A 42,715-nucleotide genomic window follows, 5' to 3' on the forward strand; every position below is an offset into this window, starting at 1 on the left:
GCGCATCGCGCTCGCCGCGCCGACCGGCAAGGCGGCGCAGCGCATGCAGGAAGCGCTGCTCGCGCGGGCCGGCGATCTGCCGCCCGAACTCGCCGCGCGTTTGCCGCAGACGTCGTACACGCTGCATCGCCTGCTCGGGTCGGGGCCGGGCGGGCGCTTCCGCCATCATCGCGACAATCCGCTGCCGTACGACGTGGTGGTGATCGACGAGGCGTCGATGATCGACGTCGCGATGGCGACGCATCTGCTCGATGCGATTGCGCCGCGCACGCGTCTCGTCATGCTCGGCGACAAGGATCAGTTGGCTGCCGTCGAAGCCGGTGCGGTGTTCGCCGAACTGAGCGCGCGGCCGGCGCTGACGCCGCGTGGCGTGCGGCGCGTGGCGCAGGCGCTCGGTATCGGCGAGGCACGGTTCGAGAGCGCATTGCCGCGTGAATCGCGCGATCTCGGTGAGATACCCGCCGACGATTTTTTTGCCCCGCCTGACAGGTTCGAGGGTTTCGACTCAGCGCTGCCGGCGAATCTGGATCTGTTCGACGCGCCCGCGCCAGCCAACGCTGAGCCAATCGCGGAGTCGCTACCGGCGCACGACGCCAGCCCGCTTGCCGATTGTGTCATCTGGCTCGAACGCAATTACCGGTTCGGCCTCGAATCGCCGATCGGCCGGCTGTCGCTCGCAATCCGCAACGGCTCGGCCAGCGCCGCGCTCGACGTGCTGCGGATCGATCCCGCCGAACCCTGCGCGGCGGCGCTGCGCGAAGACGCGCACGCGACGCTTGCCGAGCGCACCGTCGCACGGCTCGCCGCCGGCTTCGCTCCGTACGCGGAGGCCCTCGCTGTGGCACTCCCCGGCGATACCCCCGATCCGTTGCCGCTTTTCGATGCGTTGAACCGCTTCCGCATTCTGTGCGCGACCCGTCTCGGGCCGCGCGGTGTCGATCAGGTCAATGCGGCGATGGCGGCTCAGGTGCGCCGTGCCGCGGGCGTCACGCTCGCGGTCGGTGCGCAGTGGTTTGCCGGGCGGCCGGTGATGGTGACGCGCAACGACTATGCGCTAGGCCTCTTCAACGGCGACATCGGCATTGCGCTGCCGGGCGCGGGCGGCGCGTTGCGCGTGTATTTCCGTACCGGCGACGGTTCCGTGCGGGCGGTTTCGCCGGCCGCGCTGCCGCCGCACGACACCGCGTTTGCGCTGACGGTCCACAAGTCGCAAGGCTCCGAGTTCGAGCACGCGGTACTGGTGTTGCCGTCGGTGTTTAGCCGCATGTTGTCGCGCGAACTCGTGTATACGGCGATTACGCGCGCGCGCGCGCGGGTCGAGGTGATCGGCGCGCGGGCCGTGCTCGCGCAGGCGATCGCGACGCCGACACAGCGCGATTCGGGGCTGGCCGCGCGGATTGCCGGTGCGAATGTGGCGATGAAGGGAGACGCGCAGAGCTAACGTAGTGAAGGGCGGTGAAGGGCAGCAAGGGGCGGCGACACGCCGGACGACGCGGCTGGCGCGAGGCACGGTGGCCTTCTCTTTCGCGCGCCACCCTTCAGCCTGCGATCCCGCTCGTGCGCGCACTCGCCTCGACACGGCTGCGCATCGTCTTCCGATACCAGAGCGTCCACAGCGCGAGCGCGCCGTAGATGCCGTAGCCGATGAACGGCGACACGATCAGGAAGCGCCCGATCGGCCACGTCAGCGCCATCCAGGCGCGCAGCGCGGTTTCGCCGGTCAGGCCGAGGCCCCAGACCAGCGTCATCGTTCGTATGGCCGGTGCGAGACCCGGACGCTCGCGCCACAGTGCCTCGAAGCGCGCGGCGCCGCCTTCCATTTCGCGCGCGACCGTCGCGCGGGCGAGATAGAAGATCAGCGGGCGGCGCATCGGCAGCGATAGGAGAAGCGCCACGCCAACGGCACCGGACACGAGCGATTCGCGCAGCAGCAGCATGCGCGGGCTGCCGCCGAGCGCCATGGCCGCGACGGACAGCACGATGCCCGCGATGACCATGGCGCTGAGCGCATCGACGCGGCGAAAGCGCGCCAGCTCGATCGCGCTCCAGACGAGCGGCGGCACCGCGGACGCGATCAGCGCGCCGGTTTCGCCGAGGCGCGGCAAGGCGAGGCGGTAGGCGAGCCACGGCAGCAGGAAGTTGGCGACCAGTTCGAGCACAAAACCGGGACGAATCTTCATGGTAATTTACGCTGTAAGCGAAAAAGGCAGTACCGATGAACAGGTCACGTCGACGCAAATAGTTTTTCGTCATGTTCGCGGCCGGTGGTCCGTCGCTTCACGCTGGTGTGGGTGTTTCACATGACCGGCTACTAGCGGGGGGCCGCGCTGTCCAACCCACGCCACACGCATTGCCGCTGCCGCTTGTACACTGACCGACCTTTGCCCGATCCCGCCCATGACATCCCGCTATCCGATCCCATCGAACGAAATCGAATTGACCGCCGTGCGTGCACAGGGCGCGGGCGGCCAGAACGTCAACAAGGTGTCGAGCGCCATTCATCTGCGCTTCGACGTGCGGGCTTCGTCATTGCCCGAGGTGCTGAAAATGCGCCTGCTCGCGCTGTCCGATCACCGGCTCACGCGCGACGGCGTGGTGATTATCAAGGCACAGGAGCATCGGACTCAGGAGATGAATCGCGCGGCGGCGCTTGCGCGGCTCGACGAGCTGATCGAAAGCGTCAGCGTCACGCGCAAACCGCGCGTCGCGACCCGGCCGACGCGTGCATCGAATCTGCGGCGCCTCGACAGCAAGGCGAAACGCGGCGAAGTCAAATCGGGCCGCGGCCGGGTCCACGAATAACGGCGCATCAACAACGAATCGCAACGCATAGCAGCGAATAACGGCGAATAACGGCGCGAACCGCCGGCGCTCGCTCAGGAGCGCCGGGCTCCGCGCTGTCCTGGGCGCGCGTCCGCGTTTGCCGTCGCCGGCACGAAATCGACGCACAGCACATGCATGCCGTCATGCTCGAACGCGATTGCCGCGGTGTAGCAGTCCTGACCGTCCGCGAGCGAATAGTGCGGGCCCATCATCGCGACGCGTCCGGGCGCGGCGAGCGCGTGCCGGAAATACGCGCGCCGCGACCAGTTGCTGCGCGTTTCGGCATAGAGCGGCGCGAGCCGCTGCGGAGGCGGCGGCACCGAGGCGGCCGTCACGGACGGCCGGGTCTGCTCGCCCTGGCCGTCGGTGAGAAATACGCGGCGCGCTTCGGGCAGATGCAGGATTTTTTGCGCCGCCTGTTCGAGGTCGCCGGTTGCCTTGTAGAGGTCGGCGGCGGCGAGCAGCGCTTCGGCGAATCCTTCGAAGCCGAGCCGCGGGTGAGCGTCGTGCGCGCGTTCGTAGTCGGCGAACTTGCTCCAGATCGATTCGACGAGCTTTGGCACTTTCGTGCAGGCCGCCTGCACCGAGCCCTTCGGCTGGCCGAACCAGAAACCCTGCACGAAATCGACGTCGGCCTGCATCAGGAGCATCAGCTCCTCGTCGGTTTCGACGCCTTCGGCCAGCACGAGCGTGCCGGATTGATGGAGCATCGCGATCAGGTGGCTGATCATCGAATCGTCGCCTTCGTGCTTGCCGGCCCGCGCGACGAGCGAGCGGTCGAGCTTGACGATGTCGGGACGGAAGCGCCAGACGCGGTCGAAGTTCGAAAAGCCGGTGCCGAAGTCGTCGATGGCGATCAGGAAGTCGCGCGGTTGCGACGCCGCGAGCATGCTCGCGACCGCGGATTCATCGTCGGCGGGCTGCTCGAGCACTTCGATCACGATGCGCTCCTGCGGTAGCCCGAAATGCGCAGACAACTCGTCGATGAACGCGCGCTGCGGCCAGCCGGTTTCGAATACCTGCGGGCGCGTGTTCAGAAACAGCCACCCCGTGCTGATGCCTTGCTCCATGAAATTGGCGACGTGCAGACAGCGCGCGATGCGGTCCAGTTCGCGCGCCTCGGTGGCCGAACGCGTGCCGGAGAACAGCACGTCGGGCGAAACGGGCAGGCCGACCGGGTCGAACGCGCGCAAGAGCCCTTCGTAGCCGACCACGCATTGATGCGTCACCGACAGCACCGGCTGGAACACGCTGTGCAGCGTCAGCGCGCGCCATGTCGCGGTCCAGCCTGATTCGCCGCGGACCAGATGCGGGAGCAGGCCGCTGACGGTCAATTCGCTGACGGATGGCATGGAAGCGGGCATGAGAGCTGACATGGGAATCTTGCGGCAAGCGGGTGAGGGGGCGCGCAAACCCATTCGGCGCGCAACGGTTGCACGCCCGAAGCGTCGACGGGGCACGACGGATACTGCCCGCAAACGCGAAGCGCGATGCCAGCCATGCTGGACTCCGGCGAATTGGTCAAAACGAGTCTAGCAGTTTGCAGGGGGCAAGAATGTGCGGGTTATCACAGACGCCCGAGCACCCTGGCGGTCAGCAAACCGGCTGCTCACGGCCATCCGATCATGCGTTTCAAACAATGTGACGGCTTGTCTCGCGTGCTTGCCTTGCGCGCTTGCCTCGCGTGCTTGTCTCGCGCGAAACCGATGCTCAATCGCCTGCTGTATCAGCCGAGGGTAGCAGGGTGGTCAGTGGCCGCCCGCCAAATTCCAGGCGCGGACGGTGCTCGGGGGCGATGGCCGGGATTGTGTCTTTTCCTGACGTGTTCGACGCGTTCGGTTCAGGGCGCAGGGGTTGGTCGAGGCGGCACGGCGGTGTCGTTCGCGGAGCGCGGAGCGTGGACCGCATTCGTGGGCAGAGTCGGCGAGCGGCAGGTATGCTGCTGCTTTTTGTCGAAAGGAGAGACGCATGTCGGAAATCGCGGTGGTCGCAATTTCGGTGGCAAAGCCGGGGTACGAGGAGCAACTGCGCACGGTACTGGAAGGCATCGTCGGGCCGACGCGCAATGAGCAGGGGGTGCTTCAGTACGACCTGCATCGCGATGTGCAGGAGCCGCGCCGGTTCGTGTTCGTCGAGCGTTGGGAGAGCCAGGAAGCGCTTGCTGCGCATGCGAAGTCGGCGCATATCCTGGCGTACCGGAAAGCGGTCGCCGACTGGGTCGAGCACTCGGAAATTCGCGTCGTGTCGAAGATCGTCTGAGTGTTGAAGCGCCGCAAGCGGGCAGGTGCCGGGTGAAGAGCCCGGCGCGCACCGGGCACGAGGCGGCGCGTTGGTCCGGCTGGATCGGCCAGGCGGTAAGGCGGCCGATCCGTCGCGCCGCGGTTTGCCGCCGGGCGTAGGGTCGGCGGCGCGAGCAGCAATCCTGCGCCGCGCCGCCGGGCATCAATGCGTTGCTTGCGGTACGTCGAGGATCAGGATGATGGTCCAGTCCGCGTCGCCGTCATGGTGATACTGGCGTTCCGCGACGATGAACGGCTGCTGCTTGCCAGCCGGGCCGAGAAACAGCACGTCGCCTTCCATCGGCAGGCATTCGACGGGCGGCAGCGCGAGGTACGCTTCCTGACCGCCACGCGGCATCAGTTTTTCGATTTTGCGAGATGCTGCTTCCGTCCATTCGATATCTAGCTGGATGTTGCTCATGCTGTCCTCCGCACCAGGGTGCGCACGGGTTAGGGATGCCGGCAGGGTGCCGGCCGGTGCGCGACTTTAGCATACCGAAAGCGGCGGCCCGACGGCATGCCGCGGCGGATGGGCGATGGCGGGCGGATGCCAGCAAGCGCGCGAACCGGACCCGCCCGGGCAGGGCTCGAAGGGATGTCGCAAGCCTGTTTCCGCAGAGCGTTTGGGTGCGTGCATCGAACAGGTATCGAGCATGCCGGATCACCACCGCCATGCCGCCACGCACTGGCGACACAGGCCCCGCCTCACGCGCTTTACGCGCCGTATCCGAAATCTATGGTCGACACCGGGCGGACAACAAAAAAGCCGAAACCGGCGGCGCCAGCTTCGGCTTTTCACTTCACGGCATGGCCGCGAAGCGGGACTTCAGGCTCGCTCAGGAGCTCGAAGCGTCGGGAGCCTTCTTGTGGTGGTGATGCGGTGCCATCTTGTGATGCCTGGCCGGCATGGCGGGAGCGCCTCCCATTGTTTGCTGGCGGTTTTGCAGATCTTGCGCATGCTGCTCGAACTCGGCCACCTTGGCCGGATCGGTGCTGGTCACGATGCCGTTGTCTTGCGCATAAGCCGCGCCCGTTACGGCACAGAGGGAAACCAGGATCGCCAGGGACACTTTCTTCATCGTTACCTCCGTAGAGTGGTGGTGGACCCGAGTATTGCATGTCTATTGAGAAAGACAATGCATTCTATCGAGCAATCTTCGCTCCAGCGGATACCTTTGTAACCGCTATGAACATTTGTTACACCTTGTAATTAGTCGTTTTTCCCATCGATTGCAAGCCGCTTCAAATCGGCATCGGGCATGCCGCGCCGGTTTGGCGCGCAGCCGGGAGAGTATTTCGCATTGTTAAATGACATGCGGCATCACGGCGTCGGGCCGTAGGCCGTCAGAACCAGCCCAGTGCCCGATACACGTGAAATTGCGCAATCCCGATCAGCTCATGCAGCGCGATTTCGGCGGCCACGAGATTGTCGTAATGCGGCAGCATCCCAAGCCGCACATGCCGGGCGCTCGAAATCTGCGGCTGCGGCGTGATCCCGAAGTGATGAAAGTCGAGCAGCGCGCGCGGCATCTGATACGCCGACGTGACCAGTATCAACGTGTCGTAATGTGAATGGCCCACAATGGCCGAGACGTTGCGCGCGTTTTCGTATGTCGTGCGGCTGTCTTTCTCGAGCACGATGTCCGCGCGCGGCACCTGCCGGCGCAGCAGATAGGGCAGGTAGGTGTCGGCTTCGGTCGCGCTGTGCCGCTGCGGGTTGCCGCCGCTCACGATCACCGCGCAGGTCGCCGCCGTCTGCTTGCAGGCCGCGTAGTTCTGCGCACTCACCTCGATGCGCCTGAGCGCGTCGCGCGGTGGCACGAGCACGTCGTTGTCGTCGTAGATCGTGCCGCCGCCGAGCAGGATGATCGCGGTGCGCGGCGCAAACGCCGCGGGCGCCGCGCTATGCCGGTCGGGCTGCGCGAGATCGAGCAGCGGCACGGTCAGCCAGCCGGCCGCGAGCAGCCAGAACAGGACGATCGCGCAAACGGCCAGAGGGCGGCGCACGCGTTTCCATAACACGATTGCTGCAAAAAAAAGCGTCAATAAAGTGAATAGAATCAATTTAAATGCGGTAACGTATATCTTTCGGGACAAATCTACGGGCTTGCCATCGCGCCGCGGCGGTTGCATCGTCGGTTCGTAGACAGAACGCTAACATGCCGTTCGGACGGGGGTTCCGAAAACGAGACCAGGCAGCACCTGGCGGAAATCCGCGAGCCGGCCTAGGCCGAGCCGCGGGCCAGAGAGGCGGGTGCCACACGCGTGACCAGTGGCGCGGTGACGTGTTGGCATGGATGTGTCATGGCTGCACTTTAAGAAAGAAGTGAGATGACAACGTATTCCAACGAAGCTGTACTTGAAGCGCTGCGGCGAGCGCAATATCGTCAGGTTCCCTGGGCCAGAAGGCCTGGTGTTTTCCAGTATCTTCGCGCGCTGGGTCTGATGGATACCGTTCGACAGCGCACCGTCGCGCCGGCGCCGGGGTTTCATGCCCCCGTCGACATCGCCGTGCTCACCGAGCGGGGCAGAGCCGAATTCGCAAGGCTCGAGCACGACGAGCGGATGCTCACGTGGACCGCGCAGCGCATGAACGACTATGTGCTCGCCGCGGCCGAACCGCAGTCCGCCGCGACGCTCGAAGCCCGGAATTAGGTTCATCGTTCCCTCAGGCGCAATGTGCGCCGGTTATTTGCCATTGCTCGTGTAACGTCCGCATAGGTCCATCGTTTCCTCGGCGGGCGGTTTCTTCCGCTGACCGGCCGCATCGCACGGCAGGTGGTGATCCGCTGCTTCCATTCCTCGACGAACCTCCGGCGCGCTTGCGCGATGCCGTTGCGCGTGCGCGAAAAAAAGCCCGTATCGCGAAGATACGGGCGTACCGGAATTACTACTGCCACGCTGTGCTAATGGCGTTGAATCAGACTGCGCCCGGCGCCCGGTGGTTCCCCGATGATTCGATCGGGATACGACTTCATGCGATCGGCCCCGCCGCCCACGGGCCGGACGCCGATCCATGCACGACTAACGACGTCGCGATTGATCGTCGCGTTGAGCATCGGGCCGCGCCCGCACATTGCTGGCGATATCGCCGCGCAAGTCGCCGCGCGGCACGGGTGGTGTGAAGTCGCGGTTGCGCGCATCGCCGTGCTGCCATGCTTCGAGCGTGGCCGGCCGGTCCGGCCGCCAGTTCCATCCCTGCGGATGCTGTTGAGCGACTGCTGGTGCGGCCATCGCTGAAATCACAATGCCACACACAAGCACGGACATTGGTTTCATGCTGAGGTCCCCCTCAAGCCCCTGGAATCAAGGCCTGTTTGCATAGCTACAAAGGTAGGCCGGGTCGCGAAAGCACGCTGTAATTAATAGTAAATGGATGTTTCACCCGGAGCCGTTCGTGGCCCGGCGTATCTGCCGGAGACGGCGCGGGACGAGGCGCGCCTGGCGGTGGACGGAAAGGAAAAGCAGGCTCCCTATGCGTAAGCGCGAGCGGATACAGGAAGACAGGAAGACAGGAAGGGGAGCGCGGGAAGCGGGGCGCCCGCGGCAAGTCTCGGGCTTGCCGCGGGCTCGCGTACGAACCACGATGCGGATCGCGGCCGGATAAAAACCGGGCGCCCGCAGGCGCCCGGTGGCAAGGCAATTAAGGCAGTTTCGGCAGTGTTGCGTCAGGCCATCTTGACCGGCGCGCGCCACGATTCCGGATTGGTCCAGAACGCGCCGCGCAGACGATCGCGGCTCGGCGGCACCGGCGGTTTCGCGGCGGTTGCCCCGATCCGGCCGCGCAGCGAAATTTCACGGCCGCTCGTGCCAAGCAGCTTGACTATTTCCGCGAGCGTGCCATCGGCCTGCCACTCGTCGAAGCGCCGGCGGCAAGTCGGCGGGGACGGATAACGGCCCGGCAACTTGGACCAGCCTTCGCCCGTCGACAGCACCCAAAGCACGGCATTGACCACCGCGCGCGCTTCCACGCGCGGCCGGCCACGCCGTTCGCTACGCGCCGGTTCGGCGCAGAACAAAGCTTCGACCAGCGCCCACTCGTTGTCTCTCAAATCGTCGAACAGCATCATGTTTCACCTCAGCGAAGCTAACTCCGGTGCGCTGCCCCGCGCCGCGCACTCTTTCCGCACTCGACAGGGCGAGTGCCAAAGGGGACGGCTCGCCACGATCCGCTAATCGGCCAGAAGTCATGGCGCCGACCCTGTGCGTCTCCTCATGCACGAAGTGTGCCAATCTGGTTCAGATCGCCTGAAAACCCCGTGGCAGCGGGCCAGTGCGGGCGCCAGCCAGGGCCGTATGAGAATCCAAAAAAACCATTTCGCAAATCGGGACAATCACCAATCTTGTGCAGTCAAGCCCGGCCAGCGTGCGTTTGCGCCTTTTTTGCCGCATTGCAGCGAATCCCGCCGAAGGCGCGATACGCCTGCATTTGGCCTTAGAATGCGCATCAAATCGCGCTATTGATGAGGTAGATAAATGAATGTGACGCTGCGGCAACTCAGGGTTTTCATCGAGGTGGCCCGCTTGCAAAGCTTCAGCCGGGCGGGCGATGAAATCGGCCTGACGCAGTCGGCGGTCAGTCGCTGCGTGCGCGAACTCGAGAGCGAGATCGGCCTGAAACTGATCGACCGTACGACGCGCGAGGTGCAGCTGACCGACGTCGGCGGCAACCTCGTGTCGAGCGTGTCGCGGCTGCTCGCGGATCTCGACGACGCCTTGCGCGAAATCCGCGAAATCGGCGAGCAGCGGCGCGGCCGCGTGGTGGTGGCGGCGAGCCCGACCGTCGCGTGCCGGCTGATGCCGCGCGTGGTGGCGTCGTGCGTGCAGCAGTTTCCGTACGTCACGCTGGGCTTGCGCGACGACGTGCAGAGCGACGTGATGCGCAAGGTGAAGTCGGGCGAGGTCGATTTCGGCGTGATCATCGGCCCTTTCACCGACGACGATCTGCTCAGCGAAACGCTGATGACCGATTCGTTCTGCGTCGTCTCGCGCAACGATCATCGGCTCGCCGCGCGCAACCAGGTCGCGTGGCGGGATCTCGACGGCGAGCGGCTCGTGATGCTCGACTATGCCTCGGGCAGCCGGCCGATCATCGACGCCGTGATGCAGGAGCAGGGCGTGAACGCCAGCGTCGTGCAGGAGCTCGGGCATTCCGCGACCGTCTTCGGGCTTGTCGAGGCGGGCGTCGGCATCAGCGTATTGCCGTGGCTCGCGTTGCCGTTGCCGGCTGGCGCGTCGCTGGTCGCGCGAGCGCTCGTGCCGCGCGCGGAGCGCCGGGTGGAGCTCGTGCGGCGGCGCGATCGATCGCTGTCGCCGGCGGCCGAGGCCGTGTGGAACCTGATCCGGCAGTTGCCGGGACGGGCCGAGGAGTTGCCCTAGCGGGCAATCCGTAGCCACCACGCCGCTGCCCGGCCACACGGCGCGCTAAACTACCGCCTTGGCCGGGCACGCCTGTCGCGCGTGCGCCCCGAGCCGCTATCTTTCATCCATCCGGAAGCCTCGATGAGCGAATTGGACCTGCCCGTGCCCTCCACCCCGAATGCGCGCGACGCCGTGCGCGCGCTGCGTCCGTCGCAAATCCGCGAAGTCGCCAATGCCGGTTTCGGTGTCGAGAACGTGCTGCCGTTCTGGTTCGGCGAGTCCGACCGGGTCACGCCCGCGTTTATCCGCGACGCCGCCAGTGCCGCGCTGGCCGCCGGTGCCACGTTCTACACGCATAACCTCGGCATCGCGCCGTTGCGCGCGGCGCTGGCCCGCTATGTGAGCGAGCTGCACGGTGCGACGTCGGCCGATCACGTCGCGGTGACGAGCGCCGGCGTCAACGCGCTGATGCTGGCCGCGCAACTGGTGGTCGGCGCCGGCGATCGCGTGGTCGCGGTGACGCCGCTGTGGCCCAACCTGGTCGAGATTCCGAAGATTCTCGGCGCGCATGTCGAAACCGTTTCGCTCGGCTATGGCGAGCGCGGCTGGCAACTCGACGTCGGCCAATTGCTGGCCGCGCTGACGCCCGGCACGAAGATGCTGATGATCAACTCGCCGAACAATCCGACCGGCTGGGTGATGAGCCGCGACGATCAGCGCAGCGTGCTCGAGCATTGCCGTCGTCATGGCATCTGGATCGTCGCGGACGAGGTCTACGAGCGGCTCTATTACGCGGACGGCGCGCGCACCGCGCCGTCGTTTCTCGATCTGGCCACGCGCGACGAACGTGTGATCTGCGTGAATTCGTTCTCGAAGGCATGGCTGATGACGGGCTGGCGGCTCGGCTGGATCGTCGCGCCGGCCGCGTTGATGGACGATCTGGCCAAGCTCGTCGAGTACAACACGTCGTGCGCGCCCTCGTTCGTCCAGCAGGCGGGCATTGCCGCGCTCGAGCAGGGCGAGCGGTTCACGCAGGAGCTGGTGCGCGACCTGAAGGCGTCGCGCGATCATCTGGTGCAGGCGTTATCGACGGTGCCGGGTGTCGACGTGAAGGCGCCGTTGGGCGCGATGTATCTGTTCTTCTCGATGCCGGGCGCGGCACACAGCCTCGAACTGTGCAAGGCGATGGTGCGCGAGGCGGGGCTCGGTATTGCGCCGGGTAGCGCGTTCGGGCCGCAGGGCGAGGGCTTCGTGCGCTGGTGCTATGCGTGCGATACGGCGCGGCTGGATGCGGGCGTCGAGCGGCTGAGAAAGTTTCTGGCGCGCCCCGCGGGCGCCTGAGCGCGGAGGCTTGGCGGCGCGGATTCCGGCGTCGAGCGGGATTTCGCGACTGAGCCCGAAGCCCGGGCCGAATGGGGGGCTGAGGCTCGGATAGCGCGCGGCTGAAGCTGGGCGGAAATCGATGAGGCTTCCGGCGAACTTTGCCTCGGTCGCTGCCGGAAATGCGTAGGCAGCAGACCCGCCCCCCGGCCGGCGGCCTACGCCTCGCGAACGGCAAAAAAAATGGCCTCGGCGGATTTTCTGTTTCCGTTCATCCGTTTGGCGCCCGGGCGTGTCCGTCGGCGCGCGACGAGACGGTACGTGGGGGATTCCGGCTTTACGCCCCGGTCGTTTTTGCGTAATATGGCGCTCAGTCACGCGATTCCCTTCAGGAATATCGCTGCTCCGTCCGGCTGGGTCAGGTTCGATAAGTCTGTTCGCCGCCCCCCGGTGCGTGCTCCCATCAATATGACCGATCAGAATCGGGCGAGCGCGTCTTCAGTTCCACATCGTCTGTTTGATCCGGTTCTTTGACCACAGGGTCTGACCTAGCTGCATGAATACCCAAGAGGCGAAGATCGTCCTCGAGACTGCCTTGATCTGCGCGCAGGAGCCGTTAAAGCTCGGCGATTTGCGCAAGCTCTTTGCCGACGGCGTGTCGGCAGACACCGTTCGGACGTTGCTCGAAGACCTCAAGCGGGACTGGTCCGGGCGCGGTGTGGAGCTGGTCGGGCTGGCGTCGGGCTGGCGGTTTCAAAGCAAGCCCGCGATGCGTTCGTATCTGGATCGTCTGCATCCGGAAAAACCGCCGAAATATTCGCGTGCGGTACTCGAAACGCTCGCGATCATTGCCTACCGGCAACCGGTCACGCGGGGCGATATCGAAGAAATTCGCGGTGTGACGGTGAATACGCAGGTCGTCAAGCAACTGGAGGATCGCGGCTGGATCGAAGTGATCGGTCATCGCGACGTGCCGGGGCGTCCGGCGCTCTACGCGACCACGCGCCAGTTTCTCGACGACCTCGGACTCACGGCGCTCGACGAATTGCCGCCGCTTGCCGATCCGTCGGCGCAACTGAATGCGGATCTGCTGGGCCAGCACGCCATCGAGTTCGCCGAGGGCGAGGCTGAGGCCGCGCAGGGAGCGGGCGATGCGCAGAGCGAGGGCGACGAGCCGTCGTCGGAGTCGGCAATGCCCGTCGAAATGGCCGTGGCGACTGACGTGACGGGCGAACCGGAAGCGGCGCAGAAGTCGGCGCAAACGGAACCGGCCGGCCAGGCAGCACAGACCGGGCCGGCATTCGAAGCGCCACAGCGTCCGGATATGGCCGGGCCGGGCGGCGCCGTCGGCGAGACTGGCGCGGCGCACGAAGCAATACGCGAAGTCACGAACGAAGTTACAAACGACGCGACAGACGCAACCAACCCCGCAGCAAGCGACGCCACAAACGCCGCTCAAGAACACGCCGAAACGGCAAACGCAGTACCGCGGAGCGGCGTCGCCGGGACTGCACAGCATCACGATCCGGTCTCCCAGACCGATTCGGCAGCACTCGCGCACGACTCGGGCATGTCTCGCAACACGGAGCATGCGACCGGGCCGAACCCGATCGAGGCGGCGCACGACGATTCCGAGGATCGCCGTGAGGCCGCACAGGACGCAGGCTTTCTGACCGACGACGAAACCGAGTCGCGCAGCGCCTGACGTAACCGAACTTTTTTTGCCGCGCCCGCAACGGGCGCGCGCGACCTGACATTTTGAGGTTGTTTTGACACATACCCACGACACCGATTCGTCCGAATCCGAGCGCGCCGTGCCGTCGGCGCGGGCCGACGAAGCGCGCAACCCGCAAGCGCCGGCAGGCGAGGGCGAGCGCCCGGCACAGAGCGCGGAAGCCGACGGCGAAGAGCGTCCGCGCCGCGGTCTGCGTCGCGGGCCGCGCAGCCTGATCGCGCGCCGCCGCGCCGGGGCGAAGACGAAGGCTGCCGAAAACGCGTCCATGCAGGCCGCGCCGGTCGTTACCGAGGCGCCGCCGGATGGCGAGGTCGTCACGCAGGTGCGCATGCCGCGCAAGGACGCGGGCGCGAAGCAGGGCGCGCGGCGCAATGCGGGCGGCGCGAAACGAGAGGGGCAACGCGAGGGTCAGCAAGGCCAGCGCGAGCGTCAGCCGCGTGAGGGTCAACGCGAGGGGCAGCGCCAGAACCGTCGCGGCGCCGACGCAAACGTGGCTGCGGATTCCGCTCAAGACGATCTGTTCTCGTACGTGATGTCGCCGGCGTTCGACGCCGACAACAGCACGACCGGCGGCGTGCGCGCGCCGATGCTGCGCCGAGGCAAGGCGGCTGGTCCGAAGCGCGTGCTGTCGCCGGACGACGATGCGCCGAAGCTGCACAAGGTGCTCGCCGAAGCGGGCATGGGCTCGCGCCGCGACATGGAAGAGCTGATCATCGCCGGCCGCGTGTCGGTGAACGGCGAACCAGCGCACATCGGCCAGCGCATCATGCCGACCGACCAGGTTCGCATCAACGGCAAGCCGGTCAAGCGCAAGCTGGCGAGCAAGCCGCCGCGCGTGCTGCTGTACCACAAACCGACCGGCGAAATCGTCAGCCACGCGGACCCGGAAGGCCGTCCGTCGGTGTTCGACAAACTCCCGCCGATGAAGACCGCCAAGTGGGTCGCCGTCGGCCGTCTCGACTTCAACACCGAAGGTCTGCTGATGCTGACCACCTCGGGCGATCTCGCGAACCGCTTCATGCATCCGCGCTACAGCGTCGAGCGCGAGTACGCGGTGCGGGTGGTCGGCGAACTCGCGGAAGGCATGCGCCAGAAGCTGCTGCACGGCGTCGAGCTCGAGGACGGTCCGGCGAATTTCCTGCGCATCCGCGATGGCGGCGGCGAAGGCACCAATCACTGGTATCACGTCGCGCTTGCCGAAGGGCGTAACCGCGAGGTGCGCCGTATGTTCGAGGCAGCCGGGCTGATGGTCAGCCGGCTGATCCGCACGCGCCACGGCCCGATCTCGCTGCCGAAGGGGCTGAAACGCGGCCGCTGGGAGGAACTCGACGACAACCAGGTGCGCGCGCTGATGGCGTCGGTCGGCCTGAAGGCGCCGAGCGAGGAGCGCGGTGGCCGCAATGCGGCGCCGGAGCGCCGGCAGCCGGACCCGATGCAGACGTCGATGGGCTTCATCAACCGCGAGCCGGTGCTGATGTCGCATAGCCGCTTCGAGCAGCAGCCGCGCGGTCAGGGCCGCCGGGGTGCGGCGGGCGGCGGCTTCGGTACGGGTATGGGCGGCGGTGCCGGTACCGGCTACGGCAACCGCGGTGCCGGCGGTCAGCGCGGCCGCGATGTCGACGGCAATCGTGCGCCGTCGCCCAACGGCAATCGCGCGCGCCCGGGCGGCAAGCGTGCCGCTCCCGGTAACACGGGCAATCGCGCGCCGGGCGGCAATCGTGGCGGTAACGCCAATCGCGGCGGCGGCAACACAGGGGCGGGCGGCGCAAATCGTGGCAACGGTGGCGGTACGGCACGCGGCCGTTCGCGCGGCCGCTAAGCGGAGTTTCTCGTGGTGGTTGGGGCGGTCGCCTAAGGCGGCTGTCCCCAGGTAATCAGCGGATGGCGGTCATGCTGCCATCGACAGCGTCGGGCGCTTGATCGATCCCTTCGGCAAGCGACGCCGTTTGCGCACGACAGCGAGCCGTGACTCGTTTTTAGCGGTTTTTCCGGCTCGCCATTGGCCGCGCTCAGCAGGTCTTTCGGATTTGGGAATGCGCGCGAAACCGCGGCGCGAATCAATGCGGGACGAGTCGCCCAAACTCAACGGCGAGATTCGTCCGGGTGCTGTTTGAGGCAATACGGGCCGTTCCGTAAAAGCCCGATCTTGCCGCCGCTTTTCCCAAAGATTCCTATTAAATCAAGCGGAAATGCGCGCCGTGCAGCGTTCGGCGGATTGCGTTTGGGCCGAAAAATGGCTACAATCGCGGAGTCGCTGGGCGTACGGTTTTTCATGTGCGGCTCAGGTGCGACCACCGGCAACAAGATGATGGGCGTTCAGCCCATTTTTTTTTGCCGCTTACTTCAGCGTGGTTCGGCATCTCGGGTTCGCACGAACGTGCGCCGGCTTGGCGCGCGGCCCGCATTGGTTGTTTGCTGAAGAGGCGCGAGGCTCGCTGCGCGAACATCTAAGAGGGCACTGTGCAACTGACGGAACTGATTGAAACCACGGTCGTGGGACTCGGCTACGAGCTCGTCGATCTCGAGCGCACCGGGCGCGGCATGTTGTGTATCTATATCGACCAGCCGGCCGGCATCGCGATCGAAGACTGCGAGAAGGTCACGCGTCAGCTCCAGCACGTTCTGACGGTCGAAAATATCGATTATGAGCGGCTTGAAGTGTCGTCGCCGGGTCTCGACCGCCCGCTGAAAAAACTGGCGGATTTTGAGCGCTTCGCGGGCAGCGAGGCGGTAATCACACTGAAAAAGCCATTGGACGGACGGAAATCGTACCGGGGCATTCTGCATGCTCCGCAAGGCGAGACGATCGGTCTGGAATTTGAAGGAAAAGAAGGCGCCGCGATGCTCGATTTCACGCTCGCGGACATGGACAAGGCGCGCCTTGTTCCGAAAGTTGACTTTAGGAGCCGCAAACAATGAGTCGCGAAGTGTTGATGCTGGTGGATGCGCTGGCACGCGAGAAGAATGTCGATAAGGACGTGGTATTTGCCGCGCTCGAAGCGGCTCTCGCTTCGGCCTCCAAGAAACTCTTCGAAGAAGATGCGGATATTCGCGTCCATATCGACCGTGAAAGCGGCGAGCACGAAACGTTTCGCCGCTGGAAGGTGGTGCCGGACGAAGCCGGGCTGCAGGAGCCGGATCAGGAAATCCTGCTGTTCGAGGCTCGCGAGCAGCAGCCCAATATCCAGCTCGACGAGTTCATCGAAGAACCGGTGCCGTCGATCGAATTCGGCCGTATCGGCGCGCAGGCCGCCAAGCAGGTGATCCTGCAGAAGGTGCGCGACGCCGAACGCGAGCAGATCCTGAACGACTTCCTCGAGCGCGGTGAGCACATCATGACCGGCTCGGTGAAGCGCCTCGACAAGGGCAACTTCATCGTCGAATCGGGCCGTGTCGAAGCGTTGCTGCGCCGCGACCAGCTGATTCCGAAGGAAAACCTGCGCGTGGGCGACCGCGTGCGCGCCTATATCGCGAAGGTCGACCGCACCGCGCGTGGTCCGCAGATCGAGCTGTCGCGCACGGCGCCCGAATTCCTGATGAAGCTGTTCGAGATGGAAGTGCCGGAAATCGAGCAGGGTTTGCTCGAGATCAAGGCCGCCGCTCGCGATCCGGGCGTGCGCGCGAAGATCGGCGTGGTCGCCTATGACAAGCGCATCGATCCGATCGGCACCTGTGTCGGCATTCGCGGCTCGCGCGTGCAGGCCGTCCGTAATGAGCTCGGTGGCGAAAACGTCGACATCGTGCTATGGTCGGAAGACCCCGCCCAGTTCGTGATCGGCGCTCTCGCGCCGGCAGCCGTGCAGTCGATCGTCGTCGATGAAGAAAAACATTCGATGGACGTCGTCGTCGACGAGAACGAACTCGCGGTCGCGATCGGCCGCAGCGGCCAGAACGTGCGTCTTGCCAGCGAACTCACCGGCTGGCAGATCAACATCATGACGCCGGACGAATCTGCGCAGAAGCAGAATCAGGAGCGCGGCGTTCTGCGCGACCTGTTCATGGCGCGTCTCGATGTCGACGAGGAAGTCGCCGACATCCTGATCGACGAAGGCTTCACGAGCCTCGAAGAGATCGCCTACGTGCCGCTCAACGAAATGCTCGAAATCGAGGCATTCGACGAAGACACCGTTCACGAACTCCGTAACCGCTCGCGCGACGCATTGCTGACGCAGGCGATCGCGAACGAAGAAAAGGTCGAAAATGTAGCGCTCGACCTGAAGAGCCTGGACGGCATGGACGCCGACCTGCTCGCGAAGCTGGCCGAACATCAGGTTCAGACGCGCGACGAACTCGCCGAGCTGGCCGTGGATGAACTGGTCGAGATGACCGGAATGGAAGAGGATGCCGCTAAGGCGTTGATCATGAAAGCACGTGAACACTGGTTCCAGTGAGAAATGACCATGGCGCACTGAATTGAACGCGGCCGCGAGGCCGCATGACCCGATGCTAACCGCAAGGAATCGGTCCTTGCATTAAGAGGAATGAATGGCGAGTAACAACGTAGCCCAATTTGCCGCGGAACTGAAAATGCCTGCTGGCGTGCTGCTCGAGCAGCTGCAGGCAGCGGGCGTCCAGAAGGCGAGCGAAGACGACAACCTGTCCGAGGCGGACAAGGCGCGTCTGCTCGATCACTTGCGCAAGTCGCATGGCTCGAACGATGCCGACAAGCGCAAGATTACGCTGACGCGCCGGCATACGTCGGAGATCAAGCAGTCCGATGCGACGGGCAAAGCTCGCACCATTCAGGTCGAGGTGCGCAAGAAGCGCACGTTCGTCCGCCGCGACGAGACCGTCGCGGAAGGCGGGGATGCATCGAATCATGTGGCCGAGAGTTCGGATGCCGAAGATCTCGAACTTCAGCGTCGTGAAGAGGAAGCGCGTCACGAGGCCGAACTGCTCGAAAAGCAGGCGCAGGAACTGAAAGCTCGCCAGGAACAGCTCGAACGCGAAGAGGCCGAGCGCCAGGCGCGCGAGCAGGCTGCGGAAGCCGAGCGTCAGCGCGCGGAAGAAGAGGCGAAGAAGCGCGCGGCGGCTGTGGCCGAAGCGGCGGCTCGCGAGAAGGCCCAGCAGGCGGCACAGGCTGCGGAGCCGGTTGCCGCGAAGGGCAGCGAGCAGGACGACGAACGCGCGGCGGCGGAACGTGCTGCGCAACGCGAAGCCGCGAAAAAAGCGGAAGACGCCGCGCGTCAGGCCGCCGAGAAAGCGCGTGCCGAGCAGGAAGAAATCGCCAAGCGCCGCGCGGCGGCGGAAGCCGAAGCGCGCGCGATTCGCGAAATGATGAACACGCCGCGCAAGGCGCAGGTGAAGGCGCCGGAACCGGCACCGAAGCCCGTCGAGCCGGCCAAGGCCGCCGAAGCGAAGGGCACGCTGCACAAGCCGGCCCGTCCGGCAGGCGAAGCGCCGGCCCGTCCGGCTGCGAAAAAGCCGGCAGCCGCGGCGCCGGCCTCGACCACGAGCGCTCCGTCCGCCGGCGACAAGAAAAAGCCCGGCGGCGGCAAGAGCGGCAGCTGGCAGGACGACGCAGCGAAGCGCCGCGGCATCAAGACGCGCGGCGATTCGAGCGGTGGCGTCGATCGCGGCTGGCGCGGCGGTCCGAAGGGCCGCGGCAAGCATCAGGAACAGTCCACCACGTTCCAGGCGCCGACCGAGCCGATCGTGCGTGAAGTGCACGTGCCGGAAACCATCACCGTTGCCGATCTCGCGCACAAGATGGCGGTGAAGGCGTCGGAAGTCATCAAGGTGATGATGAAGCTCGGCCAGATGGTCACGATCAACCAGATGCTGGACCAGGAAACGGCGATGATCATCGTCGAGGAACTGGGCCACCACGCGGTCGCGGCGAAGCTGGACGATCCGGAAGCGATGCTGGTCGAAGGCGAAGTGAGCGATGCCGAAGCGCTGCCGCGTCCGCCGGTCGTCACCGTGATGGGTCACGTCGACCACGGCAAGACCTCGCTGCTCGACTACATCCGTCGCGCGAAGGTGGCGGCGGGCGAAGCGGGCGGCATTACGCAGCACATCGGCGCTTACCACGTCGAAACGCCGCGCGGCGTCATCACGTTCCTCGACACGCCAGGTCACGAAGCTTTTACGGCAATGCGTGCACGCGGTGCGAAGGCCACCGACATCGTGATTCTGGTCGTGGCCGCCGACGACGGCGTGATGCCGCAGACGAAGGAAGCGATTTCCCACGCGAAGGCCGGCGGCGTGCCGCTCGTCGTCGCGATCAACAAGATCGACAAGCCGGATGCGAACCTCGAGCGCGTGAAGCAGGAGCTCGTCGCGGAAGGCGTCGTGCCGGAAGAATACGGCGGCGATTCGCCGTTCGTGCCGGTGTCGGCGAAAACCGGCGCGGGCATCGACGATCTGCTCGAAAACGTGCTGCTGCAGGCCGAAGTGCTGGAACTGAAGGCACCGGTCGAAGCACCGGCCAAGGGTCTCGTCATCGAAGCGAAGCTCGACAAGGGTAAGGGCCCGGTGGCCACGATCCTCGTGCAGTCGGGTACGCTGAACCGTGGCGACGTCGTGCTCGCGGGCAGTGCCTACGGCCGCGTGCGTGCCATGCTCGACGAAACCGGCAAGCCGACCAAGTCCGCTGGCCCGTCGATCCCGGTCGAAATCCAGGGTCTGTCGGAAGTGCCGCAGGCCGGGGAAGAAGTCATCGTCATGCCGGACGATCGCAAGGCGCGTGAAGTCGCGCTGTTCCGTCAGGGCAAGTTCCGCGACGTCAAGCTCGCGAAGCAGCAGGCCGCGAAGCTCGAAAACATGCTCGAGCAGATGGGCGAAGGCGAAGTGCAGTACATGCCGCTCATCGTCAAGGCCGACGTGCAGGGCTCGCAGGAAGCGCTGGTCCAGTCGCTGCAGAAGCTCTCCACCGACGAAGTGCGCGTGCAGATCGTGCACGGCGCGGTCGGCGGCATCAGCGAGTCGGACGTCAACCTCGCAACGGCGTCGAAGGCGGTCATCATCGGCTTCAACACCCGTGCGGATGCGCAGGCTCGCAAGCTCGCGGAATCCAACGGCGTCGACATCCGCTACTACAACATCATCTACGACGCAGTGGATGAGGTGAAGGCGGCCATGTCGGGCATGCTGGCGCCGGAGAAGCGCGAAGTCGTGACGGGCACGGTCGAAGTGCGCCAGGTCTTCAAGGTGCCAAAGGTCGGCGCGGTGGCCGGCTGTATGGTCACGGACGGTTTCGTCAAGCGCTCGTCGTCGGTGCGTGTGCTGCGCAACAACGTCGTCATCTTCACGGGCGAGCTCGATTCGCTCAAGCGCTTCAAGGACGACGTCAAGGAAGTCCGTCAGGGCTTCGAGTGCGGTATGTCGATCAAGAACTTCAACGATATCGTCGAAGGCGATCAGTTCGAAGTGTTCGAGGTCACCGAAGTCGCGCGTACGCTGTAATTCACGCGACACGGCACAACGGGCGGAGCGGGCTTTAACGCCCGCTCCGCCCGTTGTTTTTGAGGCCGCCGTTGCGCGACCGCGCGAACCATTTTTTGTATCCGTCAACGCGGATCATCAACACCATGCCTAAAAAACGTTCTTCTCCCAATCGCAACGTGCAGATCGCCGACCAGATCCAGCGCGACCTGTCGGAGCTGCTGCGCGAGGTCAAGGACCCGCGCATCGGCATCGTCACGATTCAGAGCGTCGAGCTGACGCCGGACTATGCGCACGCGAAGGTCTACTTCACGACGCTGACCGGTGACCCGCAGCAGACGCTCGAAGCGCTCAGTCATGCGGCGGGCCATCTGCACAACATGCTGTTCAAGCGCCTGCATATCCATACGGTGCCGACGCTGCATTTCCATTACGACAAAACGATCGAGCGCGCCGTCGAGATGTCGCGTCTGATCGACGAGGCGAACGCCACGCGCGCGAAAGACGACTGAGCGTGTCCCGTGCCGCGGTGTTCGCCGTAGCGCCCGGCGCCGTTTCGTATTCCTCGAAGTCTTTGCCTCACTGACATGACTGCACCTCAACGCCCCCGCGTGCCGCGTCGCGCGCTCGACGGCGTGCTGCTGCTCGACAAGCCGATCGGGCTGTCGAGCAACGACGCCCTGATTCGCGCGAAGCGTCTCTATCTGGCGAAAAAGGCGGGCCATACCGGCACGCTCGACCCGCTCGCGACCGGTCTGCTGCCGCTGTGTTTCGGCGAGGCCACCAAGTTTTCGCAAGACCTGCTCGAAGCCGACAAAACCTACGAGGCCACGATGCGCCTCGGCATTCGCACGACCACCGGCGACGCTGAAGGCGAAGCGCTCGACACGCGCGCCGTGACCTGCGACGAAGCGGCAGTGCGGGTGGCCTTGGCGCGCTTTATTGGCGATATCGTCCAGGTGCCGCCGATGTATTCGGCGCTCAAACGCGACGGCAAGCCGCTCTACGAATACGCGCGGGCCGGGCAGACGGTCGCGCGCGAAGGGCGTCAGGTGATGATCCATGCGCTCGAACTGATCGCGTGCGCGCTGCCCGACGTGACGTTTCGCGTGACGTGCAGCAAGGGCACCTATGTGCGCACGCTGGCCGAGGATATCGGCGAAGCGCTCGGTTGTGGCGCGCATCTGGTTGCGCTGCGGCGCACGGGCGTCGGCGCGCTGACGCTCGAACACGCGGTTACGCTCGATGCCTTGTCCGACGCGACGCAAGCCGAGCGAGACGGATGGCTGCAACCGGTCGATGCGTTGCTGTCGACGTTTCCCGAGGTCCACCTGAACGAAGACGACACGCGTCGCTTTCTGCACGGCCAGCGCCTGAAGCTGTCGTCGTTGACGATTGGCGCCGACGCCGCGAACGCGCCGCGCGTGAGGGTGTACGCGGCACAGGGGCGGCTCCTCGGCGTCGCGAAACAGGGCGAAGGCGTGCTGGCGCCCGAACGCCTGGTGGTGACGACCGGGAGCTAGGCTCGCGTAACGTGTGATGTCTGATCCGGAAGCGCAGCGACTTCTCTGGCCGCCGCGCAGATAAAAAAAGCGGGATCGCCATCAGGCGATCCCGCTTTTTTCATGCCGTCCTGCTTATGTTGCCGAACCGTTACGAAACCTCAGTGCGCCGCGGCCGCTGCCGCGCCGGCATCGCCGCCCGCCCGCTCCGGCCGTGTGATCCAGATCAGCGCGATCAGTGCGACGAAAATGCCGGCTGAAGTGAAGAACAGATCGTTCACGCCGAGTTGCGCGGCCTGCTGCGAGACCATGTTGTTGAAGAGGCCGTAGGTCTGCGCCTGGCTGAAGCCCGCGCTACCCATCTGCTGCATCGACTGATCGAACACCGGGTTGTACACGTTCGCCTGCGCGGTCAGCCGCGCGTGATGCGTGATCGTGCGGTGATCCCACGCGGTCTGGAAGATCGAGGTGCCGATGCCGCCGCACATGATCCGCACGAAGTTCGACAGACCCGATGCCGCCGGAATGCGATGGCCCGGCAGACCCGACAGCGTGATCGACACGAGCGGGATGAAGAAGCCGGCCATGCCGATGCCTTGAATCAGCGTCGGCAGTGTCAGCGACCACGTATCGACGCCGGTCGTATAACGCGAGCGCATCCAGAAGCACAGCGCGAATATCAGGAACGACAGCGTCGCGATATAGCGCGGATCGGTGCGCGGCAGAACCTTGCCGGTGATCGGCGAGAGCAGGATCGCGAACAGTCCGACGGGCGCCATCACGAGTCCGGCCTCGGTTGCGGTGTAGCCGAGATCGGTTTGCAGCCACAGCGGCAGCAGCACGAGATTGCCGAAGTAGAGCCCGTAGCCGATCGACAGCGCGACCGTGCCGCCCGTGAAATTACGCCGGCTGAAGAGCGACAGGTCGACGACCGGATGCTCGGCCGTCAACTCCCATACGATGAAGAACGCGAGCGCGATCACGGCAACGAGCGCGAGCACGACGATCGTCGTCGACGAGAACCAGTCGAGGTCCTTGCCCTTGTCGAGCATCACCTGCAGCGAGCCGACCCAGACGATCAGCAGGCCGAGGCCGACGCCGTCGATCGGCGCCTTCCTGATGACCGAATCGCGGTTGCGGAAGATCATCCATGTCGCGGCGGCCGCGATCGCGCCGACCGGAATGTTGACGTAGAAGATCCACGGCCATGAGATGTTGTCGGAAATCCAGCCGCCGAGAATCGGGCCGGCGACCGGCGCGATCAGCGTGGTCATGGCCCACATCGACAACGCCATCGGCGCCTTCGCGCGCGGATAGCTCGCGAGCAGCAGCGTTTGCGACAGCGGAATCATCGGACCGGCCACCGCGCCTTGCAAGACGCGCGAGGCGAGCAGGAACGGCAGGTTCGGCGAGAGTCCGCACATCCATGACGAGATCACGAACAGCACGATCGACGCCATGAAGAGGCGCACCTGGCCGATGCGGTCGGTGAGCCAGCCAGTCAGCGGCACCGAGATCGCGTTGGCGACCGCGAACGACGTGATGACCCACGTGCCCTGGTCCGACGATACGCCGAGGTCGCCGGAAATCGACGGGATCGACACGTTCGCGATCGACGTGTCCAAAACGTTCATGAACACGGCGAGCGACACCGCGATGGTGCCGATCACCAGTTGCGCGCCCTCGAGCGGCGGGTGAGGGACTTGCGCCTGAGCCTGAGCCATTGAAAAAGCCTTCTATGAATCGTCGCGCGGAGTTTTAGCTGTTCCTTAGCCCTTCTTCGCCGTCGGCTGGGCGGCCGCGCCGCCGTTTTGCACCGTCGACTTCTGCGCACCGCCGTTCGCATTCGGCCCCGCGTTTTCCGCGATGATGCGTGCGATGACCGCATCGGCTTCGTCGCCGTACTTGTCGAAGACATTGGTCTGGTAGGCCGTGGTCGGTGCCTGGCCGAGCTGGCCGCCGGTCTCGTCCTTGATGTCGACGTCAGCCTGCATCGACAGACCGATGCGCAGCGGGTGCTTTTCGAGTTCCTGCGGATCGAGCGCGATACGCACCGGCAGACGCTGCACGACCTTGATCCAGTTGCCGGTCGCATTCTGCGCCGGCAGCAGCGAGAACGCCGAACCCGTGCCGGCCGAGAAGCCGACCACCTTGCCGTGATACGGCACCGACGAACCGTACACGTCGGCCGTCAGTTCGACCGGCTGGCCGATGCGCATATGCTTGAGCTGCACTTCCTTGAAGTTCGCGTCGACCCACACGTCGTGCAGCGGCACGATCGCCATCAGCGGCGTGCCCGGCGAGACGCGCTGGCCGACCTGCACCGAGCGCTTCGCGACGTAGCCCGTGACCGGCGCCGGCAGCGTGTTGCGCGCGTTGTTCAGATACGCGTCGCGAACCTTCGCGGCGGCGGCCTGCACGTTCGGGTGATCGGTGATCGTGGTGTTCGCGGTCAGCGCGTGGTTTGCCGCCAGTTGCTGTTTGGCGGCGTCGAGCGCGGCCTGGGCGGTTTTCACGGAATCGCGGGCATGCGAGATTTCTTCCTGCGACACCGCGCCGGTTTGCGCGACGGCCAGACGGCGCTTGAGGTCGTCCTCGGCGCGCGACAGATCGGCCTGGCGCGCCGCGACCTGCGCTTCGTACTGGCTGTCGTCGGCGAACAGGCCGCTCACCTGGCGCACCACTTGCGCGAGATTGGCCTCGGCCTGTTCGAGCGCGACGCGCGCGTCGGCCGGATCGAGCACGACGAGCGGGTCGCCGGCCTTGACGACCTGTGTGTCGTCGGCGTTCACCGCGATCACGGTGCCCGTGACCTGCGGCGTGATCTGCACGACGTTGCCGCTCACGTAAGCGTCGTCGGTGTCTTCATGAAAGCGCGCGACGAGGAAGTAGTACAGGCCGTACGCGACCGCGGCAATCAGGATCACGATGACGAGTAGCGTCATCATGCGCTTGCGTTTGCCGTTGTTCGCCGTTTGCGGCGGGGTGGCGGGCTGTTGGGGAGTGCTCATTGATGTGCTCCGGGTTCTTTTGTACGGCGTCGTTGACTCGTTGATTCGTGCGGATGCGTTGGCGTCGGCGTGGCGGTGGGCGGCTTATTTCGCGGCGGTGCTGGCGGCGGCACTCGTATCGGTGCCCGTTGCCGATGCCGGGGCGTCGGTCGGCACCACGAGACCGCTCCGGGTTGCGTCGAAGCCGCCGCCCAGCGCCTTGATGAGGCCGATCTGCAGATCGCGGCGGCGCATTTTCAGCCCCGTCACCGTCTGCTCGGCGGCGAGCCTGTTCTCGTCGGCGGTCAGTACCTGCAACTGCGGCGACAGGCCCGCCTTGTAGCGCACCACGGCGAGCTGATACGCTTTGCTCGACGCGTCGAGCGCGCGCTGGGCGTCGCCCGACTGCTGGTCGATCGAGCGGATCGACGATACCTGCGTCGACACGTCCTGCAGCGCGTTGATCAGCGTCTGGTTGTAGTTCGCGACGTCGAGGTCGAAGTCGGCATAGCGGCCCTTCAGCTGCGCGCGCAGCGCGCCGGCGTCGAAGATCGGTAGATGGATCGCCGGGCCGAACTGGGTCTGACGGCTCGCCGCGGTCAGAAAGCGCCCCCAGCCGAGCGCGTCGAAACCGAAACCGGCCGCGAGGTTCACGTCCGGGAAAAACTCGGCTTTCGCTTCCTTGACGTCGTGCATCGCGGCTTCGACCTGCCAGCGGGCGGCGACGATGTCCGCGCGGCGCGCCACCAGATCGGCCGGGATGTTGTCCGGCAGCGCGACCGTGTCGCCGCCCGTGAGCGCGGGTTTGGCGATCTGCATGCCGCGGTCCGGGCCCTTGCCGAGCAGCGCGCCGAGCTGATAGCGCACGACCGTGATCTGGCCGTCGAGGTCGGTCAGGTTCGACTGGCTGGTCGCGATGTTGCCGACGGCCGTTTGCTTCTCGACGTTGGAGTCGAGACCGGCGGCCACGCGGCCGTTGGTGATGCGGCCGACATCCTGGCGGTTGGCGATCTCGCGCGCGGCGATATCGCGGAACGCATACAGCTGCGCGAGTTGGTTGTAGGTACTCGCCACCGACGCGGCGAGCGTCACGCGCGCCTGCTGTACGTCCGCTTCGGCGGCTTTCTGTTGCGACACGGCCTGGCCGAGACGCTGGCGGTTCTTGCCCCACAGGTCGAGGTCCCACGACGCGCTCGCGAGCACGTTGTTTTCGCTAAACCACGTGCCGCCGTACGGGGGCGGGTAGAGACCGTTCGCCGAGAACAGTTCGCGCGTCCACGAATAGCTGCCGTTGACCTTCGGGAACAGCGCCGAGCGCGAGCTTTCGATATACGACGAAGCCTTCGCGAGACGCGCCTGCGCCTGGGCGATCGACGGGCTGCCCTCGAGCGCTTCCGCGATCAGCTTCGGCAGTTGCGGGTCGCCGAACTGGTTGGCCCAGTCGAGCGAGGGCCACTGGCCACCTTCGCTGGGCAGGCTCTGCGTCGACTCATACTGCGCCGGCGACGCGATCTGCTTGTCGCTCTTCACGCCGATGTAGTTCGCGCACCCCGTGAGGGCGAGCGCCGTCACCGCGGCGGCGACGGCGGCCCGGCTCGGAAGCGCGGGCGCGGACAGGAAAAGGGATTTCATCGCTCGACTCTTTGAGTGGAAGGTAATGATGGACGCAGCAAGCAATTTCTCAGGATTTACCGTCGGGATTGCCGGCGGCCTCGCGGGTCAGTCCCGTCTGTTCGCCGGAATTGACGAGCACCCGGCGCAGCATGCTCTTCAGGAAACCCACTTCCTCGGCGGTGAAACCGTTCAGCAGGCTGTCGAGCACACTATTGAAAATGCCCGGCATGCGGGCGGCGATTGCGTGGCCTTCGGGTGTCAGCGCGAGGCGCACGACGCGCCGGTCTTCGTTGCTGCGCACCCGGGTGAGCAGGCCGCGCTTTTCGAGCCGGTCGATCAGGCGGGTGACGGCGCTGGCGTCGATGCCGTATTCGCGGGCCAGTTCGGCGGCCAGCAGGCATTTGCCGCTCGCCACCATGAACAGGATGCTGCCCTGCTGGCTGGTGATGCCCAACTCGGCCATGCTGCGCTGCGTGATCAGGTTGGACATGGTCGATTTCACCCGCGAGAGGAGATAGCCGACGCTTTCGCCGAGTTGATACTCGCTAAGGTCCGGCATGGATTCGGTGGACGGCTCCGACATGATTCTCGTGCGAATGCAATGGTTGACTAGGCATTAGTATAGTCGGCTGTTGATTGACGCGACAAGCGTTATTACAGCTTAGGCAAGGATTCTTTCCCGCTCGGACGATGAGGGTAAGGTTCGTCGAGGGGCGGCGCCGGGCGGGTTGCCAGCCGGCACGCAGTAGAAGAAAGAAGGGCGGTCTATCGGGGAATACCAGAGAGCATCATTTCGCCATGCTATAATGTTGGGTTCCCAAAAGTGCGCTTTGGGCTTGTTGTCGGGGTGATCTCCCCAACCAGCAGCATAAGCAAGCGGCGCACTCCAACTGTCTCCAGGTTTCCTATGACCCGCGCCCTACGCAACATCGCCATCATTGCTCACGTCGACCACGGCAAGACCACGCTCGTCGACCAGCTCCTCCGCCAGACCGCCACGTTCCGCGAGAACCAGCAGATCGCCGAGCGCGTGATGGACTCGAACGACATCGAAAAGGAGCGCGGCATCACGATCCTGTCGAAGAACTGCGCGGTGGAGTACGAAGGCACGCACATCAACATCGTCGACACGCCGGGGCACGCCGACTTCGGCGGCGAAGTGGAGCGCGTGCTGTCGATGGTCGACTCGGTGCTGCTGCTCGTCGACGCGGTGGAAGGCCCGATGCCGCAAACCCGCTTCGTCACGAAGAAGGCGCTCGCGCTCGGCCTGAAGCCGATCGTCGTGGTCAACAAGGTCGACCGCCCGGGTGCGCGCGTCGACTGGGTCATCAACCAGACTTTCGACCTGTTCGACAAGCTCGGCGCAAGCGAAGAGCAGCTCGATTTCCCGATCGTCTACGCATCGGGTCTCAATGGTTATGCCGGCCTCACGGCGGACGTGCGCGACGGCGACATGCGGCCGCTGTTCGAGGCGATCCTCAAGCACGTGCCGGTGCGCCCGGCCGACCCGGAAGGTCCGCTGCAACTGCAGATCACCTCGCTCGACTATTCGTCGTACGTCGGCCGTATCGGTATCGGTCGTATCACGCGCGGCCGCATCAAGCCGGGCATGGCCGTTGCAGTGCGCTCGGGTCCGGAAGGCGAAATCCTCAATCGCAAGATCAACCAGGTGCTGTCGTTCAAGGGGCTCGACCGCGTGCAGGTCGACTCGGCTGAAGCGGGCGACATCGTGCTGATCAACGGTATCGAGGAAGTCGGCATCGGCGTGACGATCTGTTCGCCGGAACAGCCGGAAGCGCTGCCGATGATCACGGTCGACGAACCCACGCTGACGATGAACTTCCTCGTCAACTCGTCGCCGCTCGCGGGCCGCGAGGGCAAGTTCGTCACGAGCCGCCAGATTCGCGACCGCCTGATGAAGGAACTGAATCACAACGTCGCGCTGCGCGTGCGCGATACCGGCGACGAAACTACGTTCGAAGTGGCGGGCCGCGGCGAGCTGCACCTGACCATTCTGGTCGAAAACATGCGCCGCGAAGGCTACGAGTTGGCCGTGTCGCGTCCGCGCGTCGTGATGCAGGAAGTCGAAGGCGTCAAGCACGAGCCGTACGAAAACCTGACCGTCGACATGGAAGACACCCACCAGGGGGGCGTGATGGAAGAACTCGGCCGCCGCAAGGGCGAAATGCTTGACATGGCATCGGACGGCCGTGGCCGCACGCGTCTCGAGTACCGCATTTCGGCGCGCGGCCTGATCGGCTTCCAGTCGGAATTCCTCACGCTCACGCGCGGCACGGGCCTGATGAGCCACACGTTCGATTCGTACCAGCCGGTCAAGGACGGCGCGGTCGGCGAGCGCCGCAACGGCGTGCTGATCTCGCAGGACGACGGCGCGGCCGTTGCGTACGCACTGTGGAAGCTGCAGGACCGCGGCCGCATGTTCGTGTCGCCGGGCGAGGCGCTGTACGAAGGCATGATCATCGGCATTCACAGCCGCGACAACGACCTCGTCGTGAATCCGATCAAGGGCAAGCAGCTCACCAACGTGCGCGCCTCGGGCACCGACGAGGCCGTGCGTCTCGTGCCGCCGGTCCAGCTGTCGCTCGAATACGCGGTCGAATTCATCGACGACGACGAACTCGTCGAAGTCACGCCGAAGTCGATCCGTCTGCGTAAGCGCTACCTGAAGGAACACGAGCGCCGCAGCGCGAGCCGCAACAAGGTTGCCGAGTAAGCGACCGCAAGCCGGCGTGACCGGGTAGCAGTAATGGAAGCCACCTTCGGGTGGCTTCGCTGTTTTCGGCCCATCCGTGAAACGCCCGCCGTCACGGGCGTTTGCCCCTATGCGGTTCGCTATCTGGGCTATTCGTTCTGTGCTATGCTCCCGGGTGCACTGTTTTAGGTCCTTCCAAGCAAGACTTGATTCGCGCAATCCGCTAAACGGTCAGGCCGTGTCGCGGAAGGTTCTGTAACCCGCTATTTCTCGAGAAGCTCGAAGAAAGGTGAGCGTAAAAATGATGAAGCAATTCCAGTCGAACTCTTATCTGTTCGGCGGCAATGCTCCGTACGTCGAAGAAATGTACGAAGCGTATCTCGATAATCCGGCGTCAGTGCCCGAGACCTGGCGCAGCTATTTCGATGCGTTGCAAAACGTGCCCGCATCGGACGGCAGCAACGCCAACGACGTGGCCCACGGCCCGATCGTCGAGTCGTTTGCCCAGCGCGCCAAGGCCAATGCCTTCCTGCCGCGCGCAACGGCCGGCGGCGAAGACCTCGCCACCTCCCGCAAACAGGTCTACGTCCAGTCTCTCATCGGCGCATATCGCTTCCTCGGCTCGCAATGGGCCAATCTCGATCCTCTGAAGCGCCGCGAACGTCCCGCAATCCCCGAACTTGAACCCGCGTTCTACGACTTCACCGAAGCCGACATGGACCAGGAGTTCAGTGCAACGAACCTGTACTTCGGGTTCGAGCGGGCGACGCTGCGCGACATCGTCAAGGCGCTGCGCGACACGTACTGCGGCACGATCGGCGCCGAGTACATGTACATCAGCGATCCGGAGCAGAAGCGCTGGTGGAAGGAACGGCTCGAATCGATCCGCTCGACGCCGAACTTCAGCAACGACAAGAAGAAGCACATCCTGAACCGCCTGACGGCCGCTGAAGGCCTCGAGCGTTTCCTGCACACCAAGTACGTCGGCCAGAAGCGCTTCTCGCTCGAAGGCGGCGAGAGCTTCATCGCGGCGATGGACGAAGTCGTGCGCCACGGCGGCGCGAACGGCGTCCAGGAAATCGTCATCGGCATGGCGCACCGCGGCCGTCTGAACGTGCTGGTCAACACGCTCGGCAAGATGCCGGCCGACCTGTTCGCCGAATTCGAAGGCAAGCACGTCGACGATCTGCCGGCCGGCGACGTGAAGTACCACAAGGGCTTCTCGTCGGACGTCGCAACGGAAGGCGGCCCGGTTCACCTGTCGCTCGCGTTCAACCCGTCGCACCTCGAAATCGTCAACCCGGTGGTCGAGGGTTCGGCGAAGGCCCGTATGGACCGTCGCGGCGACGAAACCGGCCTGCAGGTGCTGCCGGTGCAGATCCACGGCGACGCGGCTTTCGCGGGCCAGGGCGTCGTGATGGAAACGCTGAACCTCGCGCAAACGCGCGGTTACGGCACGCACGGCACGCTGCACATCGTCATCAACAACCAGATCGGCTTCACGACGTCGGACCCGCGCGATTCGCGCTCGACGCTGTACTGCTCGGACGTCGTCAAGATGATCGAGGCGCCGGTGCTGCACGTGAACGGCGACGATCCCGAGGCGGTCGTGCTGGCGATCCAGCTCGCGATCGATTTCCGGATCCAGTTCCACAAGGACGTCGTCGTCGACATCGTCTGCTTCCGCAAGCTCGGCCACAACGAGCAGGACACCCCGGCGGTCACGCAGCCGCTCATGTACAAGACGATCGCGAAGCATCCGGGCACGCGCGCGCTGTACGCCGAAAAGCTCGTGCAGCAAGGCGTGATCTCGGCCGACGAAGGCGACGAATTCGTCAAGGCCTACCGCAAGGCGATGGACGAAGGCCACCACACGGTCGACCCGGTGCTCTCGAACTACAAGAGCAAGTACGCGGTGGACTGGGTGCCGTTCCTGAACCGCAAGTGGACCGACGCGGCCGACACGGCCGTGCCGCTCGCGGAACTGAAGCGCCTCGCCGAGCGCATCACCACGATTCCCGAAAACTTCAAGGTTCACCCGCTCGTCGAGCGCGTGATCAACGACCGTCGCGCCATGGGCCGCGGCGAAGCGAAGCTCGACTGGGGCATGGGCGAGCACCTCGCGTTCGCGTCGCTGGTCGCATCGGGTTACGCGGTGCGCCTGACCGGTCAGGATTCGGGCCGCGGCACGTTCACGCACCGTCACGCGGTGCTGCACGACCAGAACCGCGAGCGCTGGAACGACGGCACGTACGTGCCGCTGCAAAACATCGCCGAAGGTCAGGCGAAGTTCACGGTGATCGACTCGGTGCTGTCGGAAGAAGCGGTGCTCGGCTTCGAATACGGCTACTCGACCGCTGAACCGAACACGTTCGTCGCATGGGAAGCGCAGTTCGGCGACTTCGTGAACGGCGCGCAGGTCGTGATCGACCAGTTCATCTCGTCGGGCGAAGTGAAGTGGGGCCGCGTCTCGGGCCTGACCATGATGCTGCCGCACGGCTACGAAGGCCAGGGTCCGGAGCACTCGTCGGCACGTATCGAGCGTTTCCTGCAACTGTGCGCGGACCACAACATGCAGGTCGTTCAGCCGACCACGCCGGCGCAGATTTTCCACCTGCTGCGTCGCCAGATGATCCGCCTGTTCCGCAAGCCGCTGATCGTCTTCACGCCGAAGTCGCTGCTGCGTCACAAGGAAGCCGTGTCGGACCTGTCGGAACTCGCGAAGGGCTCGTTCCAGCCGGTGCTCGGCGAAACCGACGAGTCGATCGACGCGAAGAAGGTCAAGCGCGTGATCGCCTGCTCGGGCCGCGTGTACTACGACCTCGTCGCGCATCGCCGCGAAGCGAAGGCGAACGACGTCGCGATCATCCGTATCGAACAGCTCTATCCGTTCGCGCACAAGCAGTTCGAAGCGGAAATGAAGAAGTACGACAACGCGACCGAAGTGGTCTGGGTGCAGGACGAGCCGCAGAATCAGGGCCCGTGGTTCTACATCGAGCACCACCTGAAGGAAGGCATGAAGGACGGGCAGAAGCTGGCGTACAGCGGCCGTCCGGCTTCGGCCTCGCCGGCAGTCGGTTACTACGCGAAGCACTACGAGCAGCAGAAGGCGCTGGTCGAAGGCGCTTTCGGCCGCCTCAAGAGCGCGTCGATCGCTAAATAAGGAAACAGTCGAGCCGGGAAAGGTGCACCGTAGTGCATTTTTCCCGCGCCGCGCCGAACCGCGTCGAACGGTTCCCATGAGGTTCAGGCGCGGCGCCCGAGGTTCGCAGGCGGTCGTGAAGAAGCGCCGTCACCCGATACGTATTCAGGATACTCATAATGGCTATTGTTGAAGTCAAGGTTCCCCAGCTCTCCGAGTCGGTCTCGGAAGCCACCATGCTGCAGTGGAAGAAGAAGCCGGGCGAGGCTGTCGCTCAGGACGAAATCCTCATCGAAATCGAGACCGACAAGGTCGTGCTCGAAGTGCCGGCTCCGGCTGCGGGCGTGCTCGCGCAAGTCATCTCGAACGACGGCGACACCGTCGTGGCCGACCAGGTGATCGCGAAGATCGACACCGAAGGCAAGGCAGGCGCCGCTGCCGTCGAAGCCGAAGTGAAGCCGGCTCCGGTTGCCGAAGCTGCTGCGGCACCGGCCGCTCAGGCTGCCGCCGCAACGGGTTCGAACACCGCGGCTTCGCCGGCTGCCGGCAAGCTGATGGCGGAGAAGGGCCTGGCCGCTGGCGACGTCGCCGGCACGGGCCGCGATGGCCGCATCACGAAGGGCGACGTGCTCGCCGCCGGCGCTCCGGCTGCCAAGGCTGCACCGGCACCGGCTGCCGCACCGAAGGCCGCCAAGCCGTCGCTGCCGGACGTCAAGGCTCCGGCATCGGCCGACCAGTGGCTCAAGGACCGTCCGGAACAGCGCGTGCCGATGTCGCGTCTGCGTGCGCGTATCGCCGAGCGTCTGCTCGAGTCGCAGCAAACCAACGCCATCCTCACGACGTTCAACGAAGTGAACATGGCGCCGGTCATGGACCTGCGCAACAAGTACAAGGACAAGTTCGAGAAGGAACACGGCGTGAAGCTCGGCTTCATGTCGTTCTTCGTGAAGGCGGCTGTTCACGCGCTGAAGAAGTTCCCGCTCGTGAACGCGTCGATCGACGGTAACGACATCGTCTATCACGGCTACTTCGACATCGGTATCGCGGTCGGTTCGCCGCGCGGTCTGGTGGTGCCGATCCTGCGCAATGCGGATCAGATGAGCCTCGCCGACATCGAGAAGAAGATCGCCGAATTCGGCCAGAAGGCGAAGGACGGCAAGCTGTCGATCGAAGAAATGACGGGCGGTACGTTCTCGATCTCGAACGGCGGCGTGTTCGGCTCGATGCTGTCGACCCCGATCATCAACCCGCCGCAGTCCGCGATTCTCGGCGTGCACGCCACCAAGGAACGCGCTGTGGTCGAAAACGGCCAGATCGTGATCCGCCCGATGAACTACCTCGCGCTCTCGTACGACCACCGTATCATCGACGGCCGCGAAGCGGTGCTGTCGCTGGTCGCGATGAAGGACGCGCTGGAAGATCCGGCGCGCCTGCTGCTCGACCTGTAAGCGCACGTTCCACTGGCGCCGGCCGGCGTGGCCAGCCGGCGCCATCCGCAGTAAGTCTTCAAGCATTCAGCAGTACCGGAACGGCGCGCGCCACCTTAGATGGCCCGGCGCCGTTCCGTCATCAAAGGGATTGTCATGTCCAAAGAATTTGACGTCGTCGTGATCGGCGCGGGCCCCGGCGGTTATATCGCCGCCATTCGCGCAGCGCAGCTCGGCAAGACCGTCGCATGTATCGAAAAGTGGAAGAATCCGGCCGGCGCGCTGAAGCTCGGCGGCACCTGCCTGAACGTCGGCTGCATTCCGTCGAAGGCGCTGCTCGCGTCGTCGGAAGAGTTTGAAAACGCTTCGCATCACCTCGCTGACCACGGTATTTCGGTGGGCGACGTGACGGTCGATATCTCGAAGATGATGGCCCGCAAGGACGGCATCGTCGAGAAGATGACCAAGGGCATCGAATTCCTGTTCCGCAAGAACAAGATCACGTGGCTCCAGGGCCATGGCAAGTTCGCCGGCAAGACCGACGCCGGCGTGCAGATCGAAGTGAGCGGCGAAGGCGAAACCGAAGTCGTCACGGCGAAGAACGTGATCATCGCGACGGGTTCGAAGGCGCGTCATCTGCCGGGCATTCCGGTCGACAACAAGCTGATCGCCGACAACGAAGGCGCGCTCTCGTTCGACTCGGCACCGAAGAAGCTGGCCGTGATCGGCGCGGGCGTGATCGGTCTGGAACTCGGCTCGGTGTGGCGCCGCCTCGGCGCGGAAGTGACCGTGCTCGAAGCGCTGCCGGAATTCCTCGGCGCGGCTGACCAGGCGCTCTCGAAAGAAGCGGCCAAGCAGTTCAAGAAGCAGGGTCTCGACATTCACGTCGGCGTGAAGGTCGGCGAAGTGAAGACGAGCGCGAACGGCGTGACGATCGCCTACACGGATAAGGACGGCAACGCGCAGACGCTCGAAGCCGACCGTCTGATCGTGTCGGTCGGCCGCGTGCCGAACACCGACAACCTCGGCCTCGAAGCGATCGGCCTGAAGGCCAACGAGCGCGGCTTCATCGACGTGAACGACCACTGCGCGACGGCCGTGCCGAACGTGTATGCGATCGGCGACGTGGTGCGCGGCCCGATGCTCGCGCACAAGGCCGAAGACGAAGGCGTGCTGGTCGCGGAAGTGATCGACGGCCAGAAGCCGCACATCGACTACAACTGCGTTCCGTGGGTGATCTACACCGAGCCGGAAATCGCATGGGTCGGCAAGACCGAGCAGCAACTGAAAGCCGAAGGCCGCGAGATCAAGACGGGCCAGTTCCCGTTCATGGCGAACGGCCGCGCGCTCGGCATTGCGAAGGCGGACGGTTTCGTCAAGATGATCGCCGACGCGAAGACCGACGAGCTGCTCGGCGTGCACATCATTTCGGCCAACGCATCGGACCTGATCGCGGAAGCCGTGGTGGCGATGGAATTCAAGGCAGCCTCGGAAGACATCGGCCGCATTTGCCATCCGCACCCGTCGCTGTCGGAAGTCATGCGCGAAGCGGCACTCGCCGTGGACAAGCGCGCGCTGAACATGTAAGCGCGCACGCCTGAGCCGAAACGCAATCCTGGTATCGCCGAAGGCGGGCGGGTTCACTCCCTCCCGCCTTTCTTTTTTGCAGCAACACGATGAACGTCACCGAATACTACGAAAAAGAACTGCAGACCCGCGGTTATCAATCGGACCCGGCGCAGCGCGCGGCGGTCGACCGCCTGCAGCGGTGCTATGAAGAGTGGGTCGAATACAAGTCGCGCCGCTCGAATGCGTTCAAGAAGCTGATCAATCACCCGGATCTACCGCGCGGCGTGTACATGTGGGGCGGCGTCGGGCGCGGCAAGAGCTTCCTGATGGACAGCTTCTACATGATCGTGCCGGTGCAGCGAAAGACGCGTCTGCATTTCCACGAGTTCATGCGCGAAGTGCATCGCGAACTCGAAGAACTGAAAGGCCAGGCCGATCCGCTCGACGAACTCGCGCGCCGCATCGCGAAGCGCTACCGGCTGATCTGTTTCGACGAATTCCACGTATCGGACATCGCCGACGCGATGATTCTGTACCGTCTGCTCGACAAGCTGTTCGAGAACGGCGTGCAGTTCGTGATGACGTCCAACTACGATCCCGATACGCTGTATCCGGACGGTCTGCATCGCGACCGCATGCTGCCCGCGATCGAGCTCATCAAGAACAGGCTCGACGTGCTCAACGTCGATGCGGGCATCGACTATCGGCGTCGCACGCTGGCGCAGGTCGAGATGTATCACTCGCCGCTCGGCGCCGCCGCCGACAAGGCGCTGCGCGACGCTTTCGCGCGGCTTGCCGCGGTGCCCGACGAAAGCCCGCTGCTGCATATCGAGAAGCGCGAGCTGAAGGCGCTGCGCCGCGCCGACGGCGTCGTCTGGTTCGACTTCGCGACGCTGTGCGGCGGCCCGCGCTCGCAGAACGACTACCTTGAGCTCGCGAGCCGTTTTCACGCGGTGATTCTCTCCGGCGTGCCGCAGATGACGGTGCGCATGGCCTCGGAAGCGCGCCGCTTCACATGGCTCATCGACGTGTTCTACGACCACAAGGTCAAGCTGCTGATGTCGGCCGCGGTGCCGCCGGAGCAGTTGTACGTCGACGGGCCGATGGCTAACGAATTCACGCGCACGGTGTCGCGCATCGTCGAGATGCAGTCGAAGGAATATCTCGATACGCCGCGCCGGATCGTCGATACGTCGCTGACGTAAGCCGGCTGCGGTCGCGCATCCGGATTTATCGGACAACGCATTTCAAGATTCGGAGTCGTCTTATATTCCGCGAACGGATGACTGGCTATCTTTTGTTGTAGTTCTGACAAAGGAGGAAGCATGAATCCGTACCGCGATATTACCGATGAAGAATGGCGCCGCGTCGCGCCGCTACTGCCTGAACTGCGTCCGCGCGTCGAGTTGCGCGGCCGGCCGCTTGCCAATACGCGCGCGGTGCTCAATGGCGTGCTGTGGGTCATGTACAGCGGTGCGACGTGGTCCGCGATGCCGCGCAAATACCCGTCGTATCAAACCTGTCACCGCCGCTTCAAAACATGGTATGAGTCCGGCGTGCTCAAGCGCGTGACCGGGCTGCTGCTCGGTGCGTCGAGCGAGGAACTCTGTCGCCTGATGGAAGCGCGCATGCGCACGCATGCGAACGTGCCGCAGAAGGGCAAGGCCGCGGCAAAGGCGCCCGCGGTGGTGCACGTGAAGCCCGGCGTGTGCAGTCCCGCAATCGCCACGCCGTCGTCGGAGTCGCCGTTCGTCTATGGCACGTCGCTCAGGCAGGCCGCATAGCCATGCGCGGGGTTGTCCGTCAATGAAAACGGCCGCGCGATTTTCATCGCCGGCCGTTTCCTGGTCATGCTGCGTGTCTGTTGTGTACCGGGCGCGCTATCGATCCGCTCCACCGCCCTACATCCGTTCAGGCAAGACGCCGCGCTTTACGCGTCGTGTCTTACTGCTGGCGCACCCACGTCTGCGAGCGGCCCAGCAGCGAGACGCCAATATAGCCGCGCACCACGAGCTTGTTGCCGCCGTCTTCGAGATGCATCTTGCACTTGTAGACCTTGCCGTTCTCCGGGTCGAGAATCTGCCCGTGATCCCAGCTGTCGCCATCCTTCTTCATGCTGTCGACGATCGTCATGCCGAGAATCAACTGGTCCTTGCGCGCATCGGTGCATTCGGTGCAGCGGCGATCGGGCTGGTCGTTCGCGCCGAGCCCCTTGATGACCTTGCCGCTCAACTCGCCGTTGCCGTCCTGGGTGATCTGCACGAGTGCCTTCGGCTGGCCGGTGTGATCGTCGATCGTTTGCCAGGTGCCGACCGGCGTATCGGTTTGCGCCATCGCCGTCACGGCGCTCGCGAGCAGGGCGCCGGCGAGCGCTGCGTGCCGGGCGGTGCGCAGCGCGATCGCGCGGGCGCGTTGAGTGAATTGCGTCATTGTCTTCCTCCTTGATGAGAGACGGCGCGATCGTGGTCGCGCGGCGTTATGAGCATCGTTGCCGGCGGCTGATGCGCCACCGGCCTGCGCGATGCGGGACGATGCCGGCGCGTTGCCGTTGGCATCGTCAGCGCAGAATACGCGAAAGTACGCATGCCGTTTGATAGTAGGACTTCTAATCGGCAACGCGTACCCGATGCTTGCGCAGGCGTGTCAATTCAACTGGTAGGAGAACGTCGCATTGATGCGCGGACTGCGCGACGGGCTTTCCACCGGCGCGTCGCCGACCGCCTTCGCGACCGACAGATCGAGGCTGTAGAAGCGCGCATCGGTAATGCGGAAGCCGAACGCGATCGACGACAGGCGCGACGGTGCCGGCGTGCCCGCGTGCAGATACACGCGCGCCATGTCGAACGACACATACGGCGTGAACGATTGCAGATACGTGAAACCGAGCGCAATCGGCCGGTTGACTTCGAAGATCGCGCCCCAGCCCGAATCGCCCGCCGCCTCGCCCGGCTCGTAGCCCTGCGCAAAACGTTGGGCGCCGAACGAGATCTGCTCCGAGGTCGGCAGCGATACCGCGCTGTACTGGCCCGTCAGCGAAACCGAGGTGCCGATCTTCAGCGGCCACTCGTTGGTCTGCGAGAAGCTCGCGCCGGTTCGCACGAAGTTGAGCGACGCCGGGTTCGTGCCGGTCGGGCCCGGCACGTTCGAGTCGATGGACTTCGACGCGCCGAGAATGTTGAACGCCTTCGCGACGTTGATGCTCGCGCGCCGCACCTGGCCCGGATCGACGGCCATGTAGTCGGCCTGCAACTGCATCACGCGCACCTGCGAGCGCAAGCCGATCTGCGCGCCGGTGTCGTCATTGTGATAGCGGTCCTCGTTGTGCGAGGCATAGACCGACGCGGTGCCGATCACGCTGCGCGTGTTGCTCAGCAGGAGCGGGTAGGCGAGCGAGCCGCCGATCTTGTCGTTGATGACCGTGCGCGTGATGTTGGAGGCGAGCCCGGGAGTATCGACGGGATTGCCGCGGTAGTGCGACGCGTCGATGTTGCCGGTCAGCCCGTTGCTGCCGATCGGCACGCCCGCGTGCGCGGCCAGATAGGTGACGTTGTCGCGGCCCTTGGGCAGCAGTGCCGATACGCTCAGCTGTTCGCCGAGCGCGGTCAGCCCGTTGCTGGTGGCGGTCAGCAGGCCCTGCACGCCGGGCTGATTGAAGTTCAGGCCGCCGCTGAAGTCGATCGGCTTGCGCGTTACGTTCAGCTCGAGCGTGGTCGCGCCGTCGGTGTTTTGCGGCGGCGGCACGTTGGCGGCGACCTTGATGCCCGGCAGCAGGCCGAGCACTTGGGTAAAGCGTTCGAAGGTCGCGCGATGCAGCGGCTTGTCGGCGACGATGTGATCGGCGATTGCGCGAATCCTGTCTTCGGCCTGGCCCGGATTGCCCGTGACCTTGACCGCCGACACATAACCTTCGACGACCGTCACGCGCACCACGCCGTCGGCGAAAGTCTGCGCCGGGATGAACGCGAACGAGAGCGCGAAGCCGCGTTCCTGATAGAGCTTCGTGACGCCGTTGGCCACTTCGATTAGCTCGCCGATCGTGATGTCCTTGCCGACGAGCGGTGTGAAGCGCTGCGCGACCAGGTCGAACGGAATCGACTTCACGCCTTCGACTTTCACGCTCGAAGGCGTCAGATGGCGGGCGAGCAGTTCCTGAAGCTGAGGGGCTTGCGGCGCGACCTGCACGGTCACGTTCGGACCGCGGTCAGGGGCCTTGATCTGCGGCAGAGAATCGAGCGGATTGCCGCCGACCGGGCGGGATTGCGCATGGGCTTCCATCTGCGTCGCGCTGGCCGCGATGGCCGCGAGCGCGATGGTCCATCTACTCCATTGACTGCCATACCCGAATCTCATCGGATTTTCCTCGTATGCCATTTTTGTGTTGCGAGCGTGCCGCCTGGCCGGGCGGGTCTCGATCGCTTATAGGAGGCTCGACGCATATTGCCGTGCTGACGTATATATCGACACGAGCCCGGCGAGCTTGAGCATGCGTGACGCCTGTTATGAATTCGACTGTCTGCGCGCGATGCTTTTTCGCCGCGTTTCGCTTGCTGCATTGCGTTCGTGCATCTCGTTACTGCATTCCGCTACTGTAGGCACAGCATGGCGATATATGGATGCCGAATGCATCGCCCCGACATGCGTCGTCCGGCAAGCGCGCGCGAGCGCATCTTGCCGGACGGTTCATCTGCAACGCCGTTGCAGCGTCTGCATGAACGGCTTACTTATGGCTGAGCGGCAACAGGCTGCCGAGCAACGTCGACACGCCGCCCGTTGCACTGCCCGAACTACCCGTGGAGCTGCTCGAACCCGTCGTTGTGCTCAACCCGCCGACCGAGCTCGTCACGGTCGTCAGCGTCGCGGTCAACTGACCGACGAGCGCCGTCACCGGCGCGAGCGCCTGGCCGCCGCTGCCCGAGCCGATATTCGTGAGGCCGCTCAGCGTGCCCGTGAGCGTCGTCAGCGGATTCGAGCCGCTGGCCGTGCCGCCGAGCAGCGACGTCAGCGAGCCGAGCGGCGTGCCGTTCAGCGTCGAAGTCAGGGAGCCGAGCGGCGAGCCGCCGAGCAGGGTCGTCAACGAACCGAGCGGATTGCTGCCGAGCCCGAGACTCGCGAGCGAGCTTTGCAGCGGGCTCAGCGGATTGCCGTTGGCGGGCGGTCCGCCAGCGACCACCACGTTGGTGCTGCCGACGAGGCTCGTGATCAAGCCGGGAATCGGATTCGCGCCGTTCGGGCCGTTCGGATTGACGAGGCCGCCCGCGTTCGTCACCGTGTTGCCGAGCGAGCTGACGAGCGCGCCGACGTCGGCGCCGAGCGGGTTGCCGGTGGCCGAGCCGACTTTCGAGCCCGCCGTGTTGAGCGCGCCGCCGACCTGCGCGAGCACGCCGCCGAGCGGTGCACCGAGGCCGGTCTGCGTGCCGACCGTCTGCGTGATGAGACCCGCGCTCGTGACGATCGGCGTGATCGCCGTGCTGAGCGGCTGGGTGATCTGCTGCACCGGCGCCGAGTTGAGCACGTTGCCGAGCGTCGCGCCGCCCGCGTTCAACGCGGTGGCGGCCGTCGAGAGCGTGCCGGCGAGCGGCGTCGTCACGGGCGAGAGCGGCGCGAGTGTGCCGGAGCCGAGCCCGTTGACCGCGGTGCTCAGGCCTTGCACGACACCGCTCGTCGAGCTGACCACCGAACCGAGGCCGCCGACCGTCGTACCGACCGGATTGCTCGTCGTGCCGGTCTGTCCGAGGCCGTTGCTGACCGCGTCGGCGAGCGAATTGAGCGTGCCGCTCGTGCTCGACACCGCGCTGCCGACCCCTTGGGTGACCTGCGGGCTCAGGCCCGGGATCGTCTGCGACGCGATCGCGTTGCCGAGATCGCTGGTGGTTTGCGCGGCGACGGTGGCGAGACCGCTCGTGCCTTTGGATGTCGTCGTGGTCGTGCCCGGCGTATTGGTGCCGGAGTTGCCGCCGCTACCGGGGTTTGCAGCGCTCGGCGGCGCGCTGACTGTGCTGCCGCCGCACGCGGCGAGCAGGCTGGCGACCGCGACGGCGATCAGCGGTGCGCGCAACGACGAGACGGTCGCGCACGCCGCATGGAGAGAAAAAAAACGTTGAGTGGACATGGGTGCTCCTCCGTGTTCATCGTGTGCCGCGTACGGCCGATTTCGTGCAATTCCTTGCGATTGCTTGCGCCGTCACAACGTGCATTCCGGGTGGCGCGGCCCGGTGCGGGGCAAAGCGGGGGCCGTGGTCGGCCCCGGCGAATCTTTTGTCGAGCCTTGAAGCGCGGCCTGGAGTTGAAGCCTGGGGTTAAAGCTTGATGCCGAAGCGCGGGTGTTTCTGCGTGGCGGTCGTCGTGTGGCCGTCGTGCGGCCGGCGGTTCGCGCCGCACTTCGGCCGGCGCGGCGCGTGCCGTGCGTGTCGCCCGAGTCGCGAACGGCGTGGCGCGATCACGTCCGATGGATACCGCCGCGCCACCTTCTTCAGGCAAGCGGCTTACTTCTTCCCCAGTCCGCCGAGCACGCTGCCGAGCAGCGACGTCACCGGTGCGAGCGGATTGCTGCCCGTCGTGCCCTTGCCCGTCGTCGACGACAGCGAAATGCCGGCGGCCGGGTTCGTCGCCGAGCTGGTCGCCGCCGAATTCGTCGCCGTCGTGACGCCCGACGTCGCACCGCCCAGCGTATTCGTGACGCTCGAGAGCAGGCCGGTGACCGGAGCGAGCAGGCCGCTGCTGCCGCCCGTCGTGTTCGTGAGCGTGCCCGTCACGCTGGAGAGCAGGCCCGTGACCGGCGCAAGCGGGCCGCTGCCGGCGCCGCTGCCGCTGGTTGCGCCCGTGAGCGCACCCGTCACGCTGGACAGCAGGCCCGT

General features: G+C 65.1%; 33 protein-coding genes and 1 pseudogene. 19 read left to right on the top strand and 15 right to left on the bottom strand.

Going from position 1 to position 42,715, the window contains the following annotated elements:
- The coding region (locus tag GXB81_RS17675; protein WP_205989899.1) for an AAA family ATPase at window positions 1-1,441 on the top strand (1,441 nt) is incomplete at its 5' end.
- A 97-nt stretch (window positions 1,442-1,538) separates the two neighbouring features.
- Here GXB81_RS17675 and GXB81_RS17680 read toward each other — a convergent pair.
- Window positions 1,539-2,180 carry a VC0807 family protein gene (locus GXB81_RS17680; protein WP_205989900.1) on the bottom strand — a complete coding sequence of 214 codons (642 nt, stop codon included), beginning with the start codon at window positions 2,178-2,180 and terminating at the stop codon, window positions 1,539-1,541.
- 217 nt (window positions 2,181-2,397) lie between these two features.
- On the opposite strand from GXB81_RS17680, the gene arfB reads away from it, so the two are divergent.
- Complete coding sequence (arfB, locus tag GXB81_RS17685) at window positions 2,398-2,802, top strand: alternative ribosome rescue aminoacyl-tRNA hydrolase ArfB (RefSeq protein ID WP_167040207.1); 405 nt, start codon at window positions 2,398-2,400, stop codon at window positions 2,800-2,802.
- Window positions 2,803-2,876: 74 nt separating this feature from the next.
- On the opposite strand, the gene GXB81_RS17690 is transcribed toward arfB, so the two are convergent.
- The gene (locus GXB81_RS17690) at window positions 2,877-4,199 is read right to left on the bottom strand and encodes an EAL domain-containing protein (protein ID WP_240158864.1); all 1,323 of its coding nucleotides are present in this window, start codon (window positions 4,197-4,199) and stop codon (window positions 2,877-2,879) included.
- Between the two features lie 592 nt (window positions 4,200-4,791).
- Here GXB81_RS17690 and GXB81_RS17695 point away from each other — a divergent pair.
- The gene (locus tag GXB81_RS17695; RefSeq protein ID WP_167040205.1) at window positions 4,792-5,082 is read left to right on the top strand and encodes a putative quinol monooxygenase; all 291 of its coding nucleotides are present in this window, start codon (window positions 4,792-4,794) and stop codon (window positions 5,080-5,082) included.
- A 183-nt stretch (window positions 5,083-5,265) separates the two neighbouring features.
- Here the strand turns inward: GXB81_RS17695 and GXB81_RS17700 are convergent, their stop codons facing one another.
- The 3 genes from GXB81_RS17700 to GXB81_RS17710 all read right to left on the bottom strand — a co-directional run bounded on the left by GXB81_RS17700 (window position 5,266) and on the right by GXB81_RS17710 (window position 7,166).
- Window positions 5,266-5,523 carry a hypothetical protein gene (locus GXB81_RS17700; RefSeq protein WP_008923870.1) on the bottom strand — a complete coding sequence of 86 codons (258 nt, stop codon included), beginning with the start codon at window positions 5,521-5,523 and terminating at the stop codon, window positions 5,266-5,268.
- 415 nt (window positions 5,524-5,938) lie between these two features.
- Window positions 5,939-6,181, bottom strand: coding sequence for a hypothetical protein (locus GXB81_RS17705; protein ID WP_167040203.1), 243 nt, complete (start codon window positions 6,179-6,181; stop codon window positions 5,939-5,941).
- A 265-nt stretch (window positions 6,182-6,446) separates the two neighbouring features.
- Window positions 6,447-7,166, bottom strand: a complete 720-nt coding sequence (locus GXB81_RS17710) for a YdcF family protein (RefSeq protein ID WP_240158863.1) — start codon at window positions 7,164-7,166, stop codon at window positions 6,447-6,449.
- Window positions 7,167-7,433: 267 nt separating this feature from the next.
- Between GXB81_RS17710 and GXB81_RS17715 the strand changes: the two genes are divergently transcribed.
- Complete coding sequence (locus tag GXB81_RS17715) at window positions 7,434-7,757, top strand: hypothetical protein (RefSeq protein WP_167040199.1); 324 nt, start codon at window positions 7,434-7,436, stop codon at window positions 7,755-7,757.
- Between the two features lie 369 nt (window positions 7,758-8,126).
- Here the strand turns inward: GXB81_RS17715 and GXB81_RS17720 are convergent, their stop codons facing one another.
- The gene (locus tag GXB81_RS17720; RefSeq protein WP_167040197.1) at window positions 8,127-8,381 is read right to left on the bottom strand and encodes a hypothetical protein; all 255 of its coding nucleotides are present in this window, start codon (window positions 8,379-8,381) and stop codon (window positions 8,127-8,129) included.
- 389 nt (window positions 8,382-8,770) lie between these two features.
- Window positions 8,771-9,172 (bottom strand): transposase, encoded by a 402-nt coding sequence (locus tag GXB81_RS17725; protein WP_205989901.1) that lies wholly within the window; start codon window positions 9,170-9,172, stop codon window positions 8,771-8,773.
- A 406-nt stretch (window positions 9,173-9,578) separates the two neighbouring features.
- On the opposite strand from GXB81_RS17725, the gene GXB81_RS17730 reads away from it, so the two are divergent.
- The 9 genes from GXB81_RS17730 to truB all read left to right on the top strand — a co-directional run bounded on the left by GXB81_RS17730 (window position 9,579) and on the right by truB (window position 22,427).
- Window positions 9,579-10,481, top strand: a complete 903-nt coding sequence (locus tag GXB81_RS17730; RefSeq protein ID WP_167040193.1) for a LysR family transcriptional regulator — start codon at window positions 9,579-9,581, stop codon at window positions 10,479-10,481.
- A 123-nt stretch (window positions 10,482-10,604) separates the two neighbouring features.
- The gene (locus GXB81_RS17735) at window positions 10,605-11,804 is read left to right on the top strand and encodes a pyridoxal phosphate-dependent aminotransferase (RefSeq protein WP_167040191.1); all 1,200 of its coding nucleotides are present in this window, start codon (window positions 10,605-10,607) and stop codon (window positions 11,802-11,804) included.
- 535 nt (window positions 11,805-12,339) lie between these two features.
- Complete coding sequence (gene scpB / locus GXB81_RS17740) at window positions 12,340-13,488, top strand: SMC-Scp complex subunit ScpB (RefSeq protein ID WP_205989902.1); 1,149 nt, start codon at window positions 12,340-12,342, stop codon at window positions 13,486-13,488.
- A 64-nt stretch (window positions 13,489-13,552) separates the two neighbouring features.
- Window positions 13,553-15,337 (top strand): 23S rRNA pseudouridine(2605) synthase RluB, encoded by a 1,785-nt coding sequence (gene rluB / locus GXB81_RS17745; protein WP_205989903.1) that lies wholly within the window; start codon window positions 13,553-13,555, stop codon window positions 15,335-15,337.
- 641 nt (window positions 15,338-15,978) lie between these two features.
- Window positions 15,979-16,437, top strand: a complete 459-nt coding sequence (rimP, locus tag GXB81_RS17750) for a ribosome maturation factor RimP (protein WP_006052964.1) — start codon at window positions 15,979-15,981, stop codon at window positions 16,435-16,437.
- Window positions 16,434-17,909 carry a transcription termination factor NusA gene (gene nusA, locus GXB81_RS17755; RefSeq protein ID WP_167040185.1) on the top strand — a complete coding sequence of 492 codons (1,476 nt, stop codon included), beginning with the start codon at window positions 16,434-16,436 and terminating at the stop codon, window positions 17,907-17,909. The genes rimP and nusA overlap by 4 nt, the downstream gene beginning before the upstream one ends.
- 94 nt (window positions 17,910-18,003) lie before the next feature.
- Complete coding sequence (infB, locus tag GXB81_RS17760; protein WP_167040183.1) at window positions 18,004-20,925, top strand: translation initiation factor IF-2; 2,922 nt, start codon at window positions 18,004-18,006, stop codon at window positions 20,923-20,925.
- A gap of 125 nt (window positions 20,926-21,050) precedes the next feature.
- On the top strand, window positions 21,051-21,416 hold the full coding sequence (rbfA, locus tag GXB81_RS17765; protein WP_167040181.1) for a 30S ribosome-binding factor RbfA: 366 nt from the start codon (window positions 21,051-21,053) through the stop codon (window positions 21,414-21,416).
- A 75-nt stretch (window positions 21,417-21,491) separates the two neighbouring features.
- A complete protein-coding gene (gene truB, locus GXB81_RS17770) occupies window positions 21,492-22,427 on the top strand; it encodes a tRNA pseudouridine(55) synthase TruB (protein WP_167040179.1) in 936 nt (311 codons plus the stop codon).
- A 140-nt stretch (window positions 22,428-22,567) separates the two neighbouring features.
- Here truB and GXB81_RS17775 read toward each other — a convergent pair whose 3' ends face one another.
- From GXB81_RS17775 to GXB81_RS17790, 4 genes are all read right to left on the bottom strand, one after another.
- Window positions 22,568-24,130 (bottom strand): DHA2 family efflux MFS transporter permease subunit, encoded by a 1,563-nt coding sequence (locus GXB81_RS17775; RefSeq protein WP_167040177.1) that lies wholly within the window; start codon window positions 24,128-24,130, stop codon window positions 22,568-22,570.
- Window positions 24,131-24,175: 45 nt separating this feature from the next.
- Window positions 24,176-25,417, bottom strand: a complete 1,242-nt coding sequence (locus tag GXB81_RS17780) for an EmrA/EmrK family multidrug efflux transporter periplasmic adaptor subunit (RefSeq protein WP_205989904.1) — start codon at window positions 25,415-25,417, stop codon at window positions 24,176-24,178.
- A gap of 84 nt (window positions 25,418-25,501) precedes the next feature.
- Entirely contained in the window at window positions 25,502-27,028 is a 1,527-nt protein-coding gene (locus tag GXB81_RS17785; RefSeq protein ID WP_167284658.1) for an efflux transporter outer membrane subunit, read from the bottom strand.
- Between the two features lie 49 nt (window positions 27,029-27,077).
- Window positions 27,078-27,593, bottom strand: coding sequence for a MarR family transcriptional regulator (locus tag GXB81_RS17790; protein ID WP_167040171.1), 516 nt, complete (start codon window positions 27,591-27,593; stop codon window positions 27,078-27,080).
- 324 nt (window positions 27,594-27,917) lie between these two features.
- Between GXB81_RS17790 and typA the strand changes: the two genes are divergently transcribed.
- From typA to GXB81_RS17820, 6 genes are all read left to right on the top strand, one after another.
- Window positions 27,918-29,744, top strand: coding sequence for a translational GTPase TypA (gene typA, locus GXB81_RS17795; protein WP_167040169.1), 1,827 nt, complete (start codon window positions 27,918-27,920; stop codon window positions 29,742-29,744).
- Between the two features lie 280 nt (window positions 29,745-30,024).
- Window positions 30,025-32,886, top strand: coding sequence for a 2-oxoglutarate dehydrogenase E1 component (locus tag GXB81_RS17800; protein ID WP_167284659.1), 2,862 nt, complete (start codon window positions 30,025-30,027; stop codon window positions 32,884-32,886).
- 158 nt (window positions 32,887-33,044) lie between these two features.
- The gene (gene odhB / locus GXB81_RS17805) at window positions 33,045-34,313 is read left to right on the top strand and encodes a 2-oxoglutarate dehydrogenase complex dihydrolipoyllysine-residue succinyltransferase (RefSeq protein WP_167040165.1); all 1,269 of its coding nucleotides are present in this window, start codon (window positions 33,045-33,047) and stop codon (window positions 34,311-34,313) included.
- 135 nt (window positions 34,314-34,448) lie between these two features.
- Window positions 34,449-35,879 carry a dihydrolipoyl dehydrogenase gene (gene lpdA, locus GXB81_RS17810; protein ID WP_167284660.1) on the top strand — a complete coding sequence of 477 codons (1,431 nt, stop codon included), beginning with the start codon at window positions 34,449-34,451 and terminating at the stop codon, window positions 35,877-35,879.
- An 89-nt stretch (window positions 35,880-35,968) separates the two neighbouring features.
- The gene (gene zapE, locus GXB81_RS17815) at window positions 35,969-37,066 is read left to right on the top strand and encodes a cell division protein ZapE (RefSeq protein ID WP_167040161.1); all 1,098 of its coding nucleotides are present in this window, start codon (window positions 35,969-35,971) and stop codon (window positions 37,064-37,066) included.
- Window positions 37,067-37,186: 120 nt separating this feature from the next.
- Window positions 37,187-37,645, top strand: a complete 459-nt coding sequence (locus GXB81_RS17820; protein ID WP_167284661.1) for a transposase — start codon at window positions 37,187-37,189, stop codon at window positions 37,643-37,645.
- Window positions 37,646-37,805: 160 nt separating this feature from the next.
- Here GXB81_RS17820 and GXB81_RS17825 read toward each other — a convergent pair whose 3' ends face one another.
- From GXB81_RS17825 to GXB81_RS17840, 4 genes and pseudogenes are all read right to left on the bottom strand, one after another.
- Entirely contained in the window at window positions 37,806-38,291 is a 486-nt protein-coding gene (locus GXB81_RS17825) for a DUF2147 domain-containing protein (RefSeq protein ID WP_167040157.1), read from the bottom strand.
- Window positions 38,292-38,504: 213 nt separating this feature from the next.
- Entirely contained in the window at window positions 38,505-40,211 is a 1,707-nt protein-coding gene (locus GXB81_RS17830; protein ID WP_167284662.1) for a ShlB/FhaC/HecB family hemolysin secretion/activation protein, read from the bottom strand.
- 367 nt (window positions 40,212-40,578) lie between these two features.
- Window positions 40,579-41,970: a collagen-like triple helix repeat-containing protein gene (locus GXB81_RS17835; RefSeq protein ID WP_205989905.1), complete on the bottom strand. Its 1,392-nt coding sequence runs from the start codon at window positions 41,968-41,970 to the stop codon at window positions 40,579-40,581.
- Between the two features lie 373 nt (window positions 41,971-42,343).
- Window positions 42,344-42,715, bottom strand: a pseudogene (locus GXB81_RS17840) (collagen-like triple helix repeat-containing lipoprotein); the annotation flags it as partial.

The sequence above is a fragment of the Paraburkholderia sp. Ac-20336 genome, from assembly GCF_017105025.1.
Lineage (GTDB): Bacteria > Pseudomonadota > Gammaproteobacteria > Burkholderiales > Burkholderiaceae > Paraburkholderia.

What these genes read in the sequence shown, in the direction of transcription:
- GXB81_RS17680 (WP_205989900.1), bottom strand. Translation starts at nt 2,180, where the DNA reads ATGAAGATTCGTCCCGGTTTTGTGCTCGAACTGGTCGCCAACTTCCTG.
- arfB (WP_167040207.1), top strand. Translation starts at nt 2,398, where the DNA reads ATGACATCCCGCTATCCGATCCCATCGAACGAAATCGAATTGACCGCC.
- GXB81_RS17700 (WP_008923870.1), bottom strand. Translation starts at nt 5,523, where the DNA reads ATGAGCAACATCCAGCTAGATATCGAATGGACGGAAGCAGCATCTCGC.
- GXB81_RS17720 (WP_167040197.1), bottom strand. Translation starts at nt 8,381, where the DNA reads ATGAAACCAATGTCCGTGCTTGTGTGTGGCATTGTGATTTCAGCGATG.
- GXB81_RS17825 (WP_167040157.1), bottom strand. Translation starts at nt 38,291, where the DNA reads ATGACGCAATTCACTCAACGCGCCCGCGCGATCGCGCTGCGCACCGCC.
- GXB81_RS17835 (WP_205989905.1), bottom strand. Translation starts at nt 41,970, where the DNA reads ATGTCCACTCAACGTTTTTTTTCTCTCCATGCGGCGTGCGCGACCGTC.
- truB (WP_167040179.1), top strand. Translation starts at nt 21,492, where the DNA reads ATGACTGCACCTCAACGCCCCCGCGTGCCGCGTCGCGCGCTCGACGGC.
- GXB81_RS17735 (WP_167040191.1), top strand. Translation starts at nt 10,605, where the DNA reads ATGAGCGAATTGGACCTGCCCGTGCCCTCCACCCCGAATGCGCGCGAC.
- GXB81_RS17800 (WP_167284659.1), top strand. Translation starts at nt 30,025, where the DNA reads ATGATGAAGCAATTCCAGTCGAACTCTTATCTGTTCGGCGGCAATGCT.
- nusA (WP_167040185.1), top strand. Translation starts at nt 16,434, where the DNA reads ATGAGTCGCGAAGTGTTGATGCTGGTGGATGCGCTGGCACGCGAGAAG.
- lpdA (WP_167284660.1), top strand. Translation starts at nt 34,449, where the DNA reads ATGTCCAAAGAATTTGACGTCGTCGTGATCGGCGCGGGCCCCGGCGGT.
- GXB81_RS17790 (WP_167040171.1), bottom strand. Translation starts at nt 27,593, where the DNA reads ATGTCGGAGCCGTCCACCGAATCCATGCCGGACCTTAGCGAGTATCAA.
- GXB81_RS17785 (WP_167284658.1), bottom strand. Translation starts at nt 27,028, where the DNA reads ATGAAATCCCTTTTCCTGTCCGCGCCCGCGCTTCCGAGCCGGGCCGCC.
- GXB81_RS17715 (WP_167040199.1), top strand. Translation starts at nt 7,434, where the DNA reads ATGACAACGTATTCCAACGAAGCTGTACTTGAAGCGCTGCGGCGAGCG.
- GXB81_RS17775 (WP_167040177.1), bottom strand. Translation starts at nt 24,130, where the DNA reads ATGGCTCAGGCTCAGGCGCAAGTCCCTCACCCGCCGCTCGAGGGCGCG.
- typA (WP_167040169.1), top strand. Translation starts at nt 27,918, where the DNA reads ATGACCCGCGCCCTACGCAACATCGCCATCATTGCTCACGTCGACCAC.
- rbfA (WP_167040181.1), top strand. Translation starts at nt 21,051, where the DNA reads ATGCCTAAAAAACGTTCTTCTCCCAATCGCAACGTGCAGATCGCCGAC.
- odhB (WP_167040165.1), top strand. Translation starts at nt 33,045, where the DNA reads ATGGCTATTGTTGAAGTCAAGGTTCCCCAGCTCTCCGAGTCGGTCTCG.
- GXB81_RS17730 (WP_167040193.1), top strand. Translation starts at nt 9,579, where the DNA reads ATGAATGTGACGCTGCGGCAACTCAGGGTTTTCATCGAGGTGGCCCGC.
- GXB81_RS17690 (WP_240158864.1), bottom strand. Translation starts at nt 4,199, where the DNA reads ATGTCAGCTCTCATGCCCGCTTCCATGCCATCCGTCAGCGAATTGACC.
- infB (WP_167040183.1), top strand. Translation starts at nt 18,004, where the DNA reads ATGGCGAGTAACAACGTAGCCCAATTTGCCGCGGAACTGAAAATGCCT.
- scpB (WP_205989902.1), top strand. Translation starts at nt 12,340, where the DNA reads ATGAATACCCAAGAGGCGAAGATCGTCCTCGAGACTGCCTTGATCTGC.
- GXB81_RS17820 (WP_167284661.1), top strand. Translation starts at nt 37,187, where the DNA reads ATGAATCCGTACCGCGATATTACCGATGAAGAATGGCGCCGCGTCGCG.
- zapE (WP_167040161.1), top strand. Translation starts at nt 35,969, where the DNA reads ATGAACGTCACCGAATACTACGAAAAAGAACTGCAGACCCGCGGTTAT.
- GXB81_RS17780 (WP_205989904.1), bottom strand. Translation starts at nt 25,417, where the DNA reads ATGAGCACTCCCCAACAGCCCGCCACCCCGCCGCAAACGGCGAACAAC.
- GXB81_RS17830 (WP_167284662.1), bottom strand. Translation starts at nt 40,211, where the DNA reads ATGAGATTCGGGTATGGCAGTCAATGGAGTAGATGGACCATCGCGCTC.
- GXB81_RS17705 (WP_167040203.1), bottom strand. Translation starts at nt 6,181, where the DNA reads ATGAAGAAAGTGTCCCTGGCGATCCTGGTTTCCCTCTGTGCCGTAACG.
- GXB81_RS17695 (WP_167040205.1), top strand. Translation starts at nt 4,792, where the DNA reads ATGTCGGAAATCGCGGTGGTCGCAATTTCGGTGGCAAAGCCGGGGTAC.
- GXB81_RS17725 (WP_205989901.1), bottom strand. Translation starts at nt 9,172, where the DNA reads ATGATGCTGTTCGACGATTTGAGAGACAACGAGTGGGCGCTGGTCGAA.